The 57,671-nt window shown below is 52.7% G+C and carries 47 protein-coding genes and 1 pseudogene (1 of these 48 running past the window's edge); 8 read left to right on the top strand and 40 right to left on the bottom strand.

All coding sequences use genetic code 11. From position 1 onward, the window contains the following. Positions 1–467: 467 nt before the first annotated feature. From NFS35_RS07710 to NFS35_RS07740, 6 genes are all read right to left on the bottom strand, one after another. The gene (locus tag NFS35_RS07710) at positions 468–1,883 is read right to left on the bottom strand and encodes a DUF6020 family protein (RefSeq protein ID WP_251206550.1); all 1,416 of its coding nucleotides are present in this window, start codon (positions 1,881–1,883) and stop codon (positions 468–470) included. Between the two features lie 106 nt (positions 1,884–1,989). Then, positions 1,990–3,411, bottom strand: a complete 1,422-nt coding sequence (locus NFS35_RS07715) for a glycosyltransferase family 39 protein (RefSeq protein WP_251206551.1) — start codon at positions 3,409–3,411, stop codon at positions 1,990–1,992. Between the two features lie 184 nt (positions 3,412–3,595). Next, a complete protein-coding gene (locus NFS35_RS07720) occupies positions 3,596–4,027 on the bottom strand; it encodes a hypothetical protein (RefSeq protein WP_251206552.1) in 432 nt (143 codons plus the stop codon). A gap of 31 nt (positions 4,028–4,058) precedes the next feature. Beyond that, positions 4,059–5,558: an HAD hydrolase-like protein gene (locus NFS35_RS29235; RefSeq protein ID WP_330640100.1), complete on the bottom strand. Its 1,500-nt coding sequence runs from the start codon at positions 5,556–5,558 to the stop codon at positions 4,059–4,061. Beyond that, complete coding sequence (greA, locus tag NFS35_RS07735) at positions 5,559–6,062, bottom strand: transcription elongation factor GreA (RefSeq protein ID WP_251206553.1); 504 nt, start codon at positions 6,060–6,062, stop codon at positions 5,559–5,561. It lies immediately after the preceding gene. Between the two features lie 38 nt (positions 6,063–6,100). Next, the gene (locus NFS35_RS07740; RefSeq protein WP_251206554.1) at positions 6,101–7,069 is read right to left on the bottom strand and encodes an MraY family glycosyltransferase; all 969 of its coding nucleotides are present in this window, start codon (positions 7,067–7,069) and stop codon (positions 6,101–6,103) included. A gap of 292 nt (positions 7,070–7,361) precedes the next feature. On the opposite strand from NFS35_RS07740, the gene NFS35_RS07745 reads away from it, so the two are divergent. Then, positions 7,362–7,562: an alpha/beta-type small acid-soluble spore protein gene (locus tag NFS35_RS07745; protein ID WP_251206555.1), complete on the top strand. Its 201-nt coding sequence runs from the start codon at positions 7,362–7,364 to the stop codon at positions 7,560–7,562. A 172-nt stretch (positions 7,563–7,734) separates the two neighbouring features. Here the strand turns inward: NFS35_RS07745 and fsa are convergent, their stop codons facing one another. Next, on the bottom strand, positions 7,735–8,388 hold the full coding sequence (fsa, locus tag NFS35_RS07750; RefSeq protein ID WP_251206556.1) for a fructose-6-phosphate aldolase: 654 nt from the start codon (positions 8,386–8,388) through the stop codon (positions 7,735–7,737). A 158-nt stretch (positions 8,389–8,546) separates the two neighbouring features. Between fsa and NFS35_RS07755 the strand changes: the two genes are divergently transcribed. Together NFS35_RS07755 and NFS35_RS07760 are read left to right on the top strand one after the other, a co-directional pair. Continuing rightward, the gene (locus tag NFS35_RS07755; RefSeq protein WP_251206557.1) at positions 8,547–8,717 is read left to right on the top strand and encodes a hypothetical protein; all 171 of its coding nucleotides are present in this window, start codon (positions 8,547–8,549) and stop codon (positions 8,715–8,717) included. Between the two features lie 23 nt (positions 8,718–8,740). Then, positions 8,741–9,436, top strand: coding sequence for an MgtC/SapB family protein (locus NFS35_RS07760; RefSeq protein ID WP_251206558.1), 696 nt, complete (start codon positions 8,741–8,743; stop codon positions 9,434–9,436). Here NFS35_RS07760 and NFS35_RS07765 read toward each other — a convergent pair. The 23 genes from NFS35_RS07765 to NFS35_RS07875 form a co-directional block, all read right to left on the bottom strand. Next, positions 9,417–10,322: a serine/threonine protein kinase gene (locus tag NFS35_RS07765; protein ID WP_251206559.1), complete on the bottom strand. Its 906-nt coding sequence runs from the start codon at positions 10,320–10,322 to the stop codon at positions 9,417–9,419. The genes NFS35_RS07760 and NFS35_RS07765 overlap by 20 nt on opposite strands. A gap of 453 nt (positions 10,323–10,775) precedes the next feature. After that, the gene (rseP, locus tag NFS35_RS07770) at positions 10,776–11,843 is read right to left on the bottom strand and encodes an RIP metalloprotease RseP (RefSeq protein WP_330640101.1); all 1,068 of its coding nucleotides are present in this window, start codon (positions 11,841–11,843) and stop codon (positions 10,776–10,778) included. Positions 11,844–11,946: 103 nt separating this feature from the next. Continuing rightward, complete coding sequence (locus NFS35_RS07775) at positions 11,947–13,131, bottom strand: 1-deoxy-D-xylulose-5-phosphate reductoisomerase (protein WP_251206560.1); 1,185 nt, start codon at positions 13,129–13,131, stop codon at positions 11,947–11,949. Positions 13,132–13,160: 29 nt separating this feature from the next. Next, the gene (locus tag NFS35_RS07780) at positions 13,161–14,003 is read right to left on the bottom strand and encodes a phosphatidate cytidylyltransferase (protein ID WP_251206561.1); all 843 of its coding nucleotides are present in this window, start codon (positions 14,001–14,003) and stop codon (positions 13,161–13,163) included. A gap of 16 nt (positions 14,004–14,019) precedes the next feature. Then, the gene (locus NFS35_RS07785) at positions 14,020–14,751 is read right to left on the bottom strand and encodes an isoprenyl transferase (protein ID WP_275564668.1); all 732 of its coding nucleotides are present in this window, start codon (positions 14,749–14,751) and stop codon (positions 14,020–14,022) included. 136 nt (positions 14,752–14,887) lie between these two features. Next, entirely contained in the window at positions 14,888–15,439 is a 552-nt protein-coding gene (gene frr, locus NFS35_RS07790) for a ribosome recycling factor (protein ID WP_251206562.1), read from the bottom strand. Between the two features lie 26 nt (positions 15,440–15,465). Then, on the bottom strand, positions 15,466–16,170 hold the full coding sequence (pyrH, locus tag NFS35_RS07795) for a UMP kinase (RefSeq protein WP_251206563.1): 705 nt from the start codon (positions 16,168–16,170) through the stop codon (positions 15,466–15,468). A gap of 8 nt (positions 16,171–16,178) precedes the next feature. After that, complete coding sequence (locus tag NFS35_RS07800; RefSeq protein WP_251206564.1) at positions 16,179–17,315, bottom strand: polysaccharide deacetylase family protein; 1,137 nt, start codon at positions 17,313–17,315, stop codon at positions 16,179–16,181. A 151-nt stretch (positions 17,316–17,466) separates the two neighbouring features. Further along, a complete protein-coding gene (locus NFS35_RS07805) occupies positions 17,467–18,354 on the bottom strand; it encodes a hypothetical protein (RefSeq protein WP_251206565.1) in 888 nt (295 codons plus the stop codon). A gap of 104 nt (positions 18,355–18,458) precedes the next feature. Continuing rightward, positions 18,459–18,641 (bottom strand): FeoB-associated Cys-rich membrane protein, encoded by a 183-nt coding sequence (locus tag NFS35_RS07810; protein ID WP_251206566.1) that lies wholly within the window; start codon positions 18,639–18,641, stop codon positions 18,459–18,461. A gap of 301 nt (positions 18,642–18,942) precedes the next feature. Beyond that, positions 18,943–19,482, bottom strand: a complete 540-nt coding sequence (locus tag NFS35_RS07815; protein WP_251206567.1) for a signal peptidase I — start codon at positions 19,480–19,482, stop codon at positions 18,943–18,945. Further along, complete coding sequence (locus tag NFS35_RS07820) at positions 19,479–20,450, bottom strand: MucBP domain-containing protein (protein ID WP_251206568.1); 972 nt, start codon at positions 20,448–20,450, stop codon at positions 19,479–19,481. Before NFS35_RS07820 ends, NFS35_RS07815 begins: the two co-directional genes overlap by 4 nt. Further along, positions 20,447–21,274 (bottom strand): hypothetical protein, encoded by an 828-nt coding sequence (locus tag NFS35_RS07825; protein WP_251206569.1) that lies wholly within the window; start codon positions 21,272–21,274, stop codon positions 20,447–20,449. The genes NFS35_RS07820 and NFS35_RS07825 overlap by 4 nt, the downstream gene beginning before the upstream one ends. A 13-nt stretch (positions 21,275–21,287) precedes the next feature. Beyond that, complete coding sequence (locus tag NFS35_RS07830; RefSeq protein WP_251206570.1) at positions 21,288–22,076, bottom strand: hypothetical protein; 789 nt, start codon at positions 22,074–22,076, stop codon at positions 21,288–21,290. Continuing rightward, a complete protein-coding gene (locus NFS35_RS07835) occupies positions 22,073–22,624 on the bottom strand; it encodes a hypothetical protein (RefSeq protein WP_251206571.1) in 552 nt (183 codons plus the stop codon). The genes NFS35_RS07830 and NFS35_RS07835 overlap by 4 nt, the downstream gene beginning before the upstream one ends. A gap of 25 nt (positions 22,625–22,649) precedes the next feature. Beyond that, positions 22,650–23,843 (bottom strand): DUF5979 domain-containing protein, encoded by a 1,194-nt coding sequence (locus tag NFS35_RS07840; RefSeq protein WP_251206572.1) that lies wholly within the window; start codon positions 23,841–23,843, stop codon positions 22,650–22,652. A 94-nt stretch (positions 23,844–23,937) separates the two neighbouring features. Then, positions 23,938–24,849: a class C sortase gene (locus NFS35_RS07845; protein ID WP_251206573.1), complete on the bottom strand. Its 912-nt coding sequence runs from the start codon at positions 24,847–24,849 to the stop codon at positions 23,938–23,940. 192 nt (positions 24,850–25,041) lie between these two features. Further along, positions 25,042–27,027 carry an isopeptide-forming domain-containing fimbrial protein gene (locus NFS35_RS07850; protein WP_251206574.1) on the bottom strand — a complete coding sequence of 662 codons (1,986 nt, stop codon included), beginning with the start codon at positions 27,025–27,027 and terminating at the stop codon, positions 25,042–25,044. Positions 27,028–27,132: 105 nt separating this feature from the next. After that, on the bottom strand, positions 27,133–32,532 hold the full coding sequence (locus tag NFS35_RS07855; RefSeq protein ID WP_251206575.1) for a DUF7601 domain-containing protein: 5,400 nt from the start codon (positions 32,530–32,532) through the stop codon (positions 27,133–27,135). A gap of 30 nt (positions 32,533–32,562) precedes the next feature. Continuing rightward, entirely contained in the window at positions 32,563–33,153 is a 591-nt protein-coding gene (lepB, locus tag NFS35_RS07860) for a signal peptidase I (RefSeq protein ID WP_251206576.1), read from the bottom strand. 69 nt (positions 33,154–33,222) lie between these two features. Continuing rightward, positions 33,223–33,744, bottom strand: coding sequence for a hypothetical protein (locus NFS35_RS07865; protein ID WP_251206577.1), 522 nt, complete (start codon positions 33,742–33,744; stop codon positions 33,223–33,225). Between the two features lie 12 nt (positions 33,745–33,756). Further along, positions 33,757–34,134, bottom strand: a complete 378-nt coding sequence (locus tag NFS35_RS07870; RefSeq protein WP_251206578.1) for a hypothetical protein — start codon at positions 34,132–34,134, stop codon at positions 33,757–33,759. Between the two features lie 73 nt (positions 34,135–34,207). Further along, positions 34,208–35,419: an AfsR/SARP family transcriptional regulator gene (locus NFS35_RS07875; protein WP_251206579.1), complete on the bottom strand. Its 1,212-nt coding sequence runs from the start codon at positions 35,417–35,419 to the stop codon at positions 34,208–34,210. A gap of 317 nt (positions 35,420–35,736) precedes the next feature. Here NFS35_RS07875 and NFS35_RS07880 point away from each other — a divergent pair, with 317 nt between their 5' ends. From NFS35_RS07880 to asnB, 4 genes are all read left to right on the top strand, one after another. Further along, on the top strand, positions 35,737–36,417 hold the full coding sequence (locus tag NFS35_RS07880) for a response regulator transcription factor (protein ID WP_251206580.1): 681 nt from the start codon (positions 35,737–35,739) through the stop codon (positions 36,415–36,417). Beyond that, a complete protein-coding gene (locus NFS35_RS07885) occupies positions 36,404–37,990 on the top strand; it encodes a sensor histidine kinase (RefSeq protein WP_251206581.1) in 1,587 nt (528 codons plus the stop codon). Before NFS35_RS07880 ends, NFS35_RS07885 begins: the two co-directional genes overlap by 14 nt. Positions 37,991–37,994: 4 nt before the next feature. Beyond that, complete coding sequence (locus tag NFS35_RS07890) at positions 37,995–39,419, top strand: hypothetical protein (RefSeq protein WP_251206582.1); 1,425 nt, start codon at positions 37,995–37,997, stop codon at positions 39,417–39,419. A gap of 138 nt (positions 39,420–39,557) precedes the next feature. Continuing rightward, positions 39,558–41,456 carry an asparagine synthase (glutamine-hydrolyzing) gene (asnB, locus tag NFS35_RS07895; RefSeq protein WP_251206583.1) on the top strand — a complete coding sequence of 633 codons (1,899 nt, stop codon included), beginning with the start codon at positions 39,558–39,560 and terminating at the stop codon, positions 41,454–41,456. Positions 41,457–41,628: 172 nt separating this feature from the next. Here the strand turns inward: asnB and NFS35_RS28975 are convergent, their stop codons facing one another. From NFS35_RS28975 to NFS35_RS07920, 6 genes and pseudogenes are all read right to left on the bottom strand, one after another. Beyond that, positions 41,629–41,751, bottom strand: a complete 123-nt coding sequence (locus tag NFS35_RS28975) for a hypothetical protein (protein WP_275564669.1) — start codon at positions 41,749–41,751, stop codon at positions 41,629–41,631. Between the two features lie 45 nt (positions 41,752–41,796). Beyond that, positions 41,797–45,555, bottom strand: coding sequence for a helicase-exonuclease AddAB subunit AddA (addA, locus tag NFS35_RS07900; protein ID WP_251206584.1), 3,759 nt, complete (start codon positions 45,553–45,555; stop codon positions 41,797–41,799). Positions 45,556–45,660: 105 nt separating this feature from the next. Continuing rightward, entirely contained in the window at positions 45,661–46,470 is an 810-nt protein-coding gene (gene srtB / locus NFS35_RS07905; RefSeq protein WP_251206585.1) for a class B sortase, read from the bottom strand. Positions 46,471–46,562: 92 nt separating this feature from the next. Then, a complete protein-coding gene (gene addB, locus NFS35_RS07910; protein WP_251206586.1) occupies positions 46,563–50,189 on the bottom strand; it encodes a helicase-exonuclease AddAB subunit AddB in 3,627 nt (1,208 codons plus the stop codon). A 90-nt stretch (positions 50,190–50,279) separates the two neighbouring features. After that, positions 50,280–50,453: pseudogene (locus NFS35_RS07915) on the bottom strand (DNA-3-methyladenine glycosylase); the annotation flags it as partial. 136 nt (positions 50,454–50,589) lie between these two features. After that, positions 50,590–51,345: an exodeoxyribonuclease III gene (locus NFS35_RS07920; protein WP_251206588.1), complete on the bottom strand. Its 756-nt coding sequence runs from the start codon at positions 51,343–51,345 to the stop codon at positions 50,590–50,592. 290 nt (positions 51,346–51,635) lie between these two features. On the opposite strand from NFS35_RS07920, the gene NFS35_RS07925 reads away from it, so the two are divergent. Beyond that, positions 51,636–52,469: an HAD-IIA family hydrolase gene (locus NFS35_RS07925; RefSeq protein ID WP_251206589.1), complete on the top strand. Its 834-nt coding sequence runs from the start codon at positions 51,636–51,638 to the stop codon at positions 52,467–52,469. On the opposite strand, the gene NFS35_RS07930 is transcribed toward NFS35_RS07925, so the two are convergent. From NFS35_RS07930 to NFS35_RS07945, 4 genes are all read right to left on the bottom strand, one after another. Beyond that, entirely contained in the window at positions 52,462–53,370 is a 909-nt protein-coding gene (locus tag NFS35_RS07930; RefSeq protein ID WP_251206590.1) for a DegV family protein, read from the bottom strand. The genes NFS35_RS07925 and NFS35_RS07930 overlap by 8 nt on opposite strands. Positions 53,371–53,541: 171 nt before the next feature. Beyond that, positions 53,542–54,822, bottom strand: coding sequence for a DUF5722 domain-containing protein (locus NFS35_RS07935; protein ID WP_251206591.1), 1,281 nt, complete (start codon positions 54,820–54,822; stop codon positions 53,542–53,544). A gap of 76 nt (positions 54,823–54,898) precedes the next feature. Further along, a complete protein-coding gene (locus tag NFS35_RS07940; protein WP_251206592.1) occupies positions 54,899–55,744 on the bottom strand; it encodes a carbohydrate ABC transporter permease in 846 nt (281 codons plus the stop codon). 4 nt (positions 55,745–55,748) lie between these two features. Then, positions 55,749–57,671 carry the 3' portion of an ABC transporter permease subunit gene (locus tag NFS35_RS07945; protein WP_251206593.1) on the bottom strand. The gene runs 48 nt beyond the window's last position, so 1,923 of the gene's 1,971 nt are visible here — the last part of the coding sequence; its start codon lies off the right edge, out of view; its stop codon occupies positions 55,749–55,751.

Genomic DNA, 57,671 nt, shown 5'->3' on the forward strand with positions numbered 1-57,671 from the left:
GCCGATTTGTCTGCTATTCTCTCCAATTTCGTTTCCATCAGTATCTCCGTCCCTGAGTACGGCTGATGTGCCCTCAGCAGACAGGCTTCTCACCTGCCAGACTACCCGCCCTTCGTCTGGGCGCACAATCCCGATTTATTATTGCGTTCAGCTTAGCACATTTATGGAACATATACAAGATTCCATGTATGAAAAAGCAAAAAGAATGAATTCTTCACTTGACAATGTGGCAAAGAATTCCTGACTACAGGAAAAATGGTCTCCCTGATGCTCCATGTTCCATGAGCCTTGCCCCAAAAGTGCGTTATCCCTGTCTTCCTTTAGCCAGCCCACAGGCCATACCAATAGAGCCATCTCTGCTATAAAGAACAGAACCGCCACTAAAAGCCATGCCCTTCTTTTATGGAACCGTTCTCTCAGCCAATGACAGCTTCTGGAAAACAGGCCTGTCGTAATCACAGATATCTTCATGTGATTTCCTCCTTTTCATCTGCTTTCACTTTCCTTGCGGCATAGTGACACCATGCGATGTTCACCGGCATAGCCGCCATCACGAGCAGCATATATCTGATATAGGCATCTACCGGCGAAACCAGGCATACCAGCATCGTCAGTATAGATGGAACCAGAACCAGCATTTCCCGATACCTTTTCTGCGCCAGCAGAAAAACAGCACAGGCTATCAGGATATAATTATGAAAGCCGCAGCTATAGAGCATGCCTATCAAAGGCAGCCTTTCCACCCAATATGCCCCCTGTTCGAACATATCCCGGACTTTCCTGTCCTCCACCATGAATTTATAATTCAGGACTCCGTCATCCCAGTACTGCTTTCCCTGAAAAAGGCTGTAATAGCCTATCCTGTTCCCATACTCCTCCCTGTTTGGATAAAAGTAACCATAAATGTGATTCAAAAAAGCCTGAATATAAGTATCCGGATGCCGCACCAACTGGGCGCACCACACCCTGAAATAGGAAGCCAGCTCTTCTGATGTAGGATGCGGCAGGAAACCGGCCTTTACAGGATCTGATTTTTCCGGGTCGTACACCTCGGCAAGGGTATTCATATCTTTCTGGAACAGATGAGTCAGAATTTCCATTTCCTCCTCAGTAATATCCTCATAATGTTCTCTTGCATATCTGGCCGTCTGCTGCAACGGAATGGACAGCGTTTCCCCTATTTCACCCGATGCTATCCCTTTCTGTACCATGTAGATGTTCTGTACCAGATAACAGGACAGAAATAGGCTCAATAAAATGGGAATACACAGTTTCCAATATTTTCTATATGCCAGCACTAAGGTACCACAGAAAAGCACCAACACATATATACCGTTGTTTCTCGTATGGGATATCACTACGCTGCACACAATCAGGAGCATCCACTGATACCAACGAATTCTATCCTCAATCAGGATATGTACCACCACCAGCAGGAACAGCAAAAGGGCAATATATTGCCCTATTTTCCCCTCAGGCGTACTCCTTCCCAGATTCCATCTGTCTGCTGCTGTCTTCAGCAAAAGGAAGAAGTTCTTGAACAGCCAATAATATCCTGCCACCACAAAACAGGCCAGCCCAAACCGCAGCCTGCCATGGAAAATATAATTCCAGTTTCCCAAATCATAATAGCTTCTCCCGAATACCATGCATATCCCGAAGAACAGCGCCAATGCAGACATCCAACGGTTTCTCCGCAATGGATGCTCCCGCACCGCATAAAACATGCAGGCTATCCCGGCCATCAGAAATATCGTTTCCATTCCCCAGCCGCTCATCTTCTGAAAAACGGCAAAGAAATACTTTATGAGCGGAATATCCGTCTTATATCCCCATTCCAGCTCCACCAAAGCGCTGTCCTGTACGGCAAGACAGCTTACCACTGTCCGTATGCCCAGCCAAATTCAGCACAGCCACCCCTTATTTTTCTCTTCCGCACCACACAACAAGACTGAGTTTATATTTTTGCAATGCCTGTCACCCATACTGCTATTCTCCCTTTTCAGCCCCTTTGTATTTTATTTTCCACAGGCTTCCCCCTACGGCCTCTTCCATTCGGAACTCTCCCAGAAATTCCCTCTCCAGAACACCTTCTTCATACAGCAACGATGAAAATCCATATCCCCATGGTGATTCTATCATATAGAATTCATCCCCCATAGCAGAAAAATCCACATCCTCGTACCATATGAATTCCGCATTGGGCAGATAATACTCATAAATCACATCAAACGTGATGAAGTTATACACTATCTTTTCTTCATCCTGTATCTGGGCAAAGAGCTGCTTTGTCTGTTCCGTCCAGGGCACTGTCTTTAATTCCATATAGCCTACAATGGTATAGGAAGACAGCACCATAATACCCAGCCAGATTACGCCCATCCCCCAGGCAAGCAGGCTTTTCCCTGCCAGCCTGATCAGCATGAACAGCCATACGAACAGCAATACATCTACCAGATACCGGTTGTCCCAAAAATGCTGCGTATGCGAGGCAACCACCATGCACAGCCCATAGCTGCCAAAGAAAACCGCGCCTGAAAATGCAATAAATGCTTTCTGCTTTTTTTCCAATTTCTTCCACTCAGAAAACAGGCACAGAATCGTAACTAAGAACAGTATCGCAGGCATGTATTCAGACAACTCAATATTGCACTTAAAAGCCCATGTACACAATTCGCCGATTTTCTGTCCGGCCTCTTCTGTCCTTATATCTCCCGCATCCCTTTTCAGGGTATCGATGACTGCCGCCAGCCAGGGCAGATAGCCAATGACCGTAGCCAGGGAACAAAAAATCCATTTCCTGATTTGAATCCTGTCATTTATGATAAACCATAACAGCAGCCCTGTGTAAATCAATGCCAGCGGCACCACAGCATAATACTGGGTATACACTCCGCCCAGCGAAACTATGGTAAACGCTATCCACCAGCTTATCTTCCCTGACTGTATTATCTCATACGCAAACAGACCAGCGGCCATAACAAAGAAGATGACCCAGGAATACATGCGTACATTCACGTTATAATAAATCATCTGGGCTCCCAGTCCGCTTACCAGCAGGAACGGAATGGCAGTCTTCACTCCCCACCTTTTTCTGACAAGAGTAATTCCCAGAATGCCGGTAGCAGCAATGCCGGCCACCGATACCATTTTTGCCACAAAGAGACTTTTTCCAAAGATGGCCATGGCTCCCATGACCAATAGATAATATAGAGGAGGATGCACGTCTGCAGCCGTGGCCTTCAGCATTCCGGCCACACTGTTCTTCGTCACGATCTGCCATGTGAAAGCTTCATCCCAGTCTACCGCTTCGTTCCGGCATATCCTGATTATCAGTGCCAGGACTATCGCCAGTTCCATCACAAGAATGGGAATCTGCCATTTCTCCAGCAGCTTTTCCGCCTGCAGCATCCATTTACTATGACACAGAAAATTTCTGTCCCCAAACCACCCTGTCAGGATAAAGCACAGCATCCATAAAAAGGCCCAGAGACATATTACATTTTTTACATTGAGCGGAAAGCCATATATATACCTGGCAACCGCTTTTCCCTCAATAGGCTCCCCGCCGAAATATAACGCTTCACTGCCTGATTCATCCGGTTCTCCGTCCGGCGCATAAACTGCCCGGAATATTACCCCCCCCCGAAACCTCATAAGAATACGGGGAACCTTTCTTAATCCACTTTCCGACAGATACCGGGGTATATGCTCCATCATTTACATCGCACAGAGGAACCGCTTTCTCCACAACCACTTTCCCGTCCCCATCCATGATGGTGACTGTCAGTTCCCCTGTATCGGGCTTTCCATTCGGAAATGCAATATCAAAATCCAGTTCCGAAAGATAGCTGGTCTGAGCCACAAAAAACTGTTTCAGCTCCTGAGCTTCATTCTCTGTTTCTATATAAGGGACTTGCGGCGCTGCATCTATGTTGACATCCCTTCTCACCAGACATAATGGATAAACACAAATGCACAAAACAATGCAGCACGCCAGCACCCCGATTTCCCATGCTTTCTTCATTTAACTATCCTTTGTCCTTTCTCCGACTCTGTCAAAATATCTTCTTCTCCTTATGCAGCATCCACGCGCATGCCGCTCCCACCGCCAGGCACACCGCACATACCGGCCAGTTTGTCAGGGCAGAAGTCACGGGGAGATAGCTCAGCACATAGGAAAGCACATTCGCCCCGATATGCACTGCCAGAGCCATCCGGAAATCTCCGAAATATTCATAGGCATACGCCATCAGATAGCCCAGCACCACCGCGTAGAGCGCCTGCACCGAATTCCCATGGTAAAGGGCGAAGAAAACGGCGGACACCAGCATTGCGGCGGACAGTTTCATGTAGCGTCTGATACAATTGAATATGATTCCGCGGAACAGCAGTTCCTCCGCAACAGGTGTGATTAGGCCGAAACAGATCAGCCCAATGGGGAACCACGCCCCATACTGATTCTGCGCCACTTGGCTGTAGGCCTCCGAGCCGTCTATGACACCGGACAGCAGGAACAGCACATTCAGGCCGATTGCCAGGCCCGCGGTGGCTCCTGCCAGAAGCGCGTAATTCTTTGCAGGCTCTGCCTTGATATGCAGAAGCTTCATATCCTCCGCGGTCTTTGCCAGCATCCTCTTCGCCATCTTTATGATGCAGAGCGCGCCGACCACATATCCAAAGGTAGAGACCAGCACCGCTCCGTTTCCGGTCAGGGTCTCCAGCTCTCCGCCGGCATTCCGCACGAACAGGAAGTCCCCGCCGGATATCCGGGCGCCGATATTTGCCAGAATCACAACTCCAATATTCACGGCGATATTCCTTGCCAGGAAGAATATCAGGAAAGGAAGCACCATCTGCCAGATTCTCTGGGAGGCAGTGGCCTTCTCCGGCTTTTCCGTGCCGCGCAGCAGGAATTTCTGCAGTTCCTCCACGGAACGGACGATGTAATCGCACTTTGCGTCCCGCAGTTCTTCCATGCTGCCATAGCCGTATGTAACGCCTACGCTCTCCACGCCCGCTTTCCTGGCGCCCTCCACGTCGAAGCTTCTGTCCCCGATCATGTACACCTTGCTCTTCTCCACAGGCCAGTTGCCGAAGAGCTGCTTCAGCGCCTCATTAATGACTTCTTCTTTCTGCACCCTGGTGCCGTCCATCTCGCTGCCCACTACAGCCTTGAAGTACTTGGCGATTCCGAAATGCTCCAGAATCCGCCGCACGAATTCCGTGGGCTTGCTGGAGGCCACTGCCATGAACATCCCCTGGGAATTCAGGGCATTCAGCATCTGGGGGATGCCGTCGTAGAGCTTATTCTCGAAGATTCCCGTATCCCGGAAACGCTCCCTGTACTTCTCGATGGCCGCCTCCGCCCGGGCATCATCCATATCATAATACTTCATGAAGCTGTCTTTCAAAGGAGGGCCGATAAAAGGCTCCAGCTTATCCAAATCAGGCTCCTCGATACCAAAAGAGGAAAGCGCGTACTGCACACAGGTGCAGATGCCCACCTTGGGGTCCGTCAATGTTCCGTCCAGGTCGAACAAAAGATATTTTTTCATTTAAAAACTCCTAATCCTGTCGCTGCCATCGTCAGCGGTATTTTCTATTTTGACAATCTTCACATCATAGCCGATTGTATTATTTACCTGCACATGGGCCGTCTCGCCCTCTTTCTTCCCAAGCAGCGCCTTGCCCAGAGGGCTCTCGTTGCTGATCAGATTCTCCAGGGAATTCCCCCGAACCGTGGTGACGATTTTATAAGTCTCCTCCAGCCCGTCCTCCAGGAATTCCACTGTCACCGTGTTGTTTATGCCCACCTCGTCCTCAGCGGAATCCTCGGAGATGACCCTGGCGGTCTTGATCATCCTCTCCAGATAGCGGATGCGGCTCTCGTTCTGGTTCTTGAATCTCTTCGCCGCATAGTACTCGAAGTTCTCGCTCAGGTCTCCCTGTGCCCTGGCTTCTTTCACGTCCTCCAGGGCCTTAGGCCGCACCACCAGCTTCCGGTGCTCAATCTCCTCTTCCATTTTTTTGATATCGCTTGGTGTCAATTGATCATACATCTCAAAAACTTACCTTTCCTGATTTGAATGCTTCTTATTTATAATCCGATTCCGTATACTACAGCCACCGCCAGGATAATCTGGATGATGGCAAAGCGGAACACTGTCTGGGTATTGGACCAGCCCCACGCCTTGCGTGCCTGGTCGTGCAAAGGTGTACGTATCTTCGTCATGATGCGGATGTTGAACGCACGGATCAGCCCCACTTTTATCAGGCCCAGTCCTCCGTCCAGTATCAGCACCAGCGCAACGGGAATGTAAAGGACCGGGCTGCCTGTCTTCAATATAGCGATACTGATGAACAATCCCATGGCCCTGGAGCCCGCGTCACCCATCAGCAGACGGCTGGGCGTGGCGTTGTACCACAGATATCCCAGGATACAGGCCGCGAAGAGCAGTATCAGATAGGAGAAATCCTGCCCTGTTCCCAGGGTCCTGTCCACCAGATAAATCGTCATGATGGTAATGATGGTCAGCGTCCCCGAAAGCCCGTCCACTCCGTCAGCGCAGTTAGTCACATTCACGGAGACCCATACCAGCACCACAATCAGAGCGCCGAACACTATCTTCGGGATGACCAGCTGCATATGATGGAACAGAGCCAGCTCAATGATGTTATCATTATAATGAAGGAAAGTCATGGCCACCAATATGGCCACGCACAAATCCAGAAGCCCTTTTTTCCATTCACCCCAGGGCTTCTCCGAGGCATCGTCCAGAAAACCCGTCACCATGCATATGACAGTCAGAATCAGATAAATCACGAGCTCCGCCTTCATAGGCACGAAGAGAAGCGCCGATGCCACGAAGGCCAGCACGAAGATGATTCCCGCGCCCCTAGGCTTCCCGGCGGAAAGCTTTCCGTCATGGGCGAATTCCCGCCCCGCATCTTTCGGAAGATACTGACACAGCTTTGCCGTAGCGGTCACCGTGGCAAGGAACGCGAACAATATCCCGCCCAGAGCAAGCAAAGAGGAATAATCCCCGGAAATAATGTTCTGTAACATATAACCCCCATATAGATTCAATATATTTTTTAAGCGCCCATACGGCACCTTTATAAGCATGTACGAATAGTACGATTTTATCACAAAGCCCGGGCAAATGCAATCTGTTTCGCGCTGCGCCGCCCCGGACTTTTTTCCCTAAATCTTTCCAACATATTTTCTTTGCCCGGGGTCATACTAAGACCAAGATAAGTCGCAGCGAAACACTTATATCTGATCTTCAGGATAGGTGCGGAGCGGCACTTATCTTGAAGATAGATAAACGAAATATAAAGTATTGGAGGTGAAAAAGATGTCCGGAAACAGAACGAATAAAGTAGAGGTACCTGAAGCTAAGGCAGCTATGGATCGTTTCAAGACCGAGGTTGCGTCTGAGCTGGGTGTGAACCTGAAAGAGGGCTACAACGGTGACTTGACTTCCCGTGAGGCCGGTTCTATCGGCGGCGAGATGGTTCGCCGTATGATCAAGAAGCAGGAAGAGCAGATGAAATAAGGCTTCCCTGACTGACAGAGAATATTCTTAAGCTGCCGCAGAAAGGTATGCGTGCGCCGGTAACGCGCATGCGTGCTTAGATGCAGGCGCTTAGAGACAAGAGGCTGCCATGGCAATGATTGAAAATCAAAGCCGTGGCAGCCTTCTATTATGTTCCTGTCTCTTTCGCGGTTCACTCGCCGAATACAGCCTTGTAGTCCGCCTGGAACTTGGCGATGCCGGCGTCTGTCAGGGGATGCTTCACCATCTGCTCGATCACGCCGTAAGGCACTGTGGCGATATCAGCGCCTGCCAGCGCGCAGTCGGTCACATGGACCGGGTTGCGGACGCTTGCCGCGATGATTTCAGTCTCTAAATCAGTCACGGAAAAGATGTCGGAAATCTCACGGATCAAATCCACGCCCCTCTGGCTGATGTCATCCAGACGCCCCAGGAAAGGAGACACGAAAGCCGCGCCCGCCCTGGCTGCCAGCAGCGCCTGATTGGCCGTGAAAATCAATGTCACGTTCACCTTGATGCCCTCGGCGGAAAGCGCCTTGCAGGCCTTTAAGCCCTCCACTGTCATGGGAATCTTTACCACCATGTTGGGATGAATCGCGGCGATTTCTCTGCCCTCTTTAATCATGCCCTCCGCATCCGTGGTGGTGGCCTTCACCTCGCCGCTGATCGGGCCGTCCACGATGGAGGCGATTTCCGCGATGACCTCCTCGAATACTCTGCCTTCCTTTGCAATCAGGGAAGGATTGGTGGTTACGCCGCAGATGACACCCATGTCATTTGCTTTCCTGATATCCTCTACTTTTGCGGTGTCAATGAAAAAACGCATCGTTGAATCTCCTTTCTTTTGTCTTCCATTTCATTATAAACGCTATGGATGGATTCTTCAACTATAATCTGTGGGTTGCTTTGCTTTCGGCTTCATGATAAAATATTGACACAGGAAGGCACTGCTGTAAAGTCAATCCGGCCATATCCCAAAACGATATGTCTACTTTCAGGACCAAAGACGACATCCTGACGCCCCTGATGCGCCCATGCTATCTGACCTATGACAGGAAGTCCGGTGAAGCATTTATCCTCAATCAGGAAATCGTTCAGGAATTCCTGCGATTGTGCAAGACCGGAGGATGGGACGGGCTGATGCAAGCAACATAAAAGCCAGTTATGGGGGTATACAAATGGAATATGGACAATACATGTGGCTATATGAACTCAACTTTTTATCCGTATTTATCCGGCTCTTTCTCGCTATGCTCTTCGGCGGCATCCTTGGCTATGGCAGAGAGAAAAAGCATCTTCCGGCAGGTTTTCGGACCTATATGATTGTCTGCCTGGGCTCGGCTCTCGCCATGATGGCAGGCATCTATGTGACAGAGACCACCGGCGGCGCCGATGCCAGCCGAATCGGCGCTCAGGTAGTCAGCGGCATCAGCTTCCTGGGCGCGGGGACCATACTGGTCACCAGGCAGAATCAGGTAAAAGGGCTGACCACTGCTGCCGGGCTGTGGGCCGTGGCCTGTATCGGGCTGGCCCTGGGCGCAGGCTTCTACTCCGGCGCGATTATCTGTTTTGCCGCGCTATGGGTTTCCATCCAGATTTTGCGTTTCGTGGACAAGCGGCTCCAGACCCATTCCAAGACGGTCTCCATTTATATAGAATTCACGAAACTCGCAGATTTAAGCGCTTTCATGACTTTCGCGAACACCCAGCACTGCATCATCAACAATCTGGAAATGAATCGGTCAAATCCCACGAATCCCAACGGTTCCGTCTCAGCGACCATGACTCTGCATTTCGCGGAGGTGACGGCGTATACGCAGATTGTGGAAACTTATGGGGCTTTGGACGGGGTTGTCACGATGAAAGCGATTTAGCCGCCAACGCCTGCATGACCTCTTTCATATCCGCGATCCGCTTTCCCACCTCTTTTTCCGTACAAGATGCCAGTACGCGCCGCAGCCTCCTCTCCATCCGTTGCTCCTGAAATGGCCTCCGGCGCAATCCTGCTTTCTGCAGACCTGTCCGTTTCCGCCTGCAAGCGGGCATCATCCCGTGCCAGCCTGTCATCGCCGGCCCATCGGCAGGATACTTCCGGCCGCCCTGTTTCCCCTCCCCAAGCATGGCCTCCAAAGTCTTCCCCAACCCATACACATCACATGCTGCCGTCAGACAACCGCCTGCCTGCAGCTGCTCCGGCGCGGCAAAGCCCGGCGACCCGGCCCGGGAGGTCACCTCCTCCGCCATGGAGCAGACGCAGCCCAGGTCAATCAGCCTGACCCGGCCGTCCTGCATGACGATGATATTGGCAGGCTTGACATCCCGGAATAAAAATCTCTCCGGCAGCTGATGAAGATACCAAAGTCCATCTGCCAGCATCAGTCCCGTGCGCACAGTCTGCCCAGCCGAAAAACGCCGCCGCTTCAGCACTTCCTCCAGGCTATAGCCCTCCACATACTCCCGAAGCAGCAGCCCGAGCCCTGCCTCCCGCACAAACGCAGTAAATCCGGGATAAATCGGATGCCGCAGCCCCTCCAGAATCCTGGCCTCCCGCTCCAGCATCTCCACCTGTGAACTGACTTTACAGGCATATCGCTTACCATCCGCAATATCCTCCACGCAGTACACGTCCGAAAATGTTCCTGTTCCCAGCAGCCTTCGCCGGACATATCCCCGCCCGGCGAGCACTGCCCTGTCCAGATATTTCTCTTTTCCTCTCCGTTCCAGTCTGTCATATTCTATCATCCATACCAGCCCTTTCATCCTACTTCTGCGCAAAAACCGGGCTGCCCCAGCCTCTCCTCCGCAGATGTACTCTTATCAAGCTACTATACAGCACAGAGAATCCTAATAAAAACTAACCCTCTCCGTCCGAAAGCGTCCCGCGGAAGACACCACCTGCGCAAAAAGGCGGCAGCAAATTCCATGAAATCACTTTCCATACAAAACAGCGCATATATACTAAAAAACATGAGAAATAATACGAAATTATAGATTAAAATCACTGATTAAACATCATTCAGAAAATCTCGAACAAATCAGATTCATTTCAGATAAACTCATTCCAGCTAAATTCATTCCAGCCAAAAGCCACTGCCGCTATGCCTCCAAATCCGCCGCCGGGGCATCAGCGCCAACGGAAAACTGGTTCCGTCAGCCCTGCGATACCCGCAGCAGCAAAATTCTGTCAGCAGAATCAATACAATATGGCCTGACTCATTTCATAAAAATATTAGACAAATCATTGAAGAATATCACCACCATCAGCACCATGAAGAACATCAGCCCCACGAAATGGACCATGCCCTCTTTCTCCGGCGGCACCGGCTTGCCCCGGATGACTTCCACCAGCAGGAACACCAGCCTGCCTCCGTCCAAAGCAGGCACCGGGAGGAGGTTCAGTATCCCCAGGTTCACCGACAGCATCAGCATGATATTCAACATGCTCAGCAGTACGCTCTGCCAGCCGTACTCCTTGGCCGTATCATAGGTCTTCCCCACCACGTTCACCGCGATGCCTACAGGCCCCGCCACGTCCTGGCGGCTGACCCGGCCCCGGAACATCATGCCCAGACTCTTGTAGGTGGCCTTCACGGAATAGCGCATCTCATACCAGGCATATTTGAAAGTCTCCACGCCTTTCGGCTCCACGAAATCGGCATTCACTACGCCCAGCAGATAAAGTCCTGACGCTTCATCGTACTGCGGCGTCACCATGGCCGTGTACCGGCTGCCGTCCCGCTCATAGACCACCTCCACGTCACCGCCGGAATAAGAGGCCTGCATGTAAAGCGAGATCTCCTGGTACAGCCCCAGCTTTTCTCCATTGATGGAGATGATTCTGTCCCCGTCCCGAAGACCTGCGGCCTCCGCACCGCCGCCCTCTGCCACCTGGGAGGCGACGGGGTCACGGATTGCGATGATTCCATTCATATTCACCATGACAAAGGCGATGACGAATGCAAGAATGAAATTAAAAATCGGCCCTGCCGCCACCGTGGAAATCCTGGCCCAGACGCTGGCATTCAGGAAAGAGCCCTCACTCTGCTCCCCCTCTTTCGTCATCAGCCCGTCCTCTCCCTCGAACATGCAGGCACCGCCGATGGGAAAGAGCTTCAGCGAATATTTCGTCCCTTTCTTTTGAAAAGAGCAGAGCGCAGGCCCCATGCCCACCGCAAACTCCACCACATGGATGCCGTTCGCCTTGGCCAACAGGAAATGTCCGAATTCATGGGCAATGACCACCACCCCGAATATCACAATGAACCAGATTAAAGTCATCATTTATCTGTCAATCCTCCCTAAAACATACTGCGATTCTGCCGGCCTGCAAAACAGGCAAGGCAGTTCATCTGTGCCGCGCGGTCTTGCGCAGGCCAGACCGGAGTCAGCGCTGCTCCCTATGGGCCACATGCTCATAAGTCTCCCGTTCCGTCTCCAGAATATCCGCCACAGACGGATCCGCAATGACCTTATGCTGTTCCATGGCCTCGCCTATCAGCTCCGCGATTCCCGGATAGGTCAGTTTGCCTTTCAAAAACATCTCCACCGCTTTCTCATTGGCCGCATTGTATACAGTAGGCATGCTGCCTCCCGCCTCCGCCGCCCGGTAGGCCAGCGCCAGCCCCGGGAAAGTCTCCGTATCAGGCTTTTCAAAGGTAAGCTGCCCCAATTCGAACAGATCCAGCCGCCTGCCCACCAGGGGCCTCCTGTCCGGATAGAACAGAGCGTACTGGATGGGGAGTTTCATGTCCGGCACGCCCATCTGAGCGATTACGGCACCGTCTTTGTACTGCACCGCCGAGTGGACGATGCTCTGAGGATGAACCACCACCTGAATCCGGTCCAGCTCCACCCCGAACAGCCACTTTGCCTCCATGACCTCCAGGCCCTTGTTCACAAGGGTAGAGGAATCGATGGTGACCTTGTGGCCCATGGTCCAGTTGGGATGCTTCAGGGCATCCGCAGCCTGCATGTTCCGCAGCTCCTCTTTCGTCTTCCCCCGGAAAGGGCCCCCCGAGGCTGTCAGCAGAATCTTCTCTATGCCGATTTCCCGGTACAGCGCCTCCCGTCTCCCGCTCCTGCCGATCAGCTCTCCGTTCAGGGACTGGAAAATGGCACTGTGCTCGCTGTCCACAGGCAGGATGGCCACTCCGTGCCGCTCCGCTAACGGCATGATGATATGCCCGGCGCACACCAATGTCTCCTTGTTTGCCAGGGCGATGTCCTTGCCCGCCTCAATCGCCGCAATGGTAGGCCTGATACCAATCATGCCCACAATGGCCGTCACCAATACCTGGCTTTCGGGCAGAACCGCGATTTCCAAAAGCCCCTCCATACCGGCCAGAACCTCCACCTCCAGATCCGCCACTTTTGCCCGCAGATCCGCCGCCGCGTCCTCAGACCACATGCAGGCCTTAGACGGATGGAATTCCCTGATCTGGGCCTCCATTTTTTCCACGCTGCTTCCCGCCGCCAGCGCCACCACCCGGAGATCCGGGTTGTTCCGCACGATTTCCAGCGTCTGGGTTCCGATAGAACCGGTGGAGCCTAATATTGCTATGTTTTTCATATGAATACCTTTGCCCTCTTTTCGCAGTATTACACCAGCATCAGAATCGTCAGAAAGTAAGTCATGGGAGCCGTCACAATCATGCTGTCGAATCTGTCCATGATGCCGCCATGCCCCGGGATGAGCTTCCCATAATCCTTGATATCGTGATTCCGTTTAATCGCAGACGCCGCCAAATCCCCTGCCATGCTCATGACCGCGCCCGCGCCGCAGATGACCGCGATTACCCAGGCGATACTTTTGTCCGGGAAAGCTTTCTCCACGAAAAAGTATCCATACAGCCATCCGATCAGCGCCGCTCCCAGCACGCCGCCGATACATCCCTCCAGCGACTTCTTAGGGCTCAGCGCCGGGAAAATCTTCTTCCTGCCAATCAGCTTCCCCACCGCATAGGCGCAGGTGTCGCATCCCCAGGAGCTGATGAGAATCATCCACACCGTATAGATGCCCTGAGGCGCCATCCTGGTCTGGTAGACAAAGGAAAGCAGCACCGGCGCGTACAGATAGGAAAAGACCGCCGCCACCGTCTGATTCGCGTTATACCGCGGAAAAGTAAGCACATAGACGAATATCACCGCCAGGAAAGTGCCTACGATGCACATCAGCAGATAGGTATCCTCCCCCACAAAATACATCGTCAGATAATAACAAATGATTCCAATCAGCCCCGCCTTTTCCAGTCCGTTGGGAACGCGGGCCATGGATGACGTTTTTTCGTTATCTTTTGCGCATTTCAGCGCCTTTGTCAGCTCCCGGAACGCCACCAGCGACACGCCGCACAAAATCGCCGCCAGCGGGCCTCCGCCGTAGCTCATGGAGCCTATGGCGATAATCAGCAATACGATTCCGCTTGCCAGTCTGGTCCAAAACATAATTTATCCCCCATTTTCAGCGCACTTTCAGGCCGCCATACTTCCTGTCTCTATGATTATATGCCTCCACAGCTTTCATCAATTCTTCTTTGGTGAAATCCGGCCACAGAACCGGCGTGAAATAAAATTCCGTGTAGGCCAGCTGCCACAGCAGGAAATTGGAAATCCGCTGCTCATTGCAGGTCCGAATCAGCAGATCCGGCTCGGGAATCCCCGCCGTATCCAGGAAACCGCTCAGGGTCTCCTCGGTAATCTCCTCCGGCCGCAGCTTCCCCTCCGCTACCGCCTCGGCCATCTTCCGGGATGCCCGGACGATTTCATCCCGGCCCCCGTAGTTAATCGCTATCTGGAAATGCAGGCCGTCATTGTCCTTCGTAGCCTCCTCCAGCTCCTGAATCCTGCTGCGGATATCCTCGTCCAGCCGGGATTTCTCTCCCAGCACCCTGACGCACATGCGGTTCTTCTCCGCCGTCTTCAGACAGGTCTTCATATAATTCCGCAACAGCTTCATCAGCGCGTCCACCTCGTCCCGGGGACGGCCCCAGTTCTCCGTGGAAAAGGCATACACCGTCAGGTACTGGATCCCCATCCGGTAGGCATCCTCACAGATAGTCTCCACCGTCTTCGCCCCCTGTACATGGCCGTAATTGCGCGGCATCCCCTTGCTCCGGGCCCATCTGCCGTTTCCGTCCAAAATAATCGCCACGTGCCGCGGCATTGTCAGTTCCTCGCCCATTTCCGCTCCCATCTGTCTTTGCCGGGCCTCCAGCCCGGGTAAACTTTCAGTCGTTTATTTCTATCTTCATTACCGTTTACAACGAAGCAAGGGGGAACAGATGTCCTCTTCCGCTCCCCCTCATTTGCCTTACCTTAAACAGTCACGACTAGACGGTCATGATTTCCTTGGACTTCGCCTCAATCATGGCGTCCACTTCCTTGATATACTTATCCGTCAGCTTCTGCAGCTGATCCTCCAGCTGTTTAATCTCATCCTCCGAGACATCGGTCTTGCCCAGCTTCTTCAGGGCGTCATTGCCGTCCCTGCGGATATTGCGGATGGCCACCTTGCCGTCCTCGCCCTTTTTCTTTACATCTTTCACCAGGTCTTTTCTGCGCTCCTCCGTAAGCTCCGGGAACACCAGACGAATCACGCTGCCGTCATTGGAGGGATTGATGCCGATATCGGAAGTCAGGATAGCTTTCTCGATAGTCTTGATCAGGGACTTGTCCCAGGGCGCAATCTGTATGATGCGGGCCTCCGGTACGGTGACATTGCCCACCTGCTGAATCGGTGTAGGCGTCCCATAGTAATCCACACGGAGCTTGTCCAGGATATGAGGGTTCGCGCGTCCTGCGCGGATGCCGTTGTAATCCCCCTCCAGGAAGTCGATGGCCTTTTTCATTTTGTCTTCGTATTGCTGTAATCTAGCATCCATAGTACTGTCCTCTCCTTCTATCTCTTTTATACCAGCACCTTTGTGCCGTTAAAGTTTCCCTTGATGGTGTTCACGATACTGTTCTCCTCGTTCAGCCCGAATACCCACATGGGAATCTTGTTTTCCTTTGCCAGAATCGACGCCGTCATATCTACCACATGGAGGTTCCTGGAGATTACCTCATCGATGGTGACCTCGCTGTACTTTTTCGCCTCGGGATTTTTCGCGGGGTCGTCGTCGTACACCCCGTCGATGGACTTGGCCAGCAGAATCACGTCCGCCTCCACCTCCACTGCCCGCAGCACCACTCCTGTATCCGTGGAAAAATAAGGATGCCCCGTACCTCCCGCAAAGAACACTACCTGTCCCTCCGAGAAATATTTCACTGCCCTGTCCTTGGAGAAAAGCTTCGTAAAGGAGCCGCATTCAAACGGTGTCAGAATGCTGGTCTTCATTCCTGTGGAACGGAAAATCTCCGATACATAGATGCAGTTCATCACCGTGGCCAGCATGCCGATCTGATCCGCTTTCGTGCGGTCGATATTCTCGCTGGTCCTGCCTCTCCAGAAGTTCCCGCCGCCGATGACAATGCCCACCTGGGTGCCGTCATCCGCCAGCTGCTTTACCTGCAGGGCCACCCTCCTCACTGTCTCCTCATCGAAGCCGGTCCTCTTCTCACCGGCAAGGGCTTCCCCGCTCAATTTCAATAGTATCCTCTGCGTTGTAACCACATCCTTTCTTATTTTTCTTCCTTCCACTGTATGTGCTGGACCGGCAATGTATCATCCGTAATCGGCAGAAGCACTGTATCATCCATGGCCTGAATCGTCTCGATGATAATCGGCAGCGCCTCCCTGGTGGTGGTCTTTCCAGCCGCGTCATGCATCAGCACTACGGATGTGCCATGGTCTTTGACGGCAGCCGTGCAGTTTTCTATCAGCATCTCCACCGGAACCAGAAAGCTCCCCCCGTCGCCGGATGAAATATTCCAGTCGAAGAAGCGCACACCCTGGCTGTCCAAATACTCCGCGAACTCCCGCATGTCGATTTCGCTGACCGTATTGGAGCTCCCGCCGGGAAACCGGTATATCGTGCTCTCCACGCCGGTGACCTCCAGAAGATAGGCCTGTTCTTTCTCGAAATCCGCCGCGAAGTCCTCTACCGAAGCGTATATCTCGTCATATTTGTGGGTGTAGGAATGCATCCCAAGCGTATGGCCTGCCTCCACGATCTTCCGCAGATTTTCCTCCGCCTGGCTGCCCTCTCTGCCCACCACGAAAAAGGTGGCTTTCACGCCGTACCTATCTAAAATATCCAGAATCTCCTGGGTACTTTCGCTGGGGCCGTCGTCAAATGTCAGGTAGACTTTGTGGGCGGCATCCTGTTTCGCTGTGCCCGCAATCCCCTGTCCGTTCGCCGCAGCAACGTCTGTCTGCGGATTCCCATCCTGCAGGCTATTCTCCTGTCCTTCAGCCTGCTTTCTTTCATGAGGCTCCGTGCCCTCTCTGCCGGCATCACCGGGCCCCGGCTTCTCTCCCTGTCCGGGAGAATTGTCCGGCCCTGCATCCGACGTCTCCGCCAGTTTCTCCAGCCTGTCCCGCTGCTCCATCACAATCCGGGTCAGGTTGCCGATTTTATCTTTCAGGCTCTCTATCGTATGATTCAGGCTCCATATCCGGACCAGGAGAACCGCGCACAGCACCATCCACAGCGCTGCCATTATCCTGTACATCGCTGTGCCGCTCTTTTTAGGGGATTCCTCTCCATTCTTCGCGGCTTTTTGCTTTCTGTCCTTTGATACGGCATTCTTTTGTATGTCTTTTGTCGGAATCTTATCTTTGGAAATATGGTTTTTCGACATATTCCGTTCTGACATATTCTCTCCTGATTCAATTTTTGCCCTCTCAGCTTTCAGTATAGCATATTCCTCTTTTTTGGGAAAGATAAAAATAAAAATTTGATAGGATTCGTATGACAGTATTTTAATGAATGAGCCGCCTGAAGACAGGCGGCTCATTCTCTATTCATTACAGACCATATCTTTGATACAGCATATCCCGGAAAACCTTATCCCGCATGGCCCGCTCCAAATCATTTGTTCTTTTTTCTTCCACCATCTTCAGCCACAGCCGGCTCAAGCGCTCCTCTCCCTCTTCTCTTCCTTCTTCTCTTCCTTCTTCCCTTCCCTCTTCTCTTCCCTCTTCCCTCATAATCTTCGCATAAGCTTCTTCATCAAATTCTGTAAGCAGCATAAGCATCACCTCCGACTTCTTTTTCAGAAGATACTCTTTCAGCACCCCTTCTTTGGCGCATCTGTCAATTGCTTTATCCATGGCTTCGGCCAAGCTGCCTCCTGACTCCTGATACTCACGGACATACTGTACCAGCGTCACGTACCCTTCCAACGCCGGACATTTCTCCAGTAGATTCTGGTTTCCGCCTGCATTGATATTCAGCATATGGGCAGTCCATTCATATCCCTCTTTCGGCATCAGAAACGCATCTGAAAGCTTCAGCTCCTGCCTGTCCGGAGCATCTTCGCGGCCATTATAGAATACATAGTAATCCGGAGCCGGAATCTGTACCAGCTTCTTCCCATACAGCTGCATGCCCTTCGACTTCAGTATCCCATCAATATTATGGGCAAAATAGATCAGTCCCCTCAACGGCATATTGTAATTCAAAGTGCTCTGCTGCTCCCACAATGCCAGCTGATTCTGAAACAATACTGATACATCATTCTTCCCATGTATATAGATTGCATCAGAAAGTGTGACAATCTCCAGGCTTTCGGCATCCTCATAATCCGTGCCGTTCAGGGCATTGTACAGGGACAGGGCATTGCGCTTATCCGAGAACAAATCGTGGAATACCGTGTCCTTATGGTTTCGTTGTATAGTATTTCCGTTTGTCATGCAAGATTCTCCCTCGTTTTGATATATCGTTCTTTTGTACGGAAACTATAATCAACCCTATAAAAATATAGTAACATATTGGAAAGTTACTGTAAACTCTTTTCTCACGCCTCTCTGCTACCATCCGAAGCGCAGCTTCCCTGGCTCCCGCAGCTGCCGCCGTTTCCGCAGCCGGCACAACCGGCGCAGCCACCTGCACACTGCCCTTTGCGAAGCTTCCCCAGCTGACTGCGGAGAATAAAGAATACAATAATCGCCAGAACCGCGATAATAATAATATCTGCCATCTATCGTCCCTCCCGGTACCCATTTGAGAATCATTCTCATTTCAGTATATGCCACAAGAGGAAAAATGTCAAGTTTCTTATGGGACAGTCGCCATACCACCTTGAAAGGCATCCCAATAAGCAATATTTGCTTTCGTCAAACACGCCTTTAAACCCTTATCAGACGTCACTACCGTCATGTCTTGTCCGGACATACATATAGGAATTCCTTTCCTTAAGAAATTGATTGAATATAGTCCTATTCTACCACGGCTTGTCTGTCATCGTCTACTACAATTTTATCATCTGGCATTTTCCTGCCCTAATCCCTCTCCCTGTCCCGCAAAATCCCCGCCAGCATGTGGAACATGACCCCGCATACCGCCAGGAGCACCGCGTAGAGTTTCCCGGTATTGCTGGCCAGGAGCGTCATGATGATGCCCAGGACTGGGATATGGCGCTCTACCTTGCCTATAAGGCTTTCATAGGGCACGGGCTCCATATCCTCTTCCCTGTTGGCGTCCCCTTTCGTGACAAACTCTCCTTCCACATAGCGGTTCTCTTCCACACGGTGGGTGATGACGGAGCCGTCTTTCTGGAAAGCGATGATATCCCCTGTCTCCACCATATCCGGCTCAGCCGCCTTCACGTAAATCACGCTCCCCACCGGAATCTCCGGCTCCATGCTGCCGCTCACCACCTCATAGATTTCATATCCCATCAGACGCGGCACTGTCAGCGGCAGAAATGCCGCAATGACTCCCAGCAGTATCAATGTCCCAAACACGCTGCAAAGGGCAGGAAAAACTTTCCTGCCCTTTTTTTCAGAGGGACGTGAAATTGACTCCAATTCCTCTATCATGATTTCGGTTCCTCTTCCTTCTTTTTCTTCTTCATAATCAGGAAATACCACGCTGCCCCTACGGCTCCGAGCACCAGGACGATAATCACCGGAACCGGTATCCCCAGAAGCCTGGCATCAGCGGCAACAGTCAGGAAGTTACTCGTAGGTACTTCTTCATCATCCAGATTCTCCAATTCTTCCGGCGCTCCCAGAGGCGGTTCTTCATCGGGAAGATCCTCCTCTTCGCCATCATCAGGGGTTCCAGCGTCATCCGGCGCACCGCCGTCATCAGGGGCACCGCCATCGTCCTCTGGTGCAGGAATCACGACGATTCCGGTATCTGCGGGCGCCTCCGCATCCGGCGCATCCGGTGCATCCGGTGCGGGAGGCGTTACAGGCTCAGGCGCGGGTGCCGGCGCGGGTGCAGCAGGCTCCGGTATCCTGGTATATACGAAAGTGAACTCATTCTCCGCAGGATCCTTTTCCAGGGTCTGGGTCATATTGTAGGCCTGGGGCTGCCAGCCCTCGATATACACATATGCGACCACCGGCTGATCGCCCACGTTTCCGTAATAAGTCTCGCTGGGGGCCAGGGTGTTCCCATCGCCGTCCACATAATTGATGGTATAGGACGTGGCATCCCCGAGGATTCCGTAGGCTATCACATAGTCCTGGTCTTCGGTCACCAGAAAGGATGAGGACTGGGTGCTCTCGCTGTTATCCTTGCCGCTCTCTCTGATTCCCCTGATATAATACTTGCTGTTGTCGTTCAGCTTTACTGAACTTTGATAGAAGTTGACGCGCTCTCCATAACTGCAGTTCGAGATGACGATGACCTCTTCCCCATTGGTGAAAGTCCCCTGCTGACCGGCAAAAAAACGGATGGTGTAGGTGTACTCTTCCCCTTTTGCAGAGACAGGAACGGCCGTCTGGAAAAACAGGCACAAAGTGAGCAGAGCATACAGGACATATCTTAATCTCTTCATTTCTCCGCGCCTCCTTTTTCCCTCTTTTTATTTTCCCTGAAACAGTAGATGCAATACACCAGCAGGATTGCTCCCGTGATCCCGCTGATTGCCATGAACAGAGGCATCTGGCTATCGTCGCTGGTCCTTACGACCCCTGTGTTCCTCCCGGGATTCGGCTGGGTGTCATCCACATTTTCCGGAGGATTTCCCGGATTCGGCTGGCTGGGCCGGTCAGGCCTCAGCTCCACCGCGAACTCCATCTGCAAATCTGCCAGCGTATCCTGATAGTGGTTGCCCTGGGTCTCGCCGTCCAGCGCCACCTCCAAAGTGATGCTCCCGCCTTCCCCATTGTACATGGTGTCCAGATAGAAATAATCTTTCAGGGCATTGGTGGCTCCCTTCAGTCCTTCCCCCATATTGGCAAGCATCTCGTCCACCGTCTCATCGTTCTCACCACCTACGGTGTCGCTGTCGAAGAGGACGTTCACCTCTCCGTCCTTATCTGTATAGAAAAGCCGGTAGGTATAGGCGCCTCCTCCCGTCTCACGGTTGGCGCTCCTGTCCTCCAGGGAGTAGAGCACCTCGTTCCTCATATACCAGTCCGTAGCCGTGGCGTTCTCGCTCTTCAGCTGCAGCGTGATGATCACATTGTCACCCGGCTGCATACCGCCTACCACATCATTGATGTCAGCCGTGCTGAAGCTGCTCACCATCTCGTTGTTGGAGTTGAAAGTGACATTCCAGCTGTCTTCCCCATAGAATGTCTCAGCCTGAACCGGAAGCGCCAGGCCTAAGAGCATCAGGCCGGACAGCAGCCACGTTCCAATCTTCTTATTCTTCATGCCTGTCACCCCCCTACTCCATGAGGCTCAGGGTACCGTCATTCACCGTTACCCTTCTTCCCCATGCGCTCCAGACCGCGTCCTCCGCATTGTGCTCCTGTACCGCATCCACCTCTACCTCAATCCGGAAAGACACTCCGTCATAATCGTATGTGGTAGTGATAGTGGTATAATTTCCATTTGTCTCTGTCTCCTGGGACACTTTCTTCGCGATGCTGTCATCGATGATCAGGGAATCCGCAAAAGGCGCCGTCTCCGAAAGCCCCTGGCCCTCTGCGTACAGGAGCTTGTTATAATAAAGGACCGTGCGCTCATCCGTGCCCGCTTCCTCATCCACAATCCAGTCCGTCCCCAGATTCACCAGATTCAGGCGGATCAGATCCGGAGAGAGGTCGCGGAGCTTCTTACCATCCTCGTCCAGCCAGTACTTATAGATGCTGACGCGTACATACTCATTGATGGTTCCCGTATTGCGGACCTTTAAGTCCTCCTGATACTTCTTCCCAAGGGCCAATGCCTCCCCCTCGGCCAGCATCTCCTTTAAAAGCTCTCCCGGCTGTATGTCCCAGGTCTCGTCCCCGGCGCTGCTGTAGTTGCGCCAGGATATCGCCTTGTCGTTCTCCAGCAAAGTGACACCGATGTCATACATCTGAATCCGGGAAGTATATGTCTCCGAATAATAAGTAAGCGCGGCTCTGGTGCCCCCGATGGAACTGCCCAGCAGCAAGGCCACAGCCAGGACGAACAGCCCCAGGGTCATTACTGGCGATACCACTTTCATCCGCTTCTTCTGCTTCTTCATGCCTCGCCCCCTCCTTCCGTGCCGCCGGTGCTCTCCGTGCTGCCTGTATCTACGATTTCATCCCAATCCGTCTCCTCTACCGTAAAGGCGCTTCCGTCCTCATGATACCTCACAGGCGTACTCTCATATATCACCACCACATTGAAGCGCTCCATGTCCTCCGGATCCTCCGGAATGTTCTCAATCTTCAGGCTCAGCTCAGAAGTCTTCCCTCCTCCGGGCACTGCGCTGTTATAGTAATAATATCCGTCTGCTTCATTCAATGTCCATCCCTCGCCGGAATGCGTAATCTTATAATCGCTTCCGCAGAACGCCTTTGCCCGGATGTACACCGGCTGGGAATCCGGCTCATTGGCAATGGTCAGATGTTTCGTCCACTCAGTGAAACTCTCCGTAATCTCTGTCCTGTCCCCCAGGTGGATGGTATAGCCGCCCTCGGCTTCCGTGTAAGTCGTAAAGTAGGACCATGTCGTCCCGATCCCCGCGAATGCCACAGCAACTACAGCCGCCAGGGCAAGGACTCCAGGGTAATATTTCCTTTTCTTCATATCCGTTCACCCCCTTCTTTCTGCCTTACTCTTCGTTCCGCTCCACAGGCCTGGGCTCTCCCTGATTTCCCGGAGCATCCTGTGCCGGGCTGGAATACCACTCCCATGTGCCCCGTTCCTCATCGTATACAAACTGGTTCTTGATTCCATGGCCGTTGGTCCGGCGGCCGTCATATTCGTTTTCAAATTCTACGGAGACTATCGTCTCCGCCGCGATGGTAGCCGTCCGGTCACCGGGAACTGTCAGCTCATAGCTGGAACCGCTGTAGACCTCCTTCACCGTCACTTCCGCCATGGCCGGAATCCTGTCCAGAGTCACTCTCTCCTGTCCGGCGGCTGTAAAGGTGATGCTCTCCACATTGCTGTAGACCGATTCCCCGTCCAGCATGCCTGTCACTTCAAAGACGAACGTAGCGGACTCCTGTACGCCTCCCATGGTCTCATACTCGGAAAGGGTCTTGATGATTTCCAGCGAACCATAGCGGGGAAGACGCTCCGGCTTCAGGTTCACAGTCATATCGAACAGCCAGTCCCCGGGATTCGCGGTATTGATCACGCCGTCTGCATCTGCCGGCTTTGATGGAATCGAGACCAGCTGGGGCAGGAAAGCATAAGTATACCGGTCGGAATTCGCGATGGTTGCGATTGTCGTGGTCTCTTCCTGTGTGTCCGGATCTTTCTGGGTTATTTCCATCTTATAGTCAGCCAGAGCGGTCATCTTGCTGCCTCTGGCTACCAGCAGATATAAACCGGCATCCAGGTCGGAAACTTTCGTACCTGCAGCAGCTCCGCTGCCCTGGACAGGCGTACCGGGCTTCTGTTCATCCAGCGCGATGCCTGCCGCTTTCTGGGCCAGCTCCTCCCATTCCTCCGCCATCTTCTTCAGGTCATCCTCATTACCGACTTCTGCATTCCCGGGGATATCCAAATCATAACCCGGCAGCGTCTCATAATGATAGGTATCGTATCCCGGCGTCTTCACTGCCCGGGCAATCTGATATAAATCCACCACCACATCGGCACTCGTCAAATCCTCCCCGAAACTGTCTGCCTCATCCTTGCTCGGGTCTTCCGGATGGATGGTCAGGGAACAGCTTCCTCTTACGAAGCCATTATCATCTGCCTCAAGGGGTGCCGCAGTACCTGCCAGCGGCTCTGCGATGCACATGCCGACAGCAAGGGTCAGCGCAGTCAGCAGACATATCCATCTTTTCTTCATGAGCAGTTCCTCCTTTTTTATCGCCAATCCTCTTCCTTTATAGCCTTGCAGCGCTCCCTGCCAAAACTATAAGGAATATTTTCTTTCCTGATACTTATTCCTTTGGGCCGTCTTTCCTGAGCGCATCCAGGATTTCTTTCTTTGTCATCTTCCGTCCTTTGGCACTGCTGACAATCAGCATGACAGTCAGCGTGACGAACAGAAGCGGGATTCCTACTGCAGGTATCACGACATAAGTCGGAATCTTGACTGCCTCAGCGACTACGACTACCTCTCCGGCTATGTTCTCTATGCGCTTTCCGCGTACCAGCATCCGGTGGGTGTTGACGCCGTAGGGAGTGCAGGTGACCAGCGTGCAGTAATCCCTTCCGGGCTGTATGGCAAGCTCATCTGTTTCTTCCGGCAGGACGATTCGAATCTGGTCTACCATGTAAGTGGTGGTCTGCCCCATGACATTGAGCGTAAAAGTATCTCCCTCTACCATCTGATCCAAGTCCGAAAACAGCTTCGCGCTGGGCAGGCCGCGGTGACCGGACAATATAGCGTGCGTCCTCTCTCCTCCTACCGGAAACGAGGAGCCTGGGATATGGCCCACTGCAATCTGAAGGACACTTTCATCCACGCTGTGATAAATCGGCAGGTTCACTCCAATAGCCGATATCTGGACATAACCCATGATTCCGGTGCCGCCGATATTCAGCAGACTCTCATACTCTTCATATTCCTCCTCTGTCAAAGTGAAATCGACACCATTGGCAAGGCGTTGATTATACGCTTTCGCCAGCTCCAGCATTTCTTCTCTTTCCTGTGCCGATAAATCTTCCACTGCGGTCACATAACCGGCAATCGCCTGTGTGGCATGCATGGAATTCCACCAGTCACTGACAGAAGGATATAACAGAATTCCTATTCCAACCAGCAGTATAACTACTAATATAATCGTCGAAAACGAGACTCTCTTTTTCTTCTTTTTTCCCTTCTCTTCCTTTAACTCTTTCTTTTTCATAGGTTTCCCCACAATAGATTTATAAGGTGGTATCCCCACCTGCTGACGTTGGCCGGATTTAGCAGCCCAAATCCGTTGCTCGCCATACACCACGCGAAGGTGTCAGCTAAGTATGGCATAACCGGGGACAGGACATCCCGTCCCCGGAAAGTATTGCTTCTCAAATGTACTTAAGTATCGTAACAATCCTGATTAGCGATTGCTCATACGCTTCTTAGCAACCAGAAGGATGCCTGCTCCGATTACCAGGACAGCGCCTACTACGTAGAAGATTGTGGTACCGATGCCACCGGTGGAAGGAAGGAGGGAACCGGACTGGTTGATGATGTTTGCTGAGAAAACACCACCCAGAGAATTTCCATTGCCACTTTCGCTCACTTCAAAGCTACCCTCTTTAACTACGATATCCCATATACAGGTTTCATCACCAGTGACTACCCCTCTATCCGGAGCCGTGAAGACTATTTCAAATTTAATCGGCTCAATCGTATTGAAGCCTTCCGGTGTCACGGTCTCTGTCAAGGTGTATTCACCTGCACCAAGATCCTTAAAGGAAATCTTACCATCTTCTCCAGTTGTCAGTTCGATGGAAACAACAGCATCTACATAGGTAGTCTCTGTTGCTGTCTTCTTCTCGTATTTTGTGTTTACATCAGCATACTTATCGGCTGTGCCCTTAACAAGCTTGTAGAGAGTTTGACCTTCATACGCAGTTTTATCCGTCGGAACAACATAGCCTCCATTTTCATCTTTGATATAGCCTGTTGTAGTATCCTTTGTACCAACACCAATCTCCACATACGCAGTTCCTGTAGGAGCAGTTTCAGTATAGGTTCCATCCAGCAGCAGATAGTATGTTCCATTCTCAGCTGCTTCATAGTAATCTACTGTATTCAGGACAACCTGTTTGGAGATACCTGTCAAAGTGAACTCAGCGCCTGCCAGCAGATGGTCTTCTGCAACAGAGTTTGCATACTTGGTGATATCCAGTTCCGTTACATAGGTCAGGGTCTTCTCATCCGGAGTCTGGCCTAAAGCTTCATTTTCTTCGTCAGCAGGCAGACCAGGTGTATTTTCTCCATCGGGACGCTCCCCGTCAAATGTGTCATCCGGATTGTTGGAGTACTGCAGGTTCCAGGTATTGGGGTTACCAGTAGTGCCTACGACTGCCTTATCATTTACAGTTGCGGAATAGGTTACAACAATATCAGCGCCAACGGTATAGTCCATGATATTTGCGAATGCAAGGCGGAAAGTCTTCGGTGCTACGGTAGCACCCGTATAAACATAGTAATCGCCCTCTTCCGTAATCTTACCATCCTCACCTATTACTCCCTGTTTTAACGTAGCATCTCCAACCTTAACCGCAACGCTCCCAACTCCATCAAATGTCAGACCTTCGCTCAAAGTATCGTTCATGATGAAGTAATAATAGTTATAACCTACATGGTTCGGAACCTTGCTGGTAATCTGATAGGATACATGGGAACCAATGGACGCATTGTTGGCATCACCAAGCTCGGTACCGTTGACATAAACCTTCTTGTCGCCGCTGGGAACTTCGGATTTTACAGTTGCAGTTGCATCACCGACAACCTCCAGCATGAATCTGCTGTATGCGCCATTAGCAACAGTATCTACAGTGCCATCCTGGTCTTTAATCAGGTAATATCCAGAACCTGTAACCTCAATCTCAACGGTTCCTTCACCAGTTGCTGTTCCTGCAACAGTTTTCGTTAAATTGTTTTCAACAACTCTTGCGAAAGCATCTGTCAATGTTGAGGTACTTACAGTGCTGCTTCCAAATGCATCACCGCTCAGCACCTGTGCTACCTGTGCAGCTGTTGTACAACCAGCGAATGCATTTGTCTTAGGATCACTCTCATTCTCGCCTGCAACAACATTAAATGTCTCATCTGCCTGCAAAGCCTTCAATAAAGCATCTCCGTTTACACCGGAACCCCAGATAATATTTGAAAGTACTTTCTTGCCCTCTTTCTCAGCAAGGTCACCTGCAAAAATCTGGTAAGCATCATATGTGTGCTCCGTCTTATCAGCTGAGTTCTGAGTAACCGTAATCGTATGCTGATTATTGTCTGCAGCAAATACAGTCAGGCTCATTCCAAGAACCATGACCATCGCCAGCAATATGCTGACTATTTTTTTCATACGCTTCATAACTTTAATCTCCTTTTCTTTCATATTCTTTACTTGTCTGAAGCCGCGTGGGTAAGCTCCCACAAATTAACTGTTACTTTTTTCAGATTCAAGAGGTTATCCCCCTCATCCCCTCCTTTCTCTGAATTTCTTTTTATACAGAAAGCCTGCGCCAAACAGAAGGGCTATGCCGCCTGCCATTGTATATAGGATTGTGCCGGAGCCGCCGGTCTCGGGAAGTGCGAATTTAAGGACATTGTTGTACTCAATTTCCACCTGGCTGTTCTTGGATATGGTGCCTGTAACAACGCCTGAGCCATTGCCATTTCCGCCTGAAGTCTCCGGCAGATAAGGATTGCTGCTACTTTCTTCCCATTGAAGCCCTTCTCCCTGTTCACCGGAGATATTTGTCACAGGACCTACCTCCTTGATGGTGTAGTGCGAACCATGGGGAAGATATTTTATAACGATATATTCCCCCTTCTTTAATGTGAACTTAGCGTTATTCCATATCAGGATATCATTGCCAACCACATTATTCCCAGCATCAAACTTGGTATAGGAATAATCATCCTTCAAACTATTTCCTGAAGCATCGCTGAACTGAATCTCAAAACCAAACACTTCATTAGTCTCTTCGCCGGTTCCAGCACCCGTTGACCCATTTACTTTCTTTTGAATTCTCAGCTCCCCTGTATCCTGTTCTGTTGTAGCGAAGGATACGGACGGAAGCGTAAACTGCATCCAGCAGGTGGAACCGGAAGCGCCTCGCTCTGTGTAAAAGAATGTGAGTTTGTAATGTCCTTCTGTTCCTTTCTCGATGTAATCCCACAGGTTCACATATTCGCCCACAGAGCTGTGCACACCGCCGATATCGCAAATCAGTTTTCCTGTATATCCAGGGCCGTCAAGAAACACCCACATGTCATCATCGCCATAGAAGAGGTATTCCAAGGGTCCTACGTAATCCTCCACCAAATCAAAGTCAACTGTATAATGCATTCCGAAGTAGTGGTTATGGTTTTCGCCGTCATCGGATACCGGCGCTCCCAAAGTATTCGAAGCACTGCTAAAACTACTTAAAGTAGTTATTATATCGCCTCCACTAGCATTCTTTCCATTCGGCTTACCAAACATTAAATCATGTCCTGCAGTGCCCGCAGAGCTGACACCATCCAACGGGTAAAAGTCATTACCGGCAAAATAATAGGTGTTATTCCAATTAGGTCTCTGCCTTTTAAATTTATCTACGCCATATTGGCTGCTTACAATATTGCCTTTTTCCTTCACCTCTACCCCGGTCAGCGTATACGTATCACCGCTCTGACTGAAAATAAGGTCGCCGACATATTCAGACTTTCCCTTTGCACTCCCATCATTGAAAAGATTAGGAGCTTTCACGTTGCCAGCATACTGAATCTTTCCATCCTTCAAACCTGTAACCAATCCGAAAGTAGGGCTGCCATAGGCAGCATTCAGACTATTTGCCTTGTTTCCCACGATATCGCCCATGGTAGTCTTCATTAATCCTTCCGAATTACCGAATCCGAATGTCTGATCTGGCGAATTGCTGTTAATTCCCTGTCGGTTCGTATACATATACCACAGAGCACCGCTGTCATGCGTCTTTGCATCCCCACGATTCACCAGGTTCGCCTCGATGGCATTGGCAGCTTTATACAGATTACCATTTGAAACATCATAGTCATAGAAATTCGCCCCGTTCTTCACAGTATCTGTTTTCACCGTATGCACTAGCCGAATCGTTGCATCTGATGTAATCAATATAAATTCATCTGGATACTCATCTCTTGTCTGCTGCTTATTAGTAAAATGCCACTCCTTTCCATTTTCGCAGCTGTACGTTTCCCATACACCACTCCCTTTCCTCTGCACCGTGATTTCTTTCAGGACATAATTATCGTTTTTCGCAATTTTATTAAAATACACAAGACCCGGCGCTGAAATATAATCATATGAACCTGACGAGTAAACCTCTGTCAGTTTTTTTTCCATTTCGACTGTTCCGTCAGATGCCACTTTAATATTCAGTTTTTTATTCGGAGTTTTATTCTGCTCAGTGCCGTTTATCGGCAGATTTCCACCCTCACCGGCGCTTGTCAGATTTCCATCGGCATCTCTTTTCGCTGTATCAATAACTGTAATGGTATTGTTCTCTTTTGCATCAGCAAGCACATCGATTTCCGCATAAAACTCCACAGTAAACTCAGGATTCGCCTGGCTGGTTCCCACGATTGCTACAGTTCCGTCTTCGTTTCTCAGAGTCAAGAGCATCGGTGCCGCCATTGCCTCATAACCTACTACCATAGCATCAGCAATTTCACCTTCCGCTGCATCCTCTGTCATCTCTACAGCAGTAATCACCACCTCCGGCTTAACTTCCACGCCATCCGCTATCTGCTCCTCACCATCCAAATCCAGCGTCATCGGATCCACAGCCGTTTCCGCATATTCCACCAGCGCCTCGCTGGGCTTCACCTCCGCTGTCACCGTACAGTCCGACAAATCCAGCTTCTTGCCGTCATATATCATTTTATAAGACAGCACCTGCAGGAACAGTTGGTCATCAAGCTCATCCGCTCCCTCTGTCCCGTCCGCATACACCGCGGCCGCAGCCTTGGCATACTCTTCCGCATTCTCGTTCAAAGGGTCGACACGGAACTCCAGTTCCTTATCCAAATCGCTGTTCTCAATAATGACAGAGACGCCGTTCTCCGAAGTCATAACATCTGCTTCCACATCGCCGCTGTCTTCCGCTTCGCCGCTTTCGCTCCCCTCAGGAAGCTCGGCGCTCTCAGCGTCATCTGTTCCCTCTTCGGCTTCTTCATCCGCAGCATCGTCCCCGGTACCGCTCTCTTCCGCCTCACTTTCCGCAGAACTGTCGGGCGCGGCGGCTTCTCCCTCCGCGCCTGGCTCTTCCTCCGGTTCCGTCTCCCCAACGGGAACATTGACTTCGCCCTCTATCCGAAATGTGACCTCGAATTCATCTGTCTCATACTTCAGTTCCGCATCCACCGGAACCTTCACGTTCTCCACGCCGTACCCGACAGCAATCTCCGAGAAGCTCTCCATCTCAAAGGTGGTGCTGCCGCCCTCCACCTTGCTGCCCTCCAGCAGCTCCGTGCCGTCCTCCGCAAAGTGGATGACCGTGATGGGCTTGCCCTCTGCCAGGCCGTCCTCGTTGAGGAACTGTATGGTGATGGTGACCGGGCTCTCCGGCTCCACTTCCTGGCCGTTTACATAGAAGCCGATTTTCAGCAAAGCCCGCATGGTGGCCATGTCGTCTCCCAGGGCTTCCTGATACTCCGCCTGGCGCTTCGCGTAATGCTCGCTGTCGCTCTCCTCGGTAATCTGCTCCGCAATCAGCTCTGCCTCGTCAGGGATATCGGCATCCGACTTATAGGCAGCGGTAACGATAAAGTTCTCACTCTCAAAAGTCTTCGTAATCAGTTGATTGGATACTCTGCATGCTTCGCTGTGGACATGTTCCAGGATTTCTAACTGTCCGCAAATCAATGCTCCGTTTTCGTCATAGCACTCTTCCGTATGGGTATGAAGCTGTATCTCTTCCTTGCCGCAGGCAGGTTCTGCTTCGCCCTCTGTATCCCCCTCAGGGTAGCATTCTGTTCCATGGACATGGGCCTCTATCTCTGGCAGCGGGCAAATCAGCTGGCCTTCAACGTTATAACAGTCATCTGCATGGGTGTGGACTGCGAAATCTGCTTTCCCGCAGACCAGATTCTGTTCCTCATCATAGCAGCTGTCATCATGGGCATGGATTCTTTCCTTGCAATAGAGCGCTGATAAAGCGACGCCGTCCTGATCATAGCCGCAGATCAGATTGCCCTCTTCGTCATAACAGCTGTCTTCATGCTCATGCTTTGCCGTCTCATAGCCGCACTGCAGATTGCCGTCCGCGTCATAGCAGCTGTCTTCGTGTACATGGCTTGCCGTCAGATAGCCGCAAACCAGATTGCCGTCCGCGTCATAGCAGCTGTCCTCGTGCACATGTGATGCCGCCTCATAGCCGCACTGCAAATTTCCGTCCGCGTCATAGCAGCTGTCCCCGTGCACATGGGTTGCTGTCTCGTAACCGCAGATCAGATTGCCCTCTTCGTCATAGCAGCTGTTCTCATGTACATGGATTGCTGTCCCATATCCGCAGATCAGCTCTCCGGCATCGTCATAGCACTCCGGCACATGGATATGTGTGGCATCATGTCCGCAGATCAGGTTTCCCTCCTCGTCGTAGCAGCTTTCCTCATGAATATGGAGTTTCGCTCCATTCTCCAGGGCCGCCACTTCTTCCGGAGTCAGCTCCACTGTCCTGATGCAGCTGTCCTCGCCGTCCGTGTGTGTATGCACATGTTCTTCCAGCTGGAGCAGCCCGCAGGATACCCTGCTCCCCTCAATCAGATTGCCGTCTTCGTCGAAGCATTCCTCATCATAACAGCTGTCGTCATGGGTATGCAGCTCCAATTCTCCGCAAATCAGCGTGGTCACTTCTTCATAGCAGGCATCTGTGTGTACATGCCCTTTCGGCGTCCCGCTCTCTGCCCCCGGTTCGGTCTTTGCCGGCTCAGCAGGCGCTGCGCTGGTTTCCGGCGCCGCTGCAGGCTTTTGATAACAATTTTCTGTATGTTCATGTTCTTCCAATGTACAGGTAAGGGTTGATGTGTAGCATCCCTCCTCATGGGTATGTGCTTCCTGCCCGCATGTATAAGCATTTATATAGCATCCGGCGATATGTTCATGTTCCTGTCCGCAGATGATATTTCCTTCTGTATCATAGCATCCTATCACATGTGCATGCTCTTCCATTTCGCAGACCAGATTGCCCTCTTCATCGTAGCATCCGTCACCATGTGCATGCTCCGCCACTTCGCAGTTTAGGTCATGGCTTATGCAGCCATCATTATGAACATGCTCTTCGTAACCGCAGGAAACCGCATTTTCATAGCATGTTTCAACATGTTCATGGACTTCCTTGCCGCAGACAGGGTCTTCCTGCTTGGCCGGAGCCTCTGCTGTCGGTTCTGTTGCAGCTGCCGGCTCTGTCGTATTTTCTGGTTCTGCTGTGCTGCTGCCGGACTCTTCCGTATTCTCAACAGCTTCCATGCCGCATATCAGGACTTTCTCTGTGGTATAGCATTCCTCTTCGTGCTCATGGGATTCATGCTCTTCCATAGTGCAGACAAGATTGCCTTTCGCGTCGTAGCACAGGTCATTATGGACATGAATCACGTACTCGGCCAGGCCGCAGACAGGTTCCGTGCCCAGATTCCCATCCTCATCCCTCTCATAGCATTCTTCTGTATGTTCATGCACTTCGTATCCGCATTCAAGCACTTCCGTCTTATGCGTCATTGCCTGGCCATACAGCTTCAGCGCCGTGACTGTGCCGAAAGCGACTATCACAGCCAGGCACAGGAAAACTGTCAGCTGACGTTTATATTGTTTGTGTTCCTTCAAGAGCTTTCCCGCCTGTGATAAAAAATCCTTCATAATGCGTCTCCTTCCTTCTACCGGTATTTATCAATCCACCAGTCCGAATCCTGACATAGGCCAGACACGAACCAATATTTTTCCGATTACCATATCATTGCTGACACATCCTACCGCCGTATTCCGGCTGTCTATGCTCGTTGCTCTGTGGTCTCCCATGACGAAGCATCTTCCGTCCGGCACCTGGTAGGGCAAGGTGATGTTGCAGTCCCCCAGGGCCTTATCCGTGACGTAGGGTTCATCCAGCAGTTCGTCGTTCACATAGACATTTCCGTCTGCATCGATGTCCACCCACTCTCCCGCCGAGGCGATTACCCTTTTTATGAGGATGTTGTTGTTATAATAGAAAGCAATGATATCGCCCTTCTGGTATCTGTTGCTGTTCAGCGCCACCACGATGTCCTTATCCTGCAGGGAATCCGTCATCGACGTTCCGCTGATCTGGAGCACCGGGAGCAGCAGCACCGCAATCAATACCGCCACTGCCGCAACCACTATCAGGGAAAACACTGTGCTTCTGAGCACTCTGCCATATCTGTTTTTATACCGTTCCCTCTCCAGCTCCGCCTCCAGCAGACTGAGATCCGGCAACGCCTGCTTCTTTTCCTTTTCCTCACTCATCTATAAACCTCTGTCTCGCGCAATTCCGTTCTCCCGCTTTTCCGGCCGGTTCCGTTGCCTGCCGGATTCTTACAGCAATGCTTTCAGCTTCGATAGCATATCCGTGGGCAATCCGCTTTTCTGCAGTTCTTTCCATCTGTCGGATTTCAGATGCAGCGCTTCCGATTCCAGCGTCGCTATTTTTTCTTCCCGGTTGTCCAGGCGGGCCCGTAATTTCTCTATCAGAGCGTCTTTCTCGTCCAGCTTATTCTTAAGGCGTTCAAAGGTCTCCTTTGTGCGTGCCGCCTCTTCTGCCATGCCGGCATCCTTCTCGTTCAGTTTGGCTTTCAGGCGCTCCAGCGCCTCCTCGATGCCTGCTGCCTTTTCTGCCATCTCCGCGTCCTTTTCGTTCAGACGGCCTTTGAGCTTCTCTATCAGTTCATCCTTTTCGTCCAGCTTGGCCTTAAGGCGTTCGTTGCTCTCCCCGGATGCTGTCAGTTCTTCTTCCTTTTCCTTCAGCGCCGCCCCAAGCCTTGCCGCTTCTCTGCTCTGCTCTACCAGCAGTTCCAAAAGGTCGTGTCTGTGCAGTTTTCTTAACTCTTTCTCCGTCATACTAAGCCTCGTTCATTCCCCTAAGATTTCGTCAATCAGTTGTATCAGTTCGATGGCGCTGTGGAATACGATTTCCTGATTCGTATCCTGCCAGATTAACCGGCCCTGCCATGTGTAGTGCTCTCTGAAAAGTATCTGAATCCTAAATACCGTGGTCTTCTCTTTCTTTTCCTCATTCACAGGGACCAGGGACGGGGAAGGATTGGGACAATCTTCCATGTCTATCAGACTGTTCAGGAGGAGTACCATCTGCGAGAGGCTCTGTACTTTCTCTCTTCCGGCCAGTCTCGGATGCTGCAGATAGCCGTCCATAATGCCGTTGCGATAGAATTGTATGGTTACCACTGCCTCTCGGCTCTGGCAGGGAAACATTTTTTCCCGGAGCATCATCTCACAGCCACCTTCTTCCTCTTACTTGTAGTTCTACTATAACAGCCCCCGGTCATCATCTGGTCACTTTCTTTTAATTATTGACATTTATTTTTTGTAAATTTTCTGTTTCCTCCGCAGGATGTGCCGCCGGCTCCAGCGGGAGCACCCGGAAAGAAATGCAGGCTTTGGAATGGGAATATATCTTATGGAACGTCCTGTCGATACGTTCCATTACCATCAGGGCATTCTCCTCGCCCGCCCCGGTGAGCATCAGGATGTAGGAGCCTGCGTCCAGCCTGGCCACCGGATCTCCTGTCCTTAATCCCTCCAGCAGTACCCGCTCCAGGCGTCTGGCGTCCGTGGTGGGCGTCACTTTGTTGCCCAGACTGACAGTGGCGATAGTGGACTTGAGTCCGGAGCGGGCCATATGGCGCCTCTCCAGGGCCACCATGCTCTGGAAGACCGAGAATGTGCAGAAAAAGGCTCTGCCGTCCAGTTCTTTCTCCGCCACCAGCTTCAGGATGTCCTGGTTGCTCATATTACTCTGGCACATGCTTTCCGCCAGCATATGCATCTGCTCTACCTGTTCAGAGGGCTCAATCTCAAATTCCTGCCAGAGCAGCTCCCGGAAAGACTGGTAAATCCGGGACGCCCGCTCCGGCTGTCCCATGGCGATCAGCGCCTGCATCTGGTATACGATAAAGGTATCCGTACCGAAATCCACGGCAGCCGCCTGCTCGCAGATGCTTATCATCTCTGCCCATCTCTCCTGCTCATGCAGCAGCGGCAGGGTCATCTTGCAGATGTCCAGGTACAGGGTCTGGTAATATCTCCGCAGGGAGACCGCCCAGTCGCTGTCGTTGCCGGAGAGGAAATCCCCTTTGTACAGCGCCAGCGCTTTCATCAGGTATTCCAGGTATTCCCTGCCTGAATGCTTCCTGGCATCCAGGCAGGCCTGCTCGAACAGTTCCGAGTCCAGCTCCACCGGCACCTCCGGATTCCAGACGTAACATCCCGGCAGCGTCACTATCAGTTCCTCTTCCTCCGGAAGCATGTTCTTTAACAGATTCCTGCTTTTATAGACCATATTTTTCAGAGCGTTGGCCGGATCGCTGCTCTGATCAGCCCAGAACTGGCCGATCAGTTCTTCCGTAGCCACGTTCCTTGCGTGGTTCACAATCAGATATTGCAGAAAAGACAGGGCTTTTCTTCCCGCTGTGGTATTTTTCCGTTCTCCTCCCCGCGCCTCCCTGCACGAGAAAGAACCCAATAGTTCAAAGTGTATAGTCTTAGTTTCTTCCATATATTATGCTGTCGCGGAAAGAATTCCGTTTCCTCCGCCCCTCCCTCTCTGCTGCTTTCAGCTATCCAATATAGTCCTGCTCCTCTTTCTGGTCTCTCCCGAAATAAATCTGCCTCCAATTAGTATACTCGCCTCGTTTTCGTTTTGCAACACAAAATGATCTTACACAGATTTAGATACATCCTCTTTACATTTCGGAGATATCCGCGTTATACTTAACCTGTATAATCTGAGATTGTCAAAAAATAACTTTGACGATTCCTTAACAAAATTTCCCGCCGGAAGACGCGGACACATATTATTACGAGGAAATACAGATGGAAGACAAGAAGATTTTGGTCATCGAGGACGAGAAGCCAATCGCGGATATTCTCAAATACGGCTTTGAAAAGGAAGGGTTTCAGGTGCGGTGCGCCTACACGGGCAGCGAGGGATTCTCCATGGCCCGCAGGGAGCCGCCGAATCTGGTGCTGTTGGACTGGATGCTGCCGGACATCAACGGGGTGGACGTATGCCGGATGCTCACGGAGCAGTACCGGATTCCCATCATCATGCTCACCGCCAGGGGAACCGTGGAGGACAAACTCTACGGCCTGGAGTCCGGAGCGGACGATTATATCACCAAGCCTTTTGACCTGCGGGAAGTGGTCGCCAGGGTGCGCACGATCCTGCGCCGGTTCGACAAGGTACGGGAAGCGTCGGAGGAGGCGCCCCTTGTCTGCGGGCATCTGACTGTGATAGAGCGGGAGCACAGCGTCTACAAACACGATGAGCTGCTGAGCCTGACTCCCAAGGAGTATGAGCTGTTGATCTGTTTCCTGAAGCATCCCCGTCAAGTGTTCACCAGAACCGCCCTGCTGGACCAGATATGGGGCTATGATTTCGCAGGGGACACCAGGACCGTGGACATTCATGTCCAGCGCATCCGCAAAAAGGCGGAGCTGGACGGGATGCTGGTGACTGTCTTCGGAGTGGGCTACAAGTATGTCCCGCAGTAAGGGGCGCTGTCGTCTCGGCATACGGCGGCAGATGATGTTCGTCATCCTGGGACTCTTCCTGGCGGGCGGAGGCGTCCTCTACAGCGGCATCCATGCCAAGCTCTGGCAGAGCCTTGAGTCGCAGATTATCCGGGAGCTCCAGGGCCGCCAGGAAAACACGCTGATTTATATCCGGCAGCTCCTGATGCTGCAGGGGGCGAACAATGACGAAGAAGGATATCTGCAGATTGCGGAGGACATTGTCCGGGAGCTGCGCCCTCTGGGCGGGAACGCTTTGAGCGTGCTGGATACCCAGGGGGAGTATCTTGGCGGCAACAGGCAGATACAGGAGGAACAGACCGGCACGGATCTGGCAGAGGCCATAGGGGGCAACGCCGCCTTTACCATGACCTATCCCGACGCGGACACCATGCTGGTCTATCTTTCCATGCCTGTGACCATCGAAAACCGCACTATCGGCATTATCCGGTATCAGATGGACACCTCCAGGCTCTATCTTCAGGTGAAGCAGAACGAGCAGCTGGTATACCAGATTACCGCCGCAGTGTACGCGTTGATATTCCTGCTGCTGGCGTTCTTCATCAACAGGCTGCTGGTGCCCGTGGGGAAGCTGACGGAAATCACCAGGCAGGTGGTGCGGGATTTCTCCAGGGAGCAGGTGGACATGCAGATGCTGGCCCAGCTGGCGGATTCCGGCCGCAGAGACGAGGTGGGCGAACTGTCCCGGAATTTCAGCGTGATGCTGGAGACCATAGACTCCCAGTTCCAGAAGATGCAGGCGGACAAGGAGCAGATTGTCTCCCTCTTAGGGAGCAGGCAGGAATTCTACAATAATATGACCCATGAGCTGAAGACCCCTCTGACCACCATCCAGGGCTATGCGCAGCTCATGGAGGCGGATCAGGGGGCGGACAGGCAGCTTGCCAGCCAGGGACTGAGCCAGATTCTGCAGGAGAGCACCCGGATGCACCGGATGGTGCTGCAGCTTTTGGACATGTCCGACAAGGGCATCTATATGGAGATGCGGCCCGTGGAGCTGACCCGCATCGCAAAAAGCGTGGCCGAGGCCCTGGAAATCAAGGCACAGCGCTATGAAATGCGGATTGAGACAGATCTGCCGGAGCCTCTCTGGACATGGGGCGTGGAGGAGAGGCTCCGGCAGGTGCTGGTCAATCTGGTGGACAATGCCGTCAAATATGGAGACAGCCACTCCTCTATCCTGATAAGCGGCTCCAGACGCAAAGGCTATGTGTGGATGTTCGTCCGCAACCAGGGAAAGGGGCTTACGGCCAAGGAACAGGAGCGAATTTTCGAGCCTTTCTACCGGGTGGACAAGGCCAGGTCCAGAGAGCAGGGCAGCGCCGGCCTGGGCCTTTCCATCTGCAAAAAAATCATGGACGAGCACCAGGGCCTCATCGGCGTGAAGAACAAGGACAATGCCCGAACCACATTTTATATCCGCCTGAAAGAAGAAAGGGATGGAAATGATGATACTTTGGAAACTTCCGGGCCGGAAGAGCCGAAAGCGAAGAAAAATCCGCAGCTGCGGCGCATACAGCGGCATAATATCTAGCTTCATGCAAAAACGCATGTCCCTCCTGCTCTTTCCTGCGGCATTGCTGCTCACGGGCTGTACGCCGGAGGAAAAGACCATGCTGCTGCCCCAGGCCGCTTCCTCCGGGGACGAGGCGGAGAATCGGACCGCAACCGGCGATTTCACAGTGAAAAAAATCTATACCTATACTTATGATACTCTGCCCCAGCTGGGAAAAAGCGCTTTTCTGTCAGGCTGCGGCGACAATGAAATCCACATCCTCTCCCTGGGCGGACAGGAGTCCGGCGAAGTGCTGGAGTATCGGGAAGTCGACTACAGATATGGCTTCTACGATGTGACCGGGGACTTCTGGGAGATCCGGGAAGACCTAAGCGATCCCCCCGGAGAAGAGATGGCAAAAGACTTGTATATCGAGCGGATCCTGCCCTCTCCTGACGGGAAGCAGCTGCTGGTGTATATCCGGTCCTCTTTCTGGGACAGGCTCATAGTCCGGCTCTACACGCTGGGAGAAGCGGAGCCTCTGCTCTTGTATGAGGGCACTTCCGAGGCCTCCGATGCCATACGGGGTTCCTTTTCTCCGGACGGCAGATGGGTTACCTTTGACGCGGGCGGAGCCTCCGTTTCCTTCAACCGGCTGGTCCCTGTATACGACTGCAGCCGGACTGCCTCCCGGGATGACGCATTCTGGTGGGCGGCGGACACTGCCGCCCGGCTTCTGGCGCCGGATCAGGCGCTCTATACGCCCTCTTTGCTGCATACCACCGACAAGAGCTTTAGCCAGCTGTGGGACGCGAAGCTCTACAGCGATGGGGATAATGCCGGACTGATCAGTCTGTTCCAGGAAAGCGGCAGTTCTCTCTGCATCATGGAGAACTATTTCCCACCCGGTCAGGAGATAACGCCGGACGCCTCTCTTCTGGACGAAGCGGGTGCGCTGCTGCAGGGCATGGCAAGTGCCCAGACGCTTCTGCCGGACTACCAGGGGACTCCCCTTCCCCATTACAAGTATTCTTCCGATGGAGCCGTAATCTACTGTCTTTCAGGTCCGGCCACCCTCTGCCGTCTGGTTATAGCAGAGGACATCGAATCAGAAACCGTTAGAGATTTCCCGGACTTTATCTGGGATTTCCTGCCGCTGCCCTCCGGCGGTATCCTGGCAGCTCTCGTACAGGAAACCCGGGATGCTTTTGAGCAGAATGTCAATGCCAGCCCGGGCGCACAGTACAGCCAGGAAGACAGCATTCCCGCGGCGCTGCAGGAGTACTGGGGAATCCTGTCCGCAGATCTCTATCTCTACCCTGAGGGAGACGGGGAGGGGTACATGCTGTACAAGAATCTGCTAAATCTCATCAGCATGGAATACGATGATGAGACAGGCCGTATTCTGCTGGAGACATACGAGAACCAGGGCACGGGCCACAGGCGGTGCATCGTGCTGGAACTGTAGACGCCCTTACCGCCGCGTCAAAGAATTTACAACCTGAAACATTTTTGATACATAAATGCTGAAAATAGGAAACAGCTGTCCGCTATGCTTAATCCATACAAAAAAGAACATCTGAGGAAAGACGAAGGAGTATGGATTATGTGCGGAATATGCGGGTTTATAGAAAAAGATACAGCTGACAGAAACAATGGGCAGACATGCCCCCCCAGGGAGCGGATACTGGAAAGGATGATGACAGCCTTGATCCACAGAGGGCCGGACCAGGGGCAAAGCTGGCTGTCGGTACATGCTGCCCTGGGGTTTCGAAGGCTCGCCATCATCGATCCTGGCGGCAGCGTCCAGCCTATGGTGAATGAGACCGGGGACAAGGTGCTGGTATTCAACGGAGAAATCTACAATTACCAGGCCCTCCGGCTGGAGCTTCTAAATGCCGGGCACCGCTTTTCCAGCCAGGGAGATTCGGAGGTGCTGCTCCACGGATACGAGGAATGGGGCGAACGCCTGCCGGAACATCTGCGTGGGATGTTCGCCTTTGTCATCTGGGACGAAAAGGCGCGGACGCTCTTCGCGGCCAGGGATCCTTTCGGGATAAAGCCGCTCTATTATACCATCGCGGACGGACAGTTCATCTTCGCCTCGGAAATCAAGGGAATCCTGCCCCATCCTGCCTGCGAGAAGCGCATGAATCCTGAGGCGCTGGAGCAGTATCTCTCTTTCCAGTATTCTGTGCTGGAGGATACTTTCTTTCAGGGCATCCGCAGGCTCCTGCCCGGACATTGCCTTACATGGCGGCAGAGCGATTCTTCTTTATCGTCAAAGCGTTATTTCTCGCCGATGCCGGCGCCTGCTGATATGGAGAAAGGGAATGCGAAATCCGAGAAAGAATGGATCGACGAACTGGATAAGGCTATTGAGGATTCTGTGAAAGCCCATATGATCGCTGATGTGGAGGTGGGCACTTTCCTGTCCGGCGGCGTGGATTCCAGTCTGATTGCCGCCAAGTTTTCGGGGGACAAGACCTTTACCGTGGGCTATGGCAAGGAGGACGGCTATTACAATGAGATTCCTCTGGCCAGGGAACTGGCGGAGAAGCTGCAGCTGGAACAGCACAATAAGCGGATTTCCGAGAAAGAGTTCTGGGAAGCCGTGCCGGAGGTGATGTACCATATGGACGAACCCTCGGGGGATTCCTCCGCGGTGGCGCTGTACTTCCTGTCCAGGGAGGCCGCCCGGCATGTGCGGGTGGTGGTGTCCGGCGAGGGCGCGGATGAGCTGTTTGGCGGATACTGTATCTACTGTGAGCCTCAGTCCCTGCATCTGTATCAGAAGCTGCCTAAGTCCCTGCGGAAAAGAATCGCCCGGATCGCCGGACGGCTGCCAAACGTCAGAGGGCGAAGTTTCCTTATGCGCGGTGCAATGTCATTGGAAGAACGGTTTATCGGAAATGCGAATCTTTTTACCGCAGATGAGCGCAGGAAACTGCTCAAGTGCAGGACAAAAGCGCTCTCGCCCCAGACTTTTCTGGCCGGGGATTACGAGGATGCGGAAAAGCTGGACGAGGCGAGCAGGATGCAGTATATAGATTTGCTCCACTGGCTGCCCGGAGATATCCTGCAAAAGGCTGACCGGATGAGCATGGCCCACTCGCTGGAACTGCGGGTTCCCTATCTGGACAGGGAGGTCTTCGGGGTGGCCAGGCGGCTGCCTGCCAGGTATAAACAGAAAGGACAGGTGTCGAAATATCTGTTCCGGAAAGTAGCCGGAAAGCATCTGCCAGAGAGCAGTTCCAACCGCAAAAAGCTGGGATTCCCGGTTCCGCTGGGGCATTTCCTCACTTCCGAGATGGGCACGGAGGCCATACGCAGGGCTTTCGATTCACCAGCGGCGGAGAGGTTCTTCAACCGGGATGCGCTGGAAGAGCTGCTGGCAGGAAGAGGCTTCGGCCGGGGCAATACGAACCGGAAGCTTTGGGCTGTATATGCTTTTTTGATATGGTATGGGATTTATTTCCCGGAAGAGGGCGGGGGCAGGCCCTGACGCCACCCCCCTTAATGTCAGGGGCTCCTTCCACTTCTCTTTCCCCCGGTACAGAGTCAGGTTCAGAATGGGCTCAATCCGGTTCTCCTTTTTATAGCAGTACTTAAAATCGTCTTCTTCCCCATACTTTGCCCCTTTGAGCACATTCTGTTCCTGCAGCTCTTCGATTTCCTTACCGTAAGCCACAGCGTCCAGCTCCATCAGGCGCCATGGGATAGGTCAGGTTCACCGAGTCCTGGTTCTCCAGGGCCAATTTGAAATGTACCCCGCACATCCTTACATTCCCCTGGTTCATGTATACCGCCAGTTCCTCCTGCAGCCTCGTCAGCGCGCGCTCCGGCTAACAGGTCTCCAGATGGAAAGAGTACAATATCTTTTCTTTCACCGGTTTTCCAAAAAGCTTCTGGACGGCCTCCTGATAGTAGTCCAGCTGGGTCTCGTAGCGGTTCCAGAGTTCCTCCATGGAGGAGACGGAATCCGTCTTGTAGTCAAGCAGAACCAGTCCGTCCTCTTCCTCGAAGAATACGTCTATGATTCCCTGGATAAGGACTGTCTCTGTGTCAGGAAAATCGCCTTTCAGGCGGCGTGCGTCAATGCCCAGCACAAAAGGCTGCTCCTTATAAAGGCTGCCACGCTGCTGCGCCTGCCACATCCGGTAGCCCAGCGGCGAGGACAGGAATTTCTCGATTCTCCGTGTGCGCACTGCCTGGAAATATTCCTCGGTTAGGCGGCCGCTCTCTACCTCTTTTTTCAAAAAGGCCTGCAGGCTTGCGGCCAGCCTCTCAGAAGACAGACCCTGTCTGTATGTCTCATAGTCTTCCGGATGCCAAACGGTATGGGAATCCCCATCTATGGAGGCCGTCAGGACAGCCTGGAAATCCAGCAGTTCCATGACTCTGTGGTAGGCATTGCCCCTGACTGCGCCGCTGATTTTTTCCTCGCCCCTGCGGAACAGGGGGATATAGGGCTGAATCTCTTTTTCCTCAAAGGTATGGTACGCCGCCTCATCACGGTCTGCCATGGCGGCAATCTTCAGTTCGGACACGGTAGTCTTCGTATAAAGGTCAGACAGCATGGCATAGGGATAGACCGCATTCAGCCTGTCCGCCAGCCTCTTTCCCGCTTCCGCGTCCGCGAACTGCCCTGCCTGCTCCAGAGCCGCCTTTTTCTGGTAGAGCTGAATCTGTTCCCTGATTTCCTGCCTCACCTCCTGCATCTGCCCCTGCACGGATACCTGTACACAAGTATTCGGCAGGACGGACAGCAGAAAATCCATGTAGCTTCCGGCTTCTATGAAATCCAGATAGGTCAGCCTCTCCTGGCCGGCCTCTTTCATCTGCTCCCAGACTTCCTCCGCATGCTCCGCCACGCCTGTCAGAATCAGCTTCTCCCTGGCCCTGGTCATGGCCACGTAGAGCAGGCGCAGTTCCTCGGACAGGCTCTCCTCCCGCAGCTTGCCTGACAGGGCCGTCCGGCGCAGGGTTTTGTTCCGGATGCGTCTCACGGGATCCACGTAATCGGTGCCGAGCCCCAGGTCCATGTCCAGTATCAGGGACTGGTTCACATCCTGCATATTGAAACGCTTGCTCAATCCCGCCACGAAAGTGACCGGGAACTCAAGGCCCTTGCTCTTATGGATACTCATGATGCGCACCACATCCGCGTTCTCGTCCAGAAGCTCTGCTCCGCCGTAGTCTACGTCATATTTCTCCAGCTGCTCCATATAACGGATGAAATGGAAGAGGCCGAAATAGCTGGTGTTCTCGAAGTCCGAGGCCTTGGTCAGGAGCATTTCCACATTTGCCCGCCTCCTGCTCCCTGCCGGAAGCGCAGTGACGTAATCCAGGTAGCCGAAATCGCTGGTAAGCTTCGTCAGCAGGGCGCGGATAGGGAGATAGACCGTGCAGCCGCGGTATTCCGCTATCATGCGCAGGAAAGCGGCGGCTTTTTCGGCCAGCTGTTTCTCTGCCGAATCTGTTCCCGTCGTCCCGGCCGGCTCCGCACATGAGGCCGTGCCGTCTGCCGTGCTGCTTTTCGTTTCCCGGATGTCCTCCGCGTCCAAAACGCTGCCCTTTGCTCCATCCTCCTCCCATTGTCCATATTCCTGCGCAAACCGCTTCAACGCCTCGTACAGGCTGCCGCCTTTTGTCCTGCTGCGGATTCTTGCGGCCTCCTCCTCCGAGAAGCCGCCGAATACGGACTTCATGACTCCGAACAGCGGGATGTCCTGGCTGGGATTGTCCAGCACCCGCAGCAGCTGCAGCAGCTCCTGCACCTCGGCGGCCGCGAAATATCCCGTCTTTGAGGTGATATATACCGGGATTCCCTCCTGTTCCAGCACCTCCTTGAATTCCTCGTCCCAGCCGCTGTTGGTGCGCAGCAGGATTACCATGTCGCTGTACCGCACCGGCCGCAGTGTGCCGGTCTCCTTGTCGGTCACCAGGAAGCTTTCCCGCAGTTCCTTGATTTTCCGGGCTATAGCCAGGCTTTCGGCCTGCTTTGCCCCCAAGTCATCTTCCTTGCCGGGCTTCTCCACCAGCAGCAGTTCACTGCAGCAGTCTCCGCTCTCCGGGTAAGACGCCCCGGGATACAGGGCTGCCCGCTCATCATAAGGGATGCCCCCTACCGTTTCGCTCATCAGGCGGCTGAACACATCATTGACGGCCTCCACCACCTGGAGACGGCTGCGGAAGTTCCGCGCCAGGTCGATTCGCAGACAGTCGCCTGCGTCCAGCCCCTCATAGCTGTTGTACTTTTCCAGGAATAATTCCGGTCTGGCCAGACGGAATTTATAGATGCTCTGCTTCACATCCCCTACCATGAAACGGTTGAACTGTCCGTCCTCCTCACCGGATACCGCTTTCAGCAGATATTCCTGCACCAGATTGCTGTCCTGGTATTCATCCGTCAATATTTCGACGAAATATTGTCTGTATTCCAGCGCAACGGCACTTGGCCGCACTTCCTCCCCCTCGACTTCCAGCAGAATTCCCAGCGCGAAATGCTCTATATCGGAAAAGTCTATGGCTTTCTTCTCCTGCTTCTTTTCCTGCATCCGCCTGTCGAAGTCCAGTACCAGATCGATTAAAGTGCCCACCGGCCCCGCGCATGCCGCTCCCTGTCTGGCTGCAAGCTCCAGGGGCGTGGCAAAGTAGCGCTCCTCTATATTCTGAACGCTTTCCTTTACGGATGCCCGCATCTGTTTGGCAAGCTCCCTCTTTACAGGAGAGACGCTGTCATCTTTTTTGGAGGGCAGCCGTCCAAAGTTCACGGCAGGGATTTTCACGCCGTATTCCTCCAGCGAACCGCAATGCATCAGCTGCTCCAGCTGTTCCAGTTCCCGGTCCACCAGCTCCCCGTACATATAGGGGCCGTCCGGCTCCTCACAGAGCGTGCGCACACGTTCCAGCTTCTCCACACATCCCGCAAGGAGACGGCGCAGGTGCTCCAGCAGCCATTTTGCATAGGGGCTGCCGCACATCTCCTCCACTGTGCTCCCATTATAATCCTCTTTCCGCCGGGCAAGCCACCTCGCGGGCCATGGGAAGCTGGCGGCGTATCGGGACAGATTCAGGATATGCTGCTCCAAAACGCTCTCCCGCCCTCCGGGACAGAAATATTCCACGCAATACCTGAATTCCTCGCTGCCGGAGGCATACGCCGCCTCTATCAGTTCTTCCAGCACTTCCCGCTGCATCAGCCGGACTTCTCCCTCATCGGCAATGCGGAAAGCCGGATCCAGGCCGATTTCATTAAAGTGGTTCCGCAGCAGGAACAGGCAGAAGCTGTCTATAGTGGTAATCTGGGCATTGTGCAGCAAGGTGGACTGCCTCTGGATATGCGCGGAATCCGGCCGCTGCGCGAGCCGTTTCGAGATGCCCGCCGCGATGCGCTCCCGCATCTCCGCTGCCGCCGCGTTGGTAAAGGTCACCACAAGCAGGCGGTCGATGTCCACGGGATGTTCCTCGTCGCAGACCATCCGCACGATGCGCTCCACCAGCACGGCAGTCTTGCCGCTGCCCGCCGCCGCCGACACCAGAATATTCCGGCCATGCAGTTCGATGGCCATAAGTTGTTCTTCCGTGAATGTTACTGCCATATGTTTTCTTTCCTTTTTGGATGCTTTCTGTCAGGATGATATCCGGATGCTGCCGGGCCGCCTCCCCCGTTCATGAAAGCCGCCGTCAAAAATAACCCCAGAGCGTCAGCTCCGGGGCTTTTCAACTCCTCCTGCGCTGTCCACCGGCACCAGTTTGCCGTGCAGCACATTCCTGGCATTGTCGAACACATAGGCGCAGGTGGACAGCACCACATAGCGCGCCTCGCCGTCCAGCTCCACATCCGCCTGGAAATCAGATAGCTCCAGACATTTTGCCAGGTAATCGTCCAGCTCCTCCCCGGGGCCCATGAAGATTGTATAAGTCTCCGAATAAGCCGATGTGGTATAGCCGCTGAATAAGTCAATCCGGAAGTCCTGCTCCGGGGTCAGCAGCCATATGACCGGATGCTCCTCATAGAATGTCTGGTCAGCCCATTCGTCCAGCACCGCGAACATGGAGCCGTTCTTCATATGGTGGCCGTAGATGATTGTATTGGAATCCTTGAAATCTCTGCTGTTCAATGCCTCCACAAAAATCGAACCGGCCGGATTGGCGGAACCGTCATAGCTGCTGCGCAGATACTGGTCATTGTCTTCCCCCTGCAGAACCGGGTAGTTGATGGCCGTCCCCTCACAGTACAGCCAGCCGATAATGTCCTCGTTGACCTCTTTCAATCCGGAGAAATCCACCGTGATCGGCGCTGTCACCGGCCCGGTTCCTGCCTCTTTGCTCCCGCCATTGTCCGCAGGCTGCCCGCTTCCGGCAACTGTTATCTCTGTAAAGCTGTCCGCCATCTCGGCGTAGCGCCGGTCATTTTCCTGGTACTGATGGTATATGACCACCACATATGTGGTGGAACCGATAAACACTGCCAATAGCAGTATCACAATTATCCTGCGAATCCATTTTTTCATAGTTCACCTGCAATCCAGGCTATAGATGCCCGTTTTTGTGTGGCTGGAATTCCACATATTTAGTGTAAGTATACTCCAGCCGATTTAAAAATTCAAGATGGCTGGGCGTCTTTTCCATAGCCCTTTCCCAAATCCGGCGCTGTCCTTTCCTCCATCCGCTTCAGCGCCTCCCCGCTGTCCATATCCTCCAGCCTGCGCTTGGTACAGCCCGGCATGGCAGGCTCAAAGCCGCAGACTTTTTTATAGGTACAGTAAGTGCAGGCCTCCTCGCTGCCTTTCTCATAAGGGTTCAGGGAAATGGTACCGTCCAGAATCTCCCGGCCGATATCCGCTATTTTACGGCTCACATAGTCGGACACAGTTCGCAGCTCCTCTCCGCTTAAGACAGAGGAGCGGGCGGAGAAGCTGCCGTCTTTTTTCCGCTCCACGGGAATCACATCGGACTTATCCCCCATCTCCCCGTCCAGCAGCTCCACGATGCCCGGCTCGCTGCTCACCACGCCGTTCATGCGCAGCTGCTTTCCAATCTGTTCGTTGATTTCTTCCTCCGTCAGTTCCACGGGCGTCTCCACGGAAGGGTCGTCAATGCGGTAATACAGCAGCGCGGCGGGCACGATTTCTTTTCCGCGGTGGCGCCTGGATTCCTCCTCCGCCGCCGCGTTCATATAGACCACCAGCTGGAGCTGGAGCCCGTAGTAAAGCGCCGCCAAATCGAACTTCCTGCGGCCGGATTTGTAATCGATGACCTTGATATATACTTTTTCCTCATCCTCCGCCACGTCGATCCTGTCGATGCGCCCCTGGAGGCGCATTTTCTCCTGCTCCGACAGGGCCACGTTGACGCTCTCCAGATTGTCCGCATGGCGGAAAGAAAGTTCAAAGGATTCCGGCACGAAGCTCCCCCGCTGCAGCTGCTTCTGGAGGGTCAGCACCGTCCGGGTCAGGATGCGCCCCATCCTGGTGATGGCATACTCGTTCCTGGCACTGCTGTAAAGGACGGTGCTTCCATAGTCCGCCGCATAGTGCTCCAGCGCGTGGCGCACCTGCGTCTCGGCAAATTTCCGGGGAAAGTCGAACCAGGTATATCCTTTTTCTTTCAGCTTGTCCGCGAACTGCTCCAGAATGGCATGGTACACATTTCCCATGTCCACATTTTCAAAAGAAAATTCTTTTCGCTCCCGGAGAGTCAGGCCATACTGCAGGAAATGCCGGTAAGCGCAGGCCGCATAGGTCTCCAGGCGGGTGACGCTGGTCTCCAGCTGCACGCCGTAGAGGGCCCTTGCCACCGCCGCGGACAGCCCCGTATCCCGGTACCGCCTGAAAGCGGCCTCCGTCAGGAAATCACGCTTCCCCTTAAGCCCCTCCTCACCGTATGCCTGATAGATGGTGAAAAATTCCTGCTCTTCCTGGCCCTTTACGGCGCCCTCCACATATTCCCTTAAGCCTCTTGCCAGGTATGCCGCCCCCTCCTGGCCTGTCACAATCTGCTCCAGGACGCTTCTGCGCTGGGGATACTGCACCATAATTTGCGGGAAAAGTTTCCGCACCACATCCACCAGATAGGCGGGGCGGATAGATTTCCCGGCGCTGTTCACCTTGGACCAGGACAGATAGAGCCGCCTGGATGGCTTGGTCATATTCAGATAGAGATAAAATCTCTGGATGTACATCTGCTGCCTGGGGCTTGGAGCCAGCTCCAGCTCGGACTCCCGCAAGAATTCCCGGTCCATGTCCGATATGATGCCGCCTTTGGAGGCTCCCTTGGGAATATTGCCGTCGTTCACGCCCAGGAAAAAGAGCATCTTCACCTGCTGCAGCCTGGTGCGCTCCATATCTCCCACCAGCACCCTGTCTACATTCTGGGGGATAGTGCCCACCTGAATCTCCCCAAAGCCTGCCTCCAGGATTTCCGCGAACTCTTTCAAGGAAATCGTCTCCTCCCCCAAAAGGGCGTATATCTGGTCCAGAAGCTCCATCACCAGGCGATAGATCTGTGCATATTCCCTGGCGCGGACCTGCTCCCCCGCCTCCTCAAAGCTTTTCTGGTATGCGGAGAGCTTCTGCTGGACCTGGTTCTGCACCAGGAAGTCATAGAGCCCGTTCACATAGACTTTCACAGGCTCTTTTCCTTTCAGGTGCAGCATTTCCACCTGCTCCATCATACGCTCCCGCAGGGCGTTCATCTCCGCTAAGGCTAACTCTCCCTCCGTGGCATACCCCTCTGCCACGGCTGGCTCCTGTTCCATGGAAAGTTCCTGTTCCATGGAAAGCCTTTCTTCCATCTCCCGGGTCTTGCGGGTGAAGAGGCGGCTGTAGGCCCGGTATCCCTTGACGCCGGTCTGCAGACAGTAATTCTCCAGCCGGTCCACCTCCTCCCAGGTCAGGTCAGCCAGGCCGCTGCGCAGGTAATGGAAGACGGACTCATAGGAAAAATCCTTTATGTACAGCTCCAGAGCGCTTTTGATGTACTCAATCAAGGGATTCAGGGTGATTTTCCTGGTACGGTCTATATAGCAGGGAATGTCCATCTGGACGAACTCTGTCTCCACATAGGGAGCGTATGCCGCCAAATCCCCTGAAATCACTGCAATGTCGCGGAAAGCCACCCCCTCCTCACGAATCAGACGGCAGATTTCCAGTCCGGTCTGGCGCACCTCCTCCTTGGGATCAGTGGTCTCGAACAGCCGGATTTCCTGCTGCTCCTGCTCATAGGGGTGGAAGCCATAACGAAATATATATTTTTCCAGATGCTGCAGCGCAGGGGCATTCTGGAAACGATTGGAAACGTTATGTCTGATGAGGCAGTTCGCGTCCCGGGCAGTTCTGCCCGGCTGCGCAGACAAAATCATCACATCCCGCCTGCGCTCCACAGAGAGCGCCTCCGCCTGCCTGTCCAAATCGGCCACAGTCTTCTTGCTGAGATGGAACAGGTTCTGCTCTCCGTTGTGCACATAAGGATTTTCTTCCTCGCCCACCGCCAGCGTGACGATCACTTCTCCGCACAGGCCCATCAGCCCGGAAATCACCCGAATCTGGACAGGCGTAAAGCCGGTGAACCCATCAAATACCACCACGCTTCCGGGCAGAAGCTTTGATTTCGGAAGAGCCCGGCAGAGTACGTCCAGAGTCTCCTCAGTGGTGATGAAGTTGCCGCGGATGTACTCCAGAAAGCCCTTGTACAGCGTCTGCAGGTCTTTCAGCTTCTGCACCAGAGCTCCCCTTTTTTTCGCGAAGTCGATCAGTCTGTCCACATCCTCCGCGCCGATGCCATATTGCATGAACTCGGAGATGGCGCTTTTCACCTCGTGGATGTATCCCTGTCTGTGGAGGAATCCTCCCAGGGTGGGCAGCTGGCCTTTTAAGTTCGCCGCCACTTTCTGGAGCACCAGGCTCTTTCCCGTATCGTCCAGCACAGGGACTTCCCATCCTCCCGCCTCCTCTAAAATGCGGTGGCCCAGGCGGCCGAAACTGAGCACGTCGATGTTCAGGATGCCGCCCTTATCGCTTAAGAGCACCAGGTCTTTCTGTGTCTGCATGGTGAACTGGTCCGGCACGATGATAAAGAAATTCTGTTTCGGATTCCGGGCCGCCCGCCGGACAATTTCTTCATATAATAATCTGCTTTTTCCGGCTCCTGAAGAGCCGAAGTAGAATTGCAGGCTCATGTTGTGTCCTTTCTTCCCGGAACGCCCGCTTTCCATGGAAAGCTTGATTTCCACATATCATCCGCTTTCCATGGGATGCCCCTCTTCCATAGTTCGGCACACGATGCCGCCTCAAAACATAATCTCTGACAGCTTCCGGCAGGCTCAAAGGCAGAACCGCCATAGATAGTCCGCGGCCTCCTCGGCGTAGTCGATGCCGATTCGCTTTGCTGCATGTATCTGCTCCGGTTTCACGACGATTCCCTCCTTGACACAGAATGTGTCACTGGTCACCATGTCCACGTCATTGTCAGCTTTAGTGACTCCCGCCTCTTGTAAAAAACTTCCTTGAAAGGCGTTCCTGCGGCCTTTTTTGTCTGCGCGTTCGGTAACATATCCGGCTCCTTCCCTGGAAAGCCTTTCCTACATGCCCTGTTTCTGCTCTTCTCTGTACCGCCTGTCTCCCCGGGCGCCGTCACTCTTTCAGATCCAGCTCCACCGGGCAGTGGTCAGATCCCATGACATCCGGATGAATCTTCGCGTCCGCCAGCCGTTCTTTCAGGCTCTCCGAGGCCACAAAGTAGTCGATACGCCAGCCGACGTTCTTCGCCCTGGCCTGTCCCATATAGGACCACCAGGAATAAGCATCTTTCAAATCCGGGTAGAAATGCCGGAATGTGTCCACGAATCCGTTCTCCAGCACCCTGCCGAAGCATTCCCTCTCCTCATCGGTAAATCCCGCGTTGCGGCGGTTGGTCTTGGGATTCTTCAAATCAATCTCCTTGTGGGCCACGTTCAGGTCGCCGCAGTAGATTACGGGCTTGCGCTCCTCCAGCCCTTTGATATACTTCAGGAACGCCGCCTCCCACTCCATGCGGTATCCCAGCCTGGTCAGCTCCCTCTGGGAATTGGGCACATAGACCGCTATGACGAAATAATCCTTATATTCTGCCGTAATCACGCGCCCCTCGCGGTCGTGCTCCTCCACGCCGATGCCGCAGGTCACTTTCAGGGGCTCTTCTTTCGTGAACAGCGCCGTCCCTGAGTAGCCTTTCTTTTCCGCGTAATTCCAGTACTGATAGAAACCCGGCAGGTCCATCTCTATCTGCCCCGCCTGCAGCTTCGTCTCCTGCAGACAGAAAATGTCCGCGTCCGCTTCGTTGAAATATTCCATGAATCCTTTCTGCATGCATGCCCGCAGTCCGTTCACGTTCCATGATATCAGTTTCATAATCCACCTCGTCTCTGCCCTGCCTTTCATCCGCGCACAGGGCTTTTTTCCCGGAATGCTCTTCTTCCCGGAATGTTCTTCATTCCATTTCCACTATCATAACACGGCTTCCCCGTTTTCGCCAGTACATCGTCCTATTTCCGCCTATATTTCTTTGCGTATATTTCTTTGCCCGAAAACGGTTGTTGAATCCCCGTAGGTTCCATGCTATACTAGGTAGAGATTTTTACTGCAAATCCCAGACACCGGAACCAGAAATATGTCAACGACAATAAAGGCAGGTAACTGATATGGCCCAGAATTTCGATTCCCTGAAGCATAAAAAGCTGTTCCTCTTCGACATAGACGGCACGCTGGCCGTAGGGGACACCCTCTATGAGGGCAGCGCCGATCTGCTGGCCTACATTGAAGCCTCCGGCGGCAAGGCATATTATATCACCAACAATTCTACCCGCAGCGGCCGGGATTATGTGGAAAAATTCCGGAGGGCCTTTCATCTGGAGACCACAAAGGACCAGTTCATTACTTCCGGCTATATGGCCCTGCGCTTCCTGCAGGAGCATTATCCAAATGGAAAAATCTTTGTCCTGGGCACCGCCTCTTTCATAAAAGAGCTTCGGCAAAACGGCCTGGATATCACAGAGACCGCAGAAGAAGATATCGACTGCGTAGTAACCGCCTACGACAGCGAGCTGACCTATGAAAAGCTGATACAGGCCTGTAAAGTCCTGTCCACCGCGGACATGCCTTTCTACGGCACCAATCCCGATTTGTGCTGCCCTGTCGATTTCGGCTTCATCCCGGACTGCGGCGCCATCTGCAACATGCTGACGGACGCTACCGGCAGGAAACCTGTCTATCTGGGCAAGCCCAGCAAGAGCGTGGTGGATCTGTGCCTGTCCCTGTCCGGCTTTTCCAGGGATGAGACGCTGGTGGTGGGGGACAGGCTCTATACCGACATCGCCTGCGGCATCAACGGAGGCGTGGAGACCTGCGTGGTGTTCACCGGGGAGGCCAGACCGGAGGACATGGCTGACACGCCCTATCCCGCAGACTACTGTTTCGGCAATGTAAAAGAGCTTCTGATGCACTGCACCGAAGCTCAGAATCGCAATTTCAGATGATGCCTTTCTCAATGATGCCGAAGCCCAGCGGAAAAGGTCCTGTGTGCACGCTGATGGTAGCCCCGATTTGATAGATAGGGATGTCCTGCTTGCTGACACGATATCCTTTATCCCGCAGCACCTCCAGCGTATGCTCCCTGAACGCTACGGCCTCCTCATAGTCATATCCAAAGCCGATGGCGATGCTGTAGCGCTCTATCTTTCTTCCGTTCTCCTCCAGATACTCCAACAGCAGGCCGATGGCCTTTTCCGTAGTACGCTTTCTGCCTCTGCCGATGCCGGATGGGAAGATTTCCCCCTCTTTCAGCGTAATGACCGGACGGATGCCCAGCACGCTGCCCGCTACCGCCGATACTTTTCCGATGCGCCCCCCATGCTTTAAGTACTCCATGTCTCCCACGGTAAAGAAAATCCTTCCCGTGCTCTTGATTTCCTCCAGCCTGGCCACGCACGCGTCATACGGCATCCCGCTGTCCCGGAGCCTGGCCGCCTCCAGCACGTACTGCCCCTGCAGCACTGTGTTTATGGTGGCGTCAATCACGGTAATCACCGCCTCCGGCAGGGTCTCCAGCACGATTTCCCTGGCATTCAGTGCGGACTGCATGGAACCGCTGAATTTTGTGGTGATGCAGATGCAGATGACGGGAATGCCTTTCTCCGCATAGGGCATAAAGACATCCACGTAATCCTGAGTGGAGGGCATGGAAGACTTCGGGTACACGCCTTTCCTGTCCACCATCTGCTGATAAAAGTCCCTGATGTCAATTTCCACGTTTTCTTTCAGATAACGGGTATCGTCAAAGGACACATAAAAAGGAACCACCGTAATATTCTTCTCAGCCGCCAGTTCTTTCGGCAGATCGCAGGAACCATCGCTGATGATGTGATATGCTTCATTCATAAAATCTTTGCCTTTCGTACAAGTATCTTTATAAGGTATAGGATACCACTTCCGGTTTAAAATGGCAACTGATTTTATTTCAAAAAACGTATTTTATGGTTTCCCAATCTTTTTATTGCGGTTTAGATAACTACTTATCGCGGCGGCAATCCGGGTGCGCCTTTGCAGTCTTCAGAAATCCATTTCCTTTGACCTGTCTTCATCGCACTCGTGCACCACCGGGCATTCCAGCTGCCGGTACAACGGCTCCCCGATAAAATCCCTGGCCCAGGCAACCCTTTCCGCTTCCCTCTCTGTGCCCATATCCCTCATGGCATCATAAATGGGCCGTTTCCGCCCCGGAGCACCGTCCTCCTCTCTTTCCCTGATTCCCAGATGCAGGCCGAATTCCTTCGGATTATCCATATAGGCATGATGGGTCATCCACAGAATACCCGGCAGCCGCTTCATCTTCTGATACGCCAATATATATCCCGCTGCCCCCTGAAGCTCCGAAAACTCATCCTGTCTGGAATTGAATCCCTGCTCCGACAGGATAATCGGGCGCATCTGCCCCTCATACAGGAAATCTTCCTGTGCCAGGTAAGCATGCAGCACTTCCATATTTTTGAAAGTAATCAGCTTTGTATCAAAGTAAAACTTCGGAATCCTGTCATTATAGAAATCGGGATAGTTCAGATCCTCCGGGTAGGGATGATAGGCAATCCCCCATCCGAAATCTCCCATTTCCCTCCCATACTTAAGGACCAGATCCACAATATCCTTTCCCCGGTAAGAACCAAGCGGGCGCGAGGGATAGAAACTCTCTCCCCAGCAATGGTCCAGGGACAGGAAGACCTGCGCCTCCTCCCAGTACTTATGGGAGGCCTCCCATGTCAGACGCAGAGCCTTCGTGTATTCTCTCGCATACTCCTCCGCTGTCTTCTCTCCTGCATTTCCCCAGATGCACTGGGTATTTACCTCGTTGGAAACGATAAATCCTGTGATTCTTCCGTATTTCGCATCGTCCCGCATATAACGGCAGGACAGGAATTCCACAAAGGCACGGTAATAGTCCCTTCCGTCCTCCGTCTCCATGGGAAACGCGCTGATGAACGCGTTGGGATCCTCTCTGTCAAAGTCCGGATGGATCACTTTTTCCAGCAGCGCCTCCTCCTCATGGCTGCCGAAGCGCTGGGGAGAATTCAACAGGATTGCCGTGGCGGCGATGCCGTATCCCCATGCATACTGGAGCGTTTTGTCGATTTCCTCCACCTGTGTTTTGTCGAACCAGTATTCCTTTCCCAGACAGGCAAACGGCAGAGCGTCCTCTCTTTCTTCCGCCCGCAGCAGCGCCGGGAGGTTGATATTCAGCAAAGTGTGCTCTATCCCCAGAATTCCCAAATCCTCGTTCCCGCAGCTTAAGGCTTTCTTATTTCGGAAGACCTCTTTTTCATGCGTATACCGTTCCATTCGTTTCTCCTTATTTTATACTGCTTAACAGTCTAAATTTCCGGGTAACCCGACTACATAACAGCCGCCTCCGGCCTCACCCTTTCACCGCTCCTGCCGTCATACCTTCCATATACAATCTGGAGGTGAACAGGAACAGAACCAAAAGGGGAATGGTTGCAATGATATATCCCGCAAACATGGCTCCTATATTCGTCGTCCCTGCGGCGGAGGTAAATACGCGCACCGCCACTGTGATGACCTGTTTGCTGTTGGATTCAATGACCAGCATGGGCCATATGAAGTCATTATAGTAGTCGACCATCTTCATGACGGCTATCGTTGAGAGGATAGGCTTCGCCAGAGGAACCGCGATTCGGGCAAGCAGATCCATCTGCCCGCAGCCCTCTATCTTTGCCGCCTCGAACAAGTCTTTGGGCAAAGCCTCTATGGAATTCCGGCACAGAATGATGCCCAGAATCTGTCCTCCCGATATCCAGGGGAAAATCAATGCCCAGCGGGTATTGAACAGCCCATAGCTGATGATCAGATTGTAATTTGCCGCCAGGGACAGGACGCCCGGAATCATCATCAGCACCAGCAGCACATAATACAGGAACCCCTTTCCCGGGAAATCCATAGTTGCAAACACAAAGCCGCCCATCGCGGACAAAATCAGGGTCAGCACCACTGCAAAGGCATTCACCGCCAGAGTGTTCACCATGCTCCCATATAGTTTTGAAAAGGCATTTCTATAGTTGTCCCATTCAATATGCCTGGGCAGGGCGAAAAAGTTATTGTAAATCTCCCAGTTGCTCTTAAAGGACATGATGACCATTACGAATATGGGAACAAAAGCAAAAAACATAATGAGTACCATGATAATCTCTATGATTGTCTGAAAACGGATTTCCCTTGCCCTTCTCTTGCTGATTTTCTTCATGCCATCACTCCTTCTCCCTGGTCAGCGCATTCTTTATCACTGTCACGGTCAATGTAAATACCATCAATACGATGCCCAGCGCAGACGCATAGCCATAGCGGCCAAACTGGCTGGCGTTCAGGTATAGTTCCAGCGCGGGGACATAAGTCGCCGTACCGGGACCGCCTCCCGTCATGATAAAGATGCTGTTGAAATCCTGCATGGTGCCCAGAATCGTCAGTGTTACCATGATGCTGATCTGGGGTTTGATCAGAGGCAGCTGCACTTTCCAGAAAATATCCCATCTGGTGGCGCTGTCGATCATTGCCGACTCCACCACATCCGTCCCGATATTTAAGAGGCCGCCGTAGTACACCAGAAATGCCATCGCGCCCACAAAGGGGAATCCCATGAAAATGATGGCCCATATCGCCGTCCTCTCATCCCCCAGCCACACCCGCTGAAGATTCTCCAGATGCAGCGCCCCCAGCACTTCGTTCAGCAGGCCGATGGTGGGATCGTAAATCTTCTGCCAGGTCAGAGTCCCTACAACGCCCGGAACCACTATGGGCAGCACGAACAGGAACCTGTGTATGTACTTGCGCTTGTCGCCCCGGATGGAATGCACCAGCCAGGCAACCGCCAGCGGCACCGTCATGGTCTTCAGGATGCCGGTCACCAGCAGCAGGCTCAAGTTCTTCATGCCGATCAGGAAATATCCCTCCTGAAGCATCTGGCGGAAGTTCTCCAGACCGATGAAGTTCATCTTGGCCAGAGTGTTGTTAGTCCTGGACCAGTCCGTGAACGCCCTGTAAAAAGCGATGAAAATGCCCCTGTAATTGAACAGGAAAATCAGCACGAAAGTGGGCAGAAGCATGATATAGGCCATCCTCTGGCGCCACATTTTCTTCAACAGCTTTCCTGCCGCTCTCTTCACTTTGGGGAACATTTGTATCAGGCACACCAGAAGCAGGAAGAAAGGGACAAAGACCGCATATCCCAGAACCTCTTCCATCGACTTGTAATAATCCATGGTGGCCAGATTATCCACATAGATATTTTTGACAAAATCCTCATATCCCGTAAAATAGATGCTTCCGTTGGCCGTCTCGAAATCCGTGATCCTTACGCCCACGTCCGTCGTATATATCTGCTTATCCTGACCGTCCATGACGAACAAGTAGCCCTCCTTGGTTCCGATCAGTACATATTCTCCGTCCTCATCCACGCCGATACTCGCCATAAAGGCATTTACCGTATTATCGATTTTTCCTGTCCTTATGACATTCAGCGCTTCGTCAAACTGATGATAGATGCCATTCCTGTTGATTGTCCAGTAGGTATCTCCATTTTGAATCATCTGTATAATCTCATACCCGGTCTTCAGGGTATCAAGAACTTCTCCGTCCTTGGTGATATGCAAAACCTCGCCGCGCTTGTTGGATATCAGAAGCGTCTCGCCGTCCTGGCAAAACTGGACTCCGCTGACCAAAATCTTGTAGTCAATTCCGCCAAGCTCTTCTCCCTCTGACGAATAGACCAGCACACTGGACTTGTTGCTGCCGGTATTGGTAATCACCGCTATCTTCGATTCATCCTCCAGCACATCCACCGCCACTGCTTTTCTTCTGGTATCAATGTCCAGCAGCACATTTCCGCTGGACGCCTGATATACATATACATGCCCGTCCTCATTTGCCGCATAAAGCTTGTCGTTCTTTGCATCAAGAACCAGTTCGTCAAAAGAACCGTTTGCCTGCGTCCGCCAGATTTCTTCTCCCTGCTCAAAAGCAGCAAGCACCTTATCGTGGGTTCCTACATACAGAATGTCTTTTTCCTTGTCATATGCCAGGCTGTGGTTCTTGGTCCCTGTGGAAATATCCAAATCCTCCAGCCCCTCTGTCCTTTCCCTGCAATAAGATAGTCCCCAGATTACTGCAAGGCCCAG

This window comes from Acetatifactor aquisgranensis, from assembly GCF_943193215.1.
GTDB lineage: Bacteria > Bacillota > Clostridia > Lachnospirales > Lachnospiraceae > Acetatifactor > Acetatifactor aquisgranensis.

Bases quoted from the DNA above. Each gene is read 5' to 3' on its own strand.
- NFS35_RS07715 (WP_251206551.1), bottom strand. From the start codon at position 3,411: ATGCTGCAGGCGGAAAAGCTGCTGGAGAAATGGCAGATTCCCATTCTT.
- NFS35_RS07720 (WP_251206552.1), bottom strand. From the start codon at position 4,027: ATGAAGAAAGCATGGGAAATCGGGGTGCTGGCGTGCTGCATTGTTTTG.
- NFS35_RS29235 (WP_330640100.1), bottom strand. From the start codon at position 5,558: ATGAAAAAATATCTTTTGTTCGACCTGGACGGAACATTGACGGACCCC.
- greA (WP_251206553.1), bottom strand. From the start codon at position 6,062: ATGTATGATCAATTGACACCAAGCGATATCAAAAAAATGGAAGAGGAG.
- NFS35_RS07740 (WP_251206554.1), bottom strand. From the start codon at position 7,069: ATGTTACAGAACATTATTTCCGGGGATTATTCCTCTTTGCTTGCTCTG.
- NFS35_RS07745 (WP_251206555.1), top strand. From the start codon at position 7,362: ATGTCCGGAAACAGAACGAATAAAGTAGAGGTACCTGAAGCTAAGGCA.
- fsa (WP_251206556.1), bottom strand. From the start codon at position 8,388: ATGCGTTTTTTCATTGACACCGCAAAAGTAGAGGATATCAGGAAAGCA.
- NFS35_RS07755 (WP_251206557.1), top strand. From the start codon at position 8,547: ATGTCTACTTTCAGGACCAAAGACGACATCCTGACGCCCCTGATGCGC.
- NFS35_RS07760 (WP_251206558.1), top strand. From the start codon at position 8,741: ATGGAATATGGACAATACATGTGGCTATATGAACTCAACTTTTTATCC.
- NFS35_RS07765 (WP_251206559.1), bottom strand. From the start codon at position 10,322: ATGAAAGGGCTGGTATGGATGATAGAATATGACAGACTGGAACGGAGA.
- rseP (WP_330640101.1), bottom strand. From the start codon at position 11,843: ATGATGACTTTAATCTGGTTCATTGTGATATTCGGGGTGGTGGTCATT.
- NFS35_RS07775 (WP_251206560.1), bottom strand. From the start codon at position 13,131: ATGAAAAACATAGCAATATTAGGCTCCACCGGTTCTATCGGAACCCAG.
- NFS35_RS07780 (WP_251206561.1), bottom strand. From the start codon at position 14,003: ATGTTTTGGACCAGACTGGCAAGCGGAATCGTATTGCTGATTATCGCC.
- NFS35_RS07785 (WP_275564668.1), bottom strand. From the start codon at position 14,751: ATGGGAGCGGAAATGGGCGAGGAACTGACAATGCCGCGGCACGTGGCG.
- frr (WP_251206562.1), bottom strand. From the start codon at position 15,439: ATGGATGCTAGATTACAGCAATACGAAGACAAAATGAAAAAGGCCATC.
- NFS35_RS07800 (WP_251206564.1), bottom strand. From the start codon at position 17,315: ATGTCAGAACGGAATATGTCGAAAAACCATATTTCCAAAGATAAGATT.
- NFS35_RS07805 (WP_251206565.1), bottom strand. From the start codon at position 18,354: ATGACAAACGGAAATACTATACAACGAAACCATAAGGACACGGTATTC.
- NFS35_RS07810 (WP_251206566.1), bottom strand. From the start codon at position 18,641: ATGGCAGATATTATTATTATCGCGGTTCTGGCGATTATTGTATTCTTT.
- NFS35_RS07815 (WP_251206567.1), bottom strand. From the start codon at position 19,482: ATGATAGAGGAATTGGAGTCAATTTCACGTCCCTCTGAAAAAAAGGGC.
- NFS35_RS07820 (WP_251206568.1), bottom strand. From the start codon at position 20,450: ATGAAGAGATTAAGATATGTCCTGTATGCTCTGCTCACTTTGTGCCTG.
- NFS35_RS07825 (WP_251206569.1), bottom strand. From the start codon at position 21,274: ATGAAGAATAAGAAGATTGGAACGTGGCTGCTGTCCGGCCTGATGCTC.
- NFS35_RS07830 (WP_251206570.1), bottom strand. From the start codon at position 22,076: ATGAAGAAGCAGAAGAAGCGGATGAAAGTGGTATCGCCAGTAATGACC.
- NFS35_RS07835 (WP_251206571.1), bottom strand. From the start codon at position 22,624: ATGAAGAAAAGGAAATATTACCCTGGAGTCCTTGCCCTGGCGGCTGTA.
- NFS35_RS07840 (WP_251206572.1), bottom strand. From the start codon at position 23,843: ATGAAGAAAAGATGGATATGTCTGCTGACTGCGCTGACCCTTGCTGTC.
- NFS35_RS07845 (WP_251206573.1), bottom strand. From the start codon at position 24,849: ATGAAAAAGAAAGAGTTAAAGGAAGAGAAGGGAAAAAAGAAGAAAAAG.
- NFS35_RS07850 (WP_251206574.1), bottom strand. From the start codon at position 27,027: ATGAAGCGTATGAAAAAAATAGTCAGCATATTGCTGGCGATGGTCATG.
- NFS35_RS07855 (WP_251206575.1), bottom strand. From the start codon at position 32,532: ATGAAGGATTTTTTATCACAGGCGGGAAAGCTCTTGAAGGAACACAAA.
- lepB (WP_251206576.1), bottom strand. From the start codon at position 33,153: ATGAGTGAGGAAAAGGAAAAGAAGCAGGCGTTGCCGGATCTCAGTCTG.
- NFS35_RS07865 (WP_251206577.1), bottom strand. From the start codon at position 33,744: ATGACGGAGAAAGAGTTAAGAAAACTGCACAGACACGACCTTTTGGAA.
- NFS35_RS07870 (WP_251206578.1), bottom strand. From the start codon at position 34,134: ATGATGCTCCGGGAAAAAATGTTTCCCTGCCAGAGCCGAGAGGCAGTG.
- NFS35_RS07875 (WP_251206579.1), bottom strand. From the start codon at position 35,419: ATGGAAGAAACTAAGACTATACACTTTGAACTATTGGGTTCTTTCTCG.
- NFS35_RS07880 (WP_251206580.1), top strand. From the start codon at position 35,737: ATGGAAGACAAGAAGATTTTGGTCATCGAGGACGAGAAGCCAATCGCG.
- NFS35_RS07885 (WP_251206581.1), top strand. From the start codon at position 36,404: ATGTCCCGCAGTAAGGGGCGCTGTCGTCTCGGCATACGGCGGCAGATG.
- NFS35_RS07890 (WP_251206582.1), top strand. From the start codon at position 37,995: ATGCAAAAACGCATGTCCCTCCTGCTCTTTCCTGCGGCATTGCTGCTC.
- asnB (WP_251206583.1), top strand. From the start codon at position 39,558: ATGTGCGGAATATGCGGGTTTATAGAAAAAGATACAGCTGACAGAAAC.
- NFS35_RS28975 (WP_275564669.1), bottom strand. From the start codon at position 41,751: ATGAACCAGGGGAATGTAAGGATGTGCGGGGTACATTTCAAATTGGCC.
- addA (WP_251206584.1), bottom strand. From the start codon at position 45,555: ATGGCAGTAACATTCACGGAAGAACAACTTATGGCCATCGAACTGCAT.
- srtB (WP_251206585.1), bottom strand. From the start codon at position 46,470: ATGAAAAAATGGATTCGCAGGATAATTGTGATACTGCTATTGGCAGTG.
- NFS35_RS07920 (WP_251206588.1), bottom strand. From the start codon at position 51,345: ATGAAACTGATATCATGGAACGTGAACGGACTGCGGGCATGCATGCAG.
- NFS35_RS07925 (WP_251206589.1), top strand. From the start codon at position 51,636: ATGGCCCAGAATTTCGATTCCCTGAAGCATAAAAAGCTGTTCCTCTTC.
- NFS35_RS07930 (WP_251206590.1), bottom strand. From the start codon at position 53,370: ATGAATGAAGCATATCACATCATCAGCGATGGTTCCTGCGATCTGCCG.
- NFS35_RS07935 (WP_251206591.1), bottom strand. From the start codon at position 54,822: ATGGAACGGTATACGCATGAAAAAGAGGTCTTCCGAAATAAGAAAGCC.
- NFS35_RS07940 (WP_251206592.1), bottom strand. From the start codon at position 55,744: ATGAAGAAAATCAGCAAGAGAAGGGCAAGGGAAATCCGTTTTCAGACA.